Annotated in this window: 58 protein-coding genes (2 of these 58 only partly in view); 38 read left to right on the forward strand and 20 right to left on the reverse strand. The window is 68.0% G+C overall.

Translation table 11 applies throughout. From position 1 onward, the window contains the following. Positions 1–26 carry the 5' end (the start) of a Gfo/Idh/MocA family oxidoreductase gene (locus MWU52_RS00595; protein WP_246948218.1) on the reverse strand. The gene continues 1,003 nt to the left of window position 1, outside the view, so only the first 26 of its 1,029 coding nucleotides appear in the window; the start codon lies at positions 24–26; its stop codon lies beyond the left edge, outside the window. After that, on the reverse strand, positions 23–1,084 hold the full coding sequence (locus tag MWU52_RS00600) for an isocitrate/isopropylmalate family dehydrogenase (RefSeq protein WP_246948221.1): 1,062 nt from the start codon (positions 1,082–1,084) through the stop codon (positions 23–25). Before MWU52_RS00600 ends, MWU52_RS00595 begins: the two co-directional genes overlap by 4 nt. A gap of 57 nt (positions 1,085–1,141) precedes the next feature. Between MWU52_RS00600 and MWU52_RS00605 the strand changes: the two genes are divergently transcribed. From MWU52_RS00605 to recN, 19 genes are all read left to right on the forward strand, one after another. Then, a complete protein-coding gene (locus MWU52_RS00605) occupies positions 1,142–1,429 on the forward strand; it encodes a putative quinol monooxygenase (protein WP_246948222.1) in 288 nt (95 codons plus the stop codon). Positions 1,430–1,576: 147 nt separating this feature from the next. Beyond that, a complete protein-coding gene (locus MWU52_RS00610; protein ID WP_246948225.1) occupies positions 1,577–2,623 on the forward strand; it encodes a TRAP transporter substrate-binding protein in 1,047 nt (348 codons plus the stop codon). Between the two features lie 92 nt (positions 2,624–2,715). Beyond that, entirely contained in the window at positions 2,716–3,543 is an 828-nt protein-coding gene (locus MWU52_RS00615) for a TRAP transporter small permease subunit (protein WP_246948228.1), read from the forward strand. A gap of 3 nt (positions 3,544–3,546) precedes the next feature. Continuing rightward, the gene (locus MWU52_RS00620) at positions 3,547–4,995 is read left to right on the forward strand and encodes a TRAP transporter large permease subunit (protein WP_246948232.1); all 1,449 of its coding nucleotides are present in this window, start codon (positions 3,547–3,549) and stop codon (positions 4,993–4,995) included. A gap of 104 nt (positions 4,996–5,099) precedes the next feature. Further along, a complete protein-coding gene (locus MWU52_RS00625) occupies positions 5,100–5,621 on the forward strand; it encodes a copper chaperone PCu(A)C (protein ID WP_246948235.1) in 522 nt (173 codons plus the stop codon). A gap of 4 nt (positions 5,622–5,625) precedes the next feature. Then, on the forward strand, positions 5,626–6,216 hold the full coding sequence (locus MWU52_RS00630) for an SCO family protein (protein WP_246948237.1): 591 nt from the start codon (positions 5,626–5,628) through the stop codon (positions 6,214–6,216). 44 nt (positions 6,217–6,260) lie between these two features. Next, positions 6,261–6,638, forward strand: coding sequence for a VOC family protein (locus MWU52_RS00635; RefSeq protein ID WP_246948239.1), 378 nt, complete (start codon positions 6,261–6,263; stop codon positions 6,636–6,638). A gap of 86 nt (positions 6,639–6,724) precedes the next feature. Next, positions 6,725–7,894 (forward strand): putative peptidoglycan glycosyltransferase FtsW, encoded by a 1,170-nt coding sequence (locus MWU52_RS00640; protein ID WP_246948241.1) that lies wholly within the window; start codon positions 6,725–6,727, stop codon positions 7,892–7,894. Then, entirely contained in the window at positions 7,891–8,982 is a 1,092-nt protein-coding gene (gene murG / locus MWU52_RS00645; protein WP_246948243.1) for an undecaprenyldiphospho-muramoylpentapeptide beta-N-acetylglucosaminyltransferase, read from the forward strand. Before MWU52_RS00640 ends, murG begins: the two co-directional genes overlap by 4 nt. Next, positions 8,979–10,379, forward strand: a complete 1,401-nt coding sequence (gene murC / locus MWU52_RS00650; protein ID WP_246948246.1) for a UDP-N-acetylmuramate--L-alanine ligase — start codon at positions 8,979–8,981, stop codon at positions 10,377–10,379. Before murG ends, murC begins: the two co-directional genes overlap by 4 nt. A 3-nt stretch (positions 10,380–10,382) precedes the next feature. After that, positions 10,383–10,619, forward strand: coding sequence for a DUF2484 family protein (locus MWU52_RS00655; RefSeq protein WP_246948249.1), 237 nt, complete (start codon positions 10,383–10,385; stop codon positions 10,617–10,619). After that, positions 10,616–11,539 (forward strand): UDP-N-acetylmuramate dehydrogenase, encoded by a 924-nt coding sequence (gene murB / locus MWU52_RS00660; RefSeq protein WP_246948252.1) that lies wholly within the window; start codon positions 10,616–10,618, stop codon positions 11,537–11,539. The genes MWU52_RS00655 and murB overlap by 4 nt, the downstream gene beginning before the upstream one ends. A gap of 72 nt (positions 11,540–11,611) precedes the next feature. Continuing rightward, the gene (locus MWU52_RS00665) at positions 11,612–12,526 is read left to right on the forward strand and encodes a D-alanine--D-alanine ligase (protein ID WP_246948254.1); all 915 of its coding nucleotides are present in this window, start codon (positions 11,612–11,614) and stop codon (positions 12,524–12,526) included. Further along, positions 12,514–13,404 (forward strand): cell division protein FtsQ/DivIB, encoded by an 891-nt coding sequence (locus MWU52_RS00670; RefSeq protein ID WP_246948257.1) that lies wholly within the window; start codon positions 12,514–12,516, stop codon positions 13,402–13,404. The genes MWU52_RS00665 and MWU52_RS00670 overlap by 13 nt, the downstream gene beginning before the upstream one ends. Further along, entirely contained in the window at positions 13,401–14,729 is a 1,329-nt protein-coding gene (gene ftsA / locus MWU52_RS00675; protein WP_246948258.1) for a cell division protein FtsA, read from the forward strand. Before MWU52_RS00670 ends, ftsA begins: the two co-directional genes overlap by 4 nt. A 152-nt stretch (positions 14,730–14,881) precedes the next feature. Next, entirely contained in the window at positions 14,882–16,462 is a 1,581-nt protein-coding gene (gene ftsZ / locus MWU52_RS00680; RefSeq protein WP_246948260.1) for a cell division protein FtsZ, read from the forward strand. Positions 16,463–16,792: 330 nt separating this feature from the next. Next, a complete protein-coding gene (gene lpxC, locus MWU52_RS00685; RefSeq protein WP_246948262.1) occupies positions 16,793–17,707 on the forward strand; it encodes a UDP-3-O-acyl-N-acetylglucosamine deacetylase in 915 nt (304 codons plus the stop codon). Between the two features lie 90 nt (positions 17,708–17,797). Then, entirely contained in the window at positions 17,798–18,637 is an 840-nt protein-coding gene (locus tag MWU52_RS00690) for an outer membrane protein assembly factor BamD (protein WP_246948264.1), read from the forward strand. Positions 18,638–18,695: 58 nt separating this feature from the next. Then, a complete protein-coding gene (recN, locus tag MWU52_RS00695) occupies positions 18,696–20,348 on the forward strand; it encodes a DNA repair protein RecN (protein ID WP_246948266.1) in 1,653 nt (550 codons plus the stop codon). Positions 20,349–20,391: 43 nt separating this feature from the next. On the opposite strand, the gene mgtE is transcribed toward recN, so the two are convergent. Further along, positions 20,392–21,792, reverse strand: coding sequence for a magnesium transporter (gene mgtE, locus MWU52_RS00700; protein ID WP_246948270.1), 1,401 nt, complete (start codon positions 21,790–21,792; stop codon positions 20,392–20,394). 93 nt (positions 21,793–21,885) lie between these two features. Here mgtE and guaD point away from each other — a divergent pair, with 93 nt between their 5' ends. Then, on the forward strand, positions 21,886–23,175 hold the full coding sequence (guaD, locus tag MWU52_RS00705) for a guanine deaminase (protein WP_246948278.1): 1,290 nt from the start codon (positions 21,886–21,888) through the stop codon (positions 23,173–23,175). 6 nt (positions 23,176–23,181) lie between these two features. Here guaD and MWU52_RS00710 read toward each other — a convergent pair whose 3' ends face one another. Further along, complete coding sequence (locus tag MWU52_RS00710; protein ID WP_246948281.1) at positions 23,182–23,352, reverse strand: adenylosuccinate lyase; 171 nt, start codon at positions 23,350–23,352, stop codon at positions 23,182–23,184. An 85-nt stretch (positions 23,353–23,437) separates the two neighbouring features. After that, a complete protein-coding gene (gene purB, locus MWU52_RS00715; RefSeq protein WP_246948282.1) occupies positions 23,438–24,745 on the reverse strand; it encodes an adenylosuccinate lyase in 1,308 nt (435 codons plus the stop codon). Positions 24,746–24,824: 79 nt separating this feature from the next. Between purB and MWU52_RS00720 the strand changes: the two genes are divergently transcribed. Continuing rightward, complete coding sequence (locus MWU52_RS00720; RefSeq protein WP_246948283.1) at positions 24,825–25,235, forward strand: DUF6314 family protein; 411 nt, start codon at positions 24,825–24,827, stop codon at positions 25,233–25,235. Here MWU52_RS00720 and MWU52_RS00725 read toward each other — a convergent pair. Beyond that, on the reverse strand, positions 25,232–25,465 hold the full coding sequence (locus MWU52_RS00725; RefSeq protein ID WP_246948284.1) for a hypothetical protein: 234 nt from the start codon (positions 25,463–25,465) through the stop codon (positions 25,232–25,234). The genes MWU52_RS00720 and MWU52_RS00725 overlap by 4 nt on opposite strands. A 77-nt stretch (positions 25,466–25,542) precedes the next feature. Here MWU52_RS00725 and prfA point away from each other — a divergent pair, with 77 nt between their 5' ends. The 3 genes from prfA (at position 25,543) to MWU52_RS00740 (ending at position 28,258) form a co-directional block, all read left to right on the forward strand. After that, positions 25,543–26,610 carry a peptide chain release factor 1 gene (gene prfA, locus MWU52_RS00730; protein WP_246948286.1) on the forward strand — a complete coding sequence of 356 codons (1,068 nt, stop codon included), beginning with the start codon at positions 25,543–25,545 and terminating at the stop codon, positions 26,608–26,610. Then, positions 26,607–27,455, forward strand: a complete 849-nt coding sequence (prmC, locus tag MWU52_RS00735) for a peptide chain release factor N(5)-glutamine methyltransferase (RefSeq protein WP_246948288.1) — start codon at positions 26,607–26,609, stop codon at positions 27,453–27,455. The genes prfA and prmC overlap by 4 nt, the downstream gene beginning before the upstream one ends. 149 nt (positions 27,456–27,604) lie before the next feature. Then, on the forward strand, positions 27,605–28,258 hold the full coding sequence (locus MWU52_RS00740; RefSeq protein WP_246948290.1) for a DUF4167 domain-containing protein: 654 nt from the start codon (positions 27,605–27,607) through the stop codon (positions 28,256–28,258). Here MWU52_RS00740 and rsmA read toward each other — a convergent pair. Both rsmA and MWU52_RS00750 read right to left on the reverse strand, forming a co-directional pair. Next, a complete protein-coding gene (gene rsmA / locus MWU52_RS00745; RefSeq protein WP_246948292.1) occupies positions 28,255–29,094 on the reverse strand; it encodes a 16S rRNA (adenine(1518)-N(6)/adenine(1519)-N(6))-dimethyltransferase RsmA in 840 nt (279 codons plus the stop codon). The genes MWU52_RS00740 and rsmA overlap by 4 nt on opposite strands. Next, positions 29,091–29,546: a TetR/AcrR family transcriptional regulator gene (locus MWU52_RS00750; RefSeq protein WP_246948295.1), complete on the reverse strand. Its 456-nt coding sequence runs from the start codon at positions 29,544–29,546 to the stop codon at positions 29,091–29,093. The genes rsmA and MWU52_RS00750 overlap by 4 nt, the downstream gene beginning before the upstream one ends. 132 nt (positions 29,547–29,678) lie before the next feature. Here MWU52_RS00750 and MWU52_RS00755 point away from each other — a divergent pair, with 132 nt between their 5' ends. Beyond that, the gene (locus tag MWU52_RS00755) at positions 29,679–30,077 is read left to right on the forward strand and encodes a hypothetical protein (protein WP_246948298.1); all 399 of its coding nucleotides are present in this window, start codon (positions 29,679–29,681) and stop codon (positions 30,075–30,077) included. Here the strand turns inward: MWU52_RS00755 and pdxA are convergent. From pdxA to lptF, 5 genes are read right to left on the reverse strand one after another with little or no spacing between them, the layout of a single operon-like run. Further along, a complete protein-coding gene (gene pdxA / locus MWU52_RS00760) occupies positions 30,025–31,014 on the reverse strand; it encodes a 4-hydroxythreonine-4-phosphate dehydrogenase PdxA (RefSeq protein WP_246948301.1) in 990 nt (329 codons plus the stop codon). The two genes, MWU52_RS00755 and pdxA, sit on opposite strands and share 53 nt — an antisense overlap. Next, complete coding sequence (locus MWU52_RS00765; protein ID WP_246948304.1) at positions 30,995–32,191, reverse strand: peptidylprolyl isomerase; 1,197 nt, start codon at positions 32,189–32,191, stop codon at positions 30,995–30,997. Before MWU52_RS00765 ends, pdxA begins: the two co-directional genes overlap by 20 nt. Positions 32,192–32,202: 11 nt before the next feature. After that, the gene (lptD, locus tag MWU52_RS00770; protein WP_246948305.1) at positions 32,203–34,332 is read right to left on the reverse strand and encodes an LPS assembly protein LptD; all 2,130 of its coding nucleotides are present in this window, start codon (positions 34,330–34,332) and stop codon (positions 32,203–32,205) included. After that, the gene (gene lptG, locus MWU52_RS00775; protein WP_246948306.1) at positions 34,332–35,429 is read right to left on the reverse strand and encodes an LPS export ABC transporter permease LptG; all 1,098 of its coding nucleotides are present in this window, start codon (positions 35,427–35,429) and stop codon (positions 34,332–34,334) included. The genes lptD and lptG overlap by 1 nt, the downstream gene beginning before the upstream one ends. Next, complete coding sequence (lptF, locus tag MWU52_RS00780) at positions 35,426–36,559, reverse strand: LPS export ABC transporter permease LptF (RefSeq protein ID WP_246948307.1); 1,134 nt, start codon at positions 36,557–36,559, stop codon at positions 35,426–35,428. Before lptF ends, lptG begins: the two co-directional genes overlap by 4 nt. Positions 36,560–36,700: 141 nt before the next feature. On the opposite strand from lptF, the gene MWU52_RS00785 reads away from it, so the two are divergent. From MWU52_RS00785 to MWU52_RS00795, 3 genes are read left to right on the forward strand one after another with little or no spacing between them, the layout of a single operon-like run. Further along, positions 36,701–38,191 (forward strand): leucyl aminopeptidase, encoded by a 1,491-nt coding sequence (locus tag MWU52_RS00785; RefSeq protein ID WP_246948308.1) that lies wholly within the window; start codon positions 36,701–36,703, stop codon positions 38,189–38,191. Beyond that, complete coding sequence (locus MWU52_RS00790; protein WP_246948309.1) at positions 38,184–38,648, forward strand: DNA polymerase III subunit chi; 465 nt, start codon at positions 38,184–38,186, stop codon at positions 38,646–38,648. Before MWU52_RS00785 ends, MWU52_RS00790 begins: the two co-directional genes overlap by 8 nt. A gap of 34 nt (positions 38,649–38,682) precedes the next feature. Next, entirely contained in the window at positions 38,683–38,832 is a 150-nt protein-coding gene (locus MWU52_RS00795; RefSeq protein ID WP_246948310.1) for a hypothetical protein, read from the forward strand. 6 nt (positions 38,833–38,838) lie between these two features. Here MWU52_RS00795 and MWU52_RS00800 read toward each other — a convergent pair whose 3' ends face one another. The 4 genes from MWU52_RS00800 to MWU52_RS00815 all read right to left on the reverse strand — a co-directional run bounded on the left by MWU52_RS00800 (position 38,839) and on the right by MWU52_RS00815 (position 43,255). Beyond that, on the reverse strand, positions 38,839–39,972 hold the full coding sequence (locus MWU52_RS00800) for a DUF418 domain-containing protein (RefSeq protein WP_246948314.1): 1,134 nt from the start codon (positions 39,970–39,972) through the stop codon (positions 38,839–38,841). 150 nt (positions 39,973–40,122) lie between these two features. Continuing rightward, entirely contained in the window at positions 40,123–40,710 is a 588-nt protein-coding gene (locus MWU52_RS00805; protein ID WP_246948324.1) for a TIGR02281 family clan AA aspartic protease, read from the reverse strand. Between the two features lie 25 nt (positions 40,711–40,735). Further along, positions 40,736–41,347, reverse strand: coding sequence for a MarC family protein (locus tag MWU52_RS00810; protein ID WP_246948328.1), 612 nt, complete (start codon positions 41,345–41,347; stop codon positions 40,736–40,738). 60 nt (positions 41,348–41,407) lie between these two features. Further along, entirely contained in the window at positions 41,408–43,255 is a 1,848-nt protein-coding gene (locus MWU52_RS00815) for an ABC-F family ATP-binding cassette domain-containing protein (protein ID WP_246948330.1), read from the reverse strand. Between the two features lie 104 nt (positions 43,256–43,359). On the opposite strand from MWU52_RS00815, the gene ndk reads away from it, so the two are divergent. The 3 genes from ndk to MWU52_RS00830 all read left to right on the forward strand — a co-directional run bounded on the left by ndk (position 43,360) and on the right by MWU52_RS00830 (position 45,774). After that, positions 43,360–43,782 carry a nucleoside-diphosphate kinase gene (gene ndk, locus MWU52_RS00820; RefSeq protein WP_246948333.1) on the forward strand — a complete coding sequence of 141 codons (423 nt, stop codon included), beginning with the start codon at positions 43,360–43,362 and terminating at the stop codon, positions 43,780–43,782. A gap of 104 nt (positions 43,783–43,886) precedes the next feature. After that, positions 43,887–44,372 carry a hypothetical protein gene (locus tag MWU52_RS00825; RefSeq protein WP_246948335.1) on the forward strand — a complete coding sequence of 162 codons (486 nt, stop codon included), beginning with the start codon at positions 43,887–43,889 and terminating at the stop codon, positions 44,370–44,372. 40 nt (positions 44,373–44,412) lie between these two features. After that, complete coding sequence (locus MWU52_RS00830) at positions 44,413–45,774, forward strand: MATE family efflux transporter (RefSeq protein WP_246948339.1); 1,362 nt, start codon at positions 44,413–44,415, stop codon at positions 45,772–45,774. Here MWU52_RS00830 and MWU52_RS00835 read toward each other — a convergent pair. Next, positions 45,758–46,087 carry an iron-sulfur cluster assembly accessory protein gene (locus tag MWU52_RS00835; RefSeq protein ID WP_246948343.1) on the reverse strand — a complete coding sequence of 110 codons (330 nt, stop codon included), beginning with the start codon at positions 46,085–46,087 and terminating at the stop codon, positions 45,758–45,760. The genes MWU52_RS00830 and MWU52_RS00835 overlap by 17 nt on opposite strands. A gap of 79 nt (positions 46,088–46,166) precedes the next feature. Here MWU52_RS00835 and MWU52_RS00840 point away from each other — a divergent pair, with 79 nt between their 5' ends. The 6 genes from MWU52_RS00840 (at position 46,167) to scpB (ending at position 52,725) form a co-directional block, all read left to right on the forward strand. After that, positions 46,167–47,330, forward strand: coding sequence for a deoxyguanosinetriphosphate triphosphohydrolase (locus MWU52_RS00840; RefSeq protein WP_246948346.1), 1,164 nt, complete (start codon positions 46,167–46,169; stop codon positions 47,328–47,330). 53 nt (positions 47,331–47,383) lie between these two features. Next, entirely contained in the window at positions 47,384–49,126 is a 1,743-nt protein-coding gene (gene argS / locus MWU52_RS00845; protein ID WP_246948349.1) for an arginine--tRNA ligase, read from the forward strand. Positions 49,127–49,254: 128 nt separating this feature from the next. Beyond that, complete coding sequence (locus MWU52_RS00850) at positions 49,255–50,295, forward strand: SPOR domain-containing protein (RefSeq protein ID WP_246948351.1); 1,041 nt, start codon at positions 49,255–49,257, stop codon at positions 50,293–50,295. 4 nt (positions 50,296–50,299) lie between these two features. After that, positions 50,300–51,283 (forward strand): glycoside hydrolase family 3 protein, encoded by a 984-nt coding sequence (locus MWU52_RS00855; protein ID WP_246948352.1) that lies wholly within the window; start codon positions 50,300–50,302, stop codon positions 51,281–51,283. 9 nt (positions 51,284–51,292) lie between these two features. Then, positions 51,293–52,099, forward strand: coding sequence for a ScpA family protein (locus tag MWU52_RS00860; protein WP_246948354.1), 807 nt, complete (start codon positions 51,293–51,295; stop codon positions 52,097–52,099). A 47-nt stretch (positions 52,100–52,146) separates the two neighbouring features. Beyond that, positions 52,147–52,725, forward strand: coding sequence for an SMC-Scp complex subunit ScpB (gene scpB, locus MWU52_RS00865; protein ID WP_246952703.1), 579 nt, complete (start codon positions 52,147–52,149; stop codon positions 52,723–52,725). 146 nt (positions 52,726–52,871) lie between these two features. On the opposite strand, the gene MWU52_RS00870 is transcribed toward scpB, so the two are convergent. After that, on the reverse strand, positions 52,872–53,585 hold the full coding sequence (locus MWU52_RS00870; RefSeq protein WP_246948355.1) for a VTT domain-containing protein: 714 nt from the start codon (positions 53,583–53,585) through the stop codon (positions 52,872–52,874). Positions 53,586–53,623: 38 nt separating this feature from the next. After that, entirely contained in the window at positions 53,624–54,160 is a 537-nt protein-coding gene (locus tag MWU52_RS00875; protein WP_246948357.1) for a DUF2478 domain-containing protein, read from the reverse strand. Positions 54,161–54,234: 74 nt separating this feature from the next. On the opposite strand from MWU52_RS00875, the gene MWU52_RS00880 reads away from it, so the two are divergent. Continuing rightward, positions 54,235–54,258: the start of a carboxyltransferase domain-containing protein gene (locus MWU52_RS00880; protein ID WP_246948359.1), read on the forward strand. It continues 705 nt past the right edge of the window; 24 of the gene's 729 nt are visible here — the first part of the coding sequence; its start codon is at positions 54,235–54,237; its stop codon lies off the right edge, out of view.

The raw sequence follows: 54,258 nt of genomic DNA on the forward strand, positions 1-54,258 counted from the left end.
CCCAGCAGCCCGACGCGCAGCGTCACAGCCGCGCCATCACCGCGTCGGCCGCGGCCTCGGTGTTCAGCGTGCCGCCCAGATCGCCCGTCGTCTCGCCCGCGGCGAGGCAGGCATCCACGGCGTCCCGCAGACGCCCCGCATCGGCCACCATCGCGGGTACGTCGTGACGGCGTCCCAGCCAGTCGAGCATCATGCCCGCCGACAGGATCATCGCAAACGGGTTCGCGATGCCGCGGCCGGCGATGTCGGGCGCCGATCCATGGCAGGGCTGGAACACGGCATGATCGTCGCCGATATCGGCCGAGGGCGCCATGCCGAGGCCCCCCATCAACCCCGCGCCCAGGTCGGAGAGGATGTCGCCGAACATATTCTCGGTCACCATCACATCCCAGCTGCCCGGTCGCTGCACCATCCACAGGGCCATGGCATCGACATACGCATGATCTGCCGTGAGGTCGGGATACCCCGCGGCGACCCGGTCGAAGATGTCACGCCAGAACGCGAAGGCGCGGAAGACGTTGGCCTTGTCCACGCTGGTGACGCGGCCCGGATGGCCGTCGGCCTTGCGCGCCGCCGCCAGGCGGAACGCGAAGTCGCAGACCCGGGTGGTCGTGTCCCGCGTGATGCGCAGCGTCTCCTCGGCGAAGTCGGCCTCGACCCGGCCCTTGCCCTGCGTGTGGAACAGGCCTTCCGTGGACTCGCGGACGAGGACGAAATCGATCGCCGCGTCCGGGGCGAGTGCCAGCGGCGTGCGCATGCCCGGCACCACCCGGACCGGACGCACCCCGGCATAGAGGTCGAGCGCGATGCGGATGTCGATTTGGGGCGTCATCTCGGTCCCGTCGGGGTAGCGGATCTTGGGATCGCCCAGGGCCGAGAGCAGGATCGCATCTGCCCGCCGCGCGCGACGCAGCGATTCATCGGGCAGGTCAAAGCCACAATCCAGGTAGCTCGCGGCGCCGGCGGGGCAGTCGGTGAAGGCGAAGTCGTGGCCGAGCCCCTTCAGCAGGCGCAGCGTCGGAGCCATGATCTCGGGGCCGATCCCGTCTCCGTGGAAGACGGCGATCTCGAAAGTCTTGGACATGGGGCCCCCCAAGGCGTCACTCTCGCGGCAAGACGCGCCGCGCAGGGGAGGAATAGCATGTTCGCCGTCACCGTCACGATCGAAGTGTTTCCGCATCATCAGGACGATTTCATGCCCGCGATGATGGCCAATGCCCGCGCGTCCCGACGCGAGAGCGCATGCAACCGCTTCGACGTGCTGTCGGACCCGGAACGTCCGGGCGAGATATTCCTCTACGAGATCTACGATGATCGGGCGGGGTTCGACGCGCACCATCAGACGCCGCACTACAAGGAGTTCGATCGCACGGTGAAGGAGATGATCCGGCGCAAGACAGTCACCACCTTCGCCGAGGTCGATGTCTAACGGAGCGGTCGCGGAGGCCGGCCTGCGGATTTTCGCTGGCTTTGAAATGGCAAAATCGGTAAGGAAAAATGACCAGATGACCCGGGAGGGGTCGTCAATCGGGTGCAACGACACCCAATCGAACGGTCTCTACAGGGAGGGAACCATATGAAACTCAAGGCAATCGCACTCGCCACGACGTCCGCGCTGATCGGCACCGGGGCGCAGGCGCAGGATGTGCTGGAGATGACTTCGGCATTCGCGCAGAACCTGCCGGTGCTGGGAACGGCGGGCGTCAACTTCGTCGACAAGATCAACGGGATCAGTGAATCCGTCGAGTTCGAGCATTTCAACCCCGGCGAACTCGTCCCGACGCTGGAGGCGTTGGATGCGGTGTCCAACGGGTCGGTCGACGCGGCCTACACGACGTCCGGCTACTGGCAGGGCAAGATGAGCGCGGCCGGACTGTTCGCCGCCGTGCCGTTCGGTCCCGAACCCGGCGAGATGCTGGCCTGGATGCTCTACGACGACGGCATGACGTACTTCCAGCAGATGTATGACGACAACGGCTACAACGTCCACGTCACGCTCTGCGGCATGTACGCGCCCGAGACGTCCGGCTGGTTCAAGGAGGAGATCACCTCGCTCGAGGATCTCCGGGGTCTGAACATGCGGTTCTTCGGCCTGGGCGCCGAAGTGATGCAGAAGCTCGGCGTGTCGACCTCACTTCTGGCGGGCGGCGACATCTTCCCGGCACTGGAACGCGGTGCGATCGACGCGACCGAGTTCTCGATGCCGATCGTGGACGCCAACCTGGGCTTCTACAACATCGCCAAGTTCAACTACTTCCCGGGCTGGCACCAGCCGTCGACCATGTTCGAGCTGTTGATCAACAAGGACGTGTGGGAGGAGCTGGACGAGCGGTCGCAGCGCCAGATCGAGGTGGCGTGCCTGGCCAACGTGTCGGACAACTTCGCCGAGGGCGAGGCCGTCAACTTCCCGGCCATGCAGCAGAACGTCGAGGAGTTTGGCGTCCAGATCAAGAACTGGACCCCGGATCAGCTCAAGGCGTTCGAGGCGGCGTGGGATGAGGTCGCCATGGAACTGGCCGCCGAGGACGCGTTCTTCAAGGAGGTCTGGGACGACCTGCAGGAGTTCCGCGAGGGCTATGCCGTATGGGGCAACAACATCTACCTGCCCCGTCCGCGCAACTGATCCGAACCGATCCGGCCCCCCCGCGGGCCCCGCAACCCGGACGGCCGCCGCCGTCCGGGCGATATCCATAGCGCCCGGGCGAGGGAGGCAGCATGTCACAGGCCGTGAAACCGGAACCCGTCGCCGATGACGCGCCCATCGTGGCGATCTCCGATCCGGGCGAGGTCGGGCGCGCGGAGCACAATCGCGGCGACCGTTTCGTCGTCGCCGTGTCGAACGTGTTCGCCTGGCTGTTCCCGATCCTGATGGTGGCCATCTGCTCGCAGGTCGTCCTGCGGGGGGCGGGCTACAACCAGGCATGGCTGGACGACCTGCAGTGGTGGCTTTACGGGGCGGCGGTGCTGGTCGGGATCGCCTACGCCGTGACCACCAACAGTCATGTGCGCGTCGACATCTTCTACGATCACTACCCTCCCGCCAAGCAGCGCAAGATCGACATCTTCGCGCTGGCCTGGCTGTTTTTGCCGTTCATCATCCTGTGCTGGGACACGACGCTGGGCTACGCCATCAGCTCGGTCAAGGCGGGCGAGGGGTCGGACAGTCCGAACGGGCTGCACCATCTCTACCTCCTCAAGGTATTCATGAATGTCAGCTTCATCTTGATCGCGGTCGCGACATGGTCGGCCTATGTGCGCAACCTCGCGCGGCTGGTGCCGCCGCTCTGGTGGCGCAAGCTGCTCTTCGCGTTCCCGGCCGTCGCGTTCGCGGTCAACCTGGTGATCTATTACGCGGCGCTGGGCATCGTGCTGCTCACCTCCGAGGCGGGCACCACCGCGCGGCAGGCGCAGCGCCACTGGTTCTTCGACACCTTCGCGATCGGGCCGGAGGAAATGAAATACACCGTCGCCGCGGCCCTGATCGCGACGGTCCTGATCATCGCCGCCGCCTATCTGATGCGCGACAAGTCCGAGGAAATCTGAGCCATGTTCATCCTCGAGTTTGTCGGCCGGGTCATGACCCTGAACGAACTGGCCGTGCTGGTCATCTTCCTGTCCTTCATCTGGCTTCTGTTCCGCGGCGTTCCCGTCGCGATGGCGCTGGTGGGCGTCTCGCTCATCTTCGCGCTCTTCGCCGAGATCTTCCTCGACCCGTTCCGAAGTGCGTTTCGCGACGTGATCGAGTTTCAGCGCACCGGGATCGACTATCAGAAGCTGAGCGTCCTGTCGGGCCGCCTCTTCGGCGGTATCGTCAAGAGCCCGGTCCTCGTGGCGTTGCCGATGTTCATCTACATGGGCCTGATGCTCGACCAGTCCGGCGTCGCCCAGCGGATGATGCATGCCATGCAGAAGCTGTTCGGCGGCCTCCGCGGCGGCCTCTCGCTGACGGTTCTGCTGATCGGGATCATCCTCGCCGCCTCGACCGGCGTGATCGGCGCGTCGGTGACGCTGCTTGGCGTGATGGCCCTGCCGGCGATGATGCAGCAGAATTACGCCAAGCCCATCGCGACGGGCACCATCGCCAGTGCAGGCACGCTGGGCATCCTGATTCCGCCGTCGATCATGCTCGTCATCATGTCCGACCAGCTGGCCATCAGCCTGGGCGATCTGTTCATGGGCGCGCTGTTCCCGGGGCTGATCCTGGGCGGGCTCTACATCCTGTTCATCATCGTGTTCGGCCTGGTCTCGCCGGGCTCCATGCCGGCGCCGGAGAAGTCGGACCATGTCGGCTGGCCCGTCGTTCGCGAGGTGCTGCTGGCGGTCGTGCCGCCGATGCTGTTGATCCTGCTGGTGCTGGGGTCGATCTTCGCCGGCATCGCCACCCCGACCGAGGCATCGGGCCTGGGCGCGGCAGGGGCGACGGCGTTGGCCGCGATGAACGGCAAGCTGAACTTCAAGGTCTTCCGCGAGGTCGGCCGCTCCACCCTGAACACCGCCGGATATATCGTCGGTATCTTCCTGGCCGCGAACTTCTTCGCGCTGGTGCTGCGGCGCTACAAGGGCGACGAGATCGTGCAGAGCCACGTCCTCGGCACCTTCGACAACCCCTATGCGATCGTCCTTTTTATCCTATTCATTATCTTCCTGCTGGGGTTCCTGCTGGACTGGATCGAGATCACGATCATCATCATGCCGCTGATGCTGCCGGTGATCCTGGGCCTCGAACTGGCCGTCCCGAGTTTCGGGCAAGTGCAGGATCCGTCGGTCGTCTGGTTCGCGATCCTGGTCGCGGTGACGTTGCAGACATCGTTCCTGACACCACCTGTCGGATTCGCGTTGTTCTACCTCAAGGGGGTCTGCCCGCCAGGCGTCACGCTGGGCCACATCTATCGCGGTGTCGTGCCGTTCGTGCTGCTGCAGCTTCTGGGGCTGGCCATCGTGTTCACGTTCCCGGCGCTGACGACCTGGCTGCCATCGGTCGCCTACGGCAACTAGGGCCGCGACGTTTCGCCATCGTGGGGTTGCGGCGCCATGTCCCGCTTGCGGGCCAGTGTGCGGACTGCCATGTCGCACCTGTCCAAAGTCGATCGGAGCGTTCCATGACCCGCATTTTCGCCCTTCTCCTTGTGACCGTTTGCCCGGCCTATGCGGACATCGCGCATGGCGATTTGCAGATCAGCCTGCCGATGCTGCGTGACACGCCGCCGACCGCCCCCGTGGCCGGCGGGTTCATGACGATCGCCAACATGGGGGATGCCGACGACGTGCTGACAACGGCGACGATCGACGCCGATTTCGTGGGCGAGGTGCAGCTTCACAAGATGGAAATGGAAGACGGCGTGATGAAGATGTCGGAGGTCGAGGGCGGCATTGCCGTTCCCGCCGGCGAAACCGTCTATCTTCAGCCGGGGGGGCTGCATCTCATGTTGATGGGGTTGAGCGAACCCCTGACGGCGGGCGAGGCGTATGAAATGACACTCACCTTCGCGGAGGCGGGCGACGTCGTGGTCGAGTTTCCCGTCCTTACGCTGGGCGAGATCCGGGCCACGCTCGAAGAGGCCGGAACGATGGATCACGGCATGAAGGGTCACGGCGAAGACGCGACCCAGACCGGGAACTAGGACGGTGACGCGCACCCGTACGATCCTGTTCGCCCTGGGCGTCGCGATCCTGGCCCTCGGGGCCGGCGTGGCGCTGCGCCAGGTGATGGAGGCGCGCACGCCCTCGGTCGTGGCGACCGACCTCGGCGCCCCGTTCGAGCTGGTGGATCATGACGGCAACGAGATCACCGAGGCCGCGTTCGAGGGACGGCCGAGCCTTCTGTTCTTCGGCTTCACCCACTGTCCCGAGGTCTGCCCGACGACCGTCTACGACATGGAGACGTGGCTGCTGGACCTCGACGTGGGCGAGGGCGAGATCGGTGCCTATTTCGTGTCCGTCGATCCCGAGCGCGACACGCCGCAGTTCCTCAAGGACTATCTGGAACCGCAATCGGACCGCATCATCGGCATCACCGGCGAGCCCGAAAAGGTCTGGGACATGGCGCGCAGCTGGCGTGTCTACTGGCAGAAGCGTCCTTTGGGCGAGGGGGACTATACGCTCGACCACTACGCGTCGATCTTCGTCCTCGACCCCGAAGGCCGCGTTGTCGACCTGATCGGATACGGCGAGGACCCCGAATCCGCCAAGGCCAAGATCGCCGACGTTCTGGGCTGACGTCGCCGATCCATGCTAGCGTTGCCCCGAGGGGAGGATGCGTCATGGAGAAGGTCGAAGGCATCGGGGGCGTCTTTATCCGCGCCCGCGATCCCGATGCGCTCGGGGCATGGTACGAGAGGCATCTCGGAATTGCCGCCGAACACGGCCACTGGTCGCAGGCGGGCGGCACGACGATTTTCGCCGCGTTCCCCGAGACCAGCGATTATTTCGACGCGGACCGACGCTGGATGATCAATTTCAGGGTGCCGGATCTGGACCGGATGATCGCGCAACTGGAAGGGGCGGGGATCGCGGTGACGACCGACCCGGACTGGAATTCGGATGTCGGTCGTTTCGCGCGCATCCACGACCCGGAAGGCAATCCGGTCGAACTTTGGCAGCCGTCACAACTGGTCCGCGACCACGAAGTCAAGGGATAAAGGCTGGCGCGACGCGAATCGCTGCGCTAGACTGCCCGCATCAGACCCGGAAAACGGGCAGGGGCAGTAGCAGTGCAGGCGGACCAATGACAGAAATCGCGCATGGCGCGGTCGTCGTCCTACCGGGCGAGGCCATCGTATCCCGTTGGTGGCGGACGTTGGACAAGGGCGTGCTGGGCGCGCTGGTCCTGCTGTTCGCAATCGGTCTCCTGCTGGGTTTCGCGGCCAGCGTTCCCCTGGCCGAACGCAACGGACTTCCGCCGTTCCATTACGTCTATCGGCAGGCCGTATTCGGAACTCTCGCCTTCGTGGTGATGATCGGGACGTCGATGCTCTCGCCGCAGGTCATTCGCCGTCTCGGCGTGCTCGGGTTCTTCGCCGCGGCCGCCGCGCTGATACTGCTGCCGGTGTTCGGGACCGATTTCGGCAAGGGGGCGACGCGCTGGTACTCTCTGGGCTTCGCATCGGTGCAGCCGTCAGAGTTTCTGAAGCCGGTCTTCGTCATCATGTCGGCCTGGCTGATGGCCTCCGCGTCCGAGCCGGGCGGCCCCCCGGGTCGGGTCCTCAGCTTCGCGATCCTCGTCGTGGTCATTGTCTTCCTGGCGCTGCAGCCCGATTTCGGGCAGGCGATGCTGACGGTCGTCGCCTGGTCGTCGATCTACTTCGTCGCGGGCGCGCCCATCGTGTTGCTGACCGCGGTGATGGGCTGCGTCGCCTTGGCCGGCGTCATCGCCTACAACAACTCGGAGCATTTTGCCCGCCGGATCGACGGCTTCCTGTCGCCCGACGTCGATCCGCGCACGCAGATGGGCTATGCTATCGACGCGATCCGCGAGGGCGGCTTCCTCGGCACCGGCGTCAACGAGGGGCGGGTCAAGTGGATCCTGCCCGATGCCCATACCGATTTCATCATCGCCGTCGCGGCCGAGGAATACGGCCTCCTCATGGTCCTGTTCATCGTGGCGCTGTTCTGCTTCATCTCGGCGCGCTGCCTGCTGCGCCTCTGCGTCGAGCGTGACCTGTTCATCCGGCTGGCCGGCACGGGTCTGACGGTCCTGCTGGCCAGTCAGGCCTTCATCAACCTGGGCGTTGCGGTCCGCATCCTGCCAGCTAAGGGCATGACGCTGCCCTTCGTCAGCTATGGCGGCTCCTCGCTCATCGCGATGGGGCTGTTGACGGGGATGCTGCTGTGCTTCACCCGGACGCGGCCCCAGTCCGAGATCGGGGACCATCTCCTGTCGAACGGATTCAGATGACCCAACCCCTGATCGTCATCGCCGCCGGAGGCACCGGCGGCCACATGTTCCCCGCCCAGGCCCTGGCGGAGGAGATGCTGGCGCGCGGCTGGCGGGTCAGGCTGTCGACCGATGATCGCGGGGCACGGTACGCGGGCGGCTTCCCCGAAGATGTCGATATCGAGGTCATGCCCTCGGCCACCTTCGCCCGCGGCGGCCTGGCGTCCAAGGCCGGCGTTCCGTTCAAGCTGACGGGCGGGGTCCTGCGCGCGCTTTGGGCGTTCCGGCGCGACCGCCCGACGCTGGTTGCGGGTTTCGGCGGATATCCGGCGGTCCCGGCGATGGCGGCCGCGGTAATGATGAAGCTGCCGCGCATCATTCACGAACAGAACGGCGTGCCCGGCCGCGTCAACCGCATCTTCGCCACTCGCGTCGATGCCTTCGCCTGCGGCACCTGGCCTACGGACCTGCCCGAAGGCGTCGAGGGCGCGCATACCGGCAACCCGGTCCGCGCCGCGATCCACAAGCGCGCCGAGAGCCCCTACATCGCGCCCGGCGACCATCCGATGTCGGTCCTCGTCATCGGCGGCAGCCAGGGTGCGCGGATCCTGTCGGATGCGGTGCCCGACGCGCTGTCGCGTCTGCCCGACGATCTTCGCCGTCATCTGCGCGTCGCCCATCAGGCGCGGCCCGAAGACGAGGAGCGCGTCGTCGCGGCCTATGATACGGCGGATATTTCGGCCGTGGTGCAGAGCTTCTTCGACGACATCCCGACGCGCATGGCCGATGCGCAGCTCGTGATCTCGCGGGCCGGGGCCTCGACCGTCGCGGACCTGTCGGTGATCGGCCGGCCCGCGATCCTGATCCCCTACGCGGTCGCGGCGGGCGACCATCAGACGGTCAACGCACGCGGACTGTCGGAGGCCGGCGCGGCGATCGTGATCCCCGAGTCCAAGCTGACCGCCGAAAGCCTCGCCGAGCAGGCCGAACTGATCCTCTCGAACCCGCAGGGGGCGTCGCGCATGGCGCGCGCGGCCCTCTCCGTGGCCGTCCCCGACGCCGCCTCCCGCCTTGCAGACCTCGTCCAATACGTGAGCCAGACCCGATGAACGCGACCAAGCTGCCCCAGCAGATGGGCCCCATCCACTTCGTCGGCATCGGTGGCATCGGCATGTCCGGCATCGCCGAGGTCCTGCTGAGCCATGGCTATTCCGTTCAGGGGTCCGACCTGAAGGGGTCGAAGATCACCGATCGCCTGGCGTCCCTCGGGGCCCGCATCTTCGTCGGGCAGCGGGCCGAGAACCTGGAGGAGGCCGAGGTCGTGGTCATTTCCTCGGCGATCAAGCCGGGAAACCCCGAACTCGACGCCGCGCGCGCGCGCGGTCTGCCGGTGGTTCGCCGTGCCGAGATGCTGGCCGAGCTGATGCGGATGAAGTCGAACATCGCCGTCGCCGGTACGCATGGCAAGACCACGACCACCACGATGGTCGCCGCGCTGCTGGATGCGGGGCAGGAGGATCCGACCGTCATCAACGGGGGCATCATCCACGCCTACGGCTCGAACGCCCGGATGGGGCAGGGCGAGTGGATGGTGGTGGAGGCCGACGAGAGCGACGGCACCTTCAACCGCCTGCCTGCCACGATCGCCATCGTCACCAATATCGACCCCGAGCATATGGAACACTGGGGCGATATCGAGAACCTGCGCCGCGGCTTCACCGATTTCGTCTCGAACATCCCGTTCTACGGGCTTGCCATCTGCTGCACCGACCACCCGGAGGTGCGCGCGCTCGTGGGGCGCGTGACCGACCGGCGGATCGTGACCTTCGGGTTCAACGCGCAGGCCGACGTGCGCGCCGTCAACCTGCGCTACGAGGCAGGCGTGGCGCATTTCGACATCCAGCTTCAGGCGGAGGAGGCGATGATCGAGGATTGCCGCCTGCCGATGCCGGGGGACCACAACGTGTCGAACGCGCTGTCGGCGGTGGCCGTTGCGCGCGAACTCGGGGTTCCGAAGGACGTCATCCGCGAGGGCCTCGCCGCGTTCGGCGGGGTCAACCGCCGCTTCACCCGCGTGGGCGAATGGAACGGCGTGCCGATCATCGACGATTACGGCCACCACCCGGTCGAGATCGCCGCCGTGCTGAAGGCCGCGCGTCAGAGCATCGGCGACACCGGGCGCGTCATCGCCGTCCATCAGCCGCACCGCTATTCCCGACTGCACGACCTGTTCGACGATTTCTGCGGATGCTTCGCCGATGCCGACGTGGTGGGCATCGCCGACATCTACGCCGCGGGCGAGGATCCGATCGAGGGGGCCGGTCGCGACGACCTGGTCGCCGGGCTCATCCGTACCGGGCACCGCCATGCCCGCGCCGTGACCGACGAGGACGACCTGGAACGCCTCGTGCGCGAGCAGGCCCGCGCCGGCGACATCGTCGTCTGTCTGGGCGCGGGCACGATCTCGGCCTGGGCCAACGACCTGCCCGGACGCCTGGCGGCCTGACGCATGGCGCTGATCGCGTTGTGCCTCTGGGTCGTGGTGGCATGGGTGCTGATGGTGGTCCTGACGGCGCGGCAGTCCTGGCCGGCGGCCTATGTCCTGATCGCGGTGGGCATCCCGATCCTGGTCTGGCTGGCGCAGTCCTCGCCGTGGCTGGCGCTTCTGGGCCTCGTGGTCATGGCCAGCGTGCTGCGATGGCCGTTGATCTATCTCTACCGCTGGGCCAGAACCCGCATCCTATGACCTACCCTCCCGTGCGCGGCACCTTAACCGAAAACCGTTCGCTGGCCGATCTGACCTGGCTGCGGGTCGGTGGCCCGGCCGATGCGCTGTTCCAGCCGGCGGATGACGATGACCTGCGCGATTTCCTGGGTGCGCTGGACGATGATGTCGCGGTGTTCCCCATGGGCGTGGGGTCCAACCTGATCGTGCGCGACGGCGGCCTGCGTGCCGTGGTCGTGCGTCTGGGCCGCGGCTTCAACAGGATCGAGACGGGCACCAACACCGTGGCCGCCGGTGCCGCCGCGCTGGACGCGCATGTCGCGCGAAAGGCGGCGCAGGCGGGCCTGGACCTGACCTTCCTGCGAACCATTCCGGGCAGTATCGGCGGCGCGGTCCGCATGAACGCGGGGTGCTATGGCAGCTATGTCGCCGACCACCTGATCGAGGTGCAGGCGGTCACGCGGTCGGGCGATCCGGTGACGATCCCGGCGGCGGACCTGAACTTCGGCTATCGCCATTCGGATCTGCCCGAGGGCTGCATCGTCACGCAGGCGACGTTCCGTGCCAATCCGGGGGACCCGGACGCGTTGGAGGCCAGGATGGCCGACCAACTGGCCCGCCGGGACGAGAGCCAGCCCACCAAGGACCGCAGCGCGGGAAGCACGTTCCGCAATCCGGCGGGGTTCAGCAGCACTGGGCGCGCCGATGACGTACACGATCTGAAGGCCTGGAAGGTCATCGACGACGCCGGAATGCGGGGCGCGACGCGGGGCGGGGCCGTCATGTCGCCCAAGCATCCCAACTTCCTCGTCAACAACGGGGGCGCCACGGCCGCGGACCTGGAAGGATTGGGCGAGGACGTGCGGAAAAAGGTTTTCGAGACAAGCGGATTGACGCTAGAGTGGGAAATCATGCGGGTCGGAGAACCCGCGGACCCGTAACGGCCCGGAGAGGTCGGGGCGACAAGAACAAGCCGAGGCATAAAAGACCCGGCGAGGCGCAGGATTTTGGGTATGTCGGGCAGGACACCCCAGCACGTCGCCGTCCTGATGGGCGGCCCGTCTTCGGAACGTGAGGTCAGCCTCTCGACCGGTCGCGGCTGCGCGGACGCGTTGCGCGAGGCCGGCTATCAGGTGACGGAGCTCGACGCGGGCCCCGACGTCGTGGCGCGCCTGCAACAGATTGCGCCGGACGCGGTGTTCAACGCGCTCCATGGCCGATGGGGCGAGGACGGCGCGATCCAGGGTCTGCTGGAATGGCACCGGATCCCCTACACGCATTCCGGCGTGCTGGCGTCGGCCACGGCACTCGACAAGGCCCGGACGAAGGACATCTACCGTGCCGCCGGCCTGCCGGTTGTCGAAAGCCGCATCGTTCCGAAGGCCCACGCGATGGCGCGGCACGTCCTGCCGCCGCCCTACGTGGTCAAGCCCAACAACGAAGGCTCCTCGGTCGGGATCTACATCGTGGCCGAGGGTGCAAACGCGCCGCCGCAGCTGGCCGAGACCATGCCCGCCGAAGTGATGGTCGAGACCTATGCCCCGGGGCGCGAACTGACCTGCACCGTCCTGATGGACCGCGCCCTGACCGTGACGGAGATCCATACCGACGGGTGGTACGACTACGCCGCCAAGTACGAGACCGGAGGAAGCCGCCATACGCTGCCCGCGGATGTGCCGGCCGACATCTTCGCCGCTTGCCGGTCCTACGCGATGCGGGCGCACAAGGCGCTGGGCTGCCGTTCCCTCAGCCGGACGGATTTCCGCTGGGACGAAGCACGGGGGCTCGACGGGTTGATCCTGCTGGAGACGAACACCCAGCCTGGCATGACACCCACCTCGCTGACGCCCGAACAGGCCGCGCATGACGGGATCGACTTCGCCGGCCTGTGTCGCCAGCTGGTGGAGGACGCCTCGTGCGACCGGTGAAGCGGCGTGCCGCCTCGGACCCCGCGCCCAGCAAGTGGCAGTACCGGATGCATCGGCTGTGGCTGACGCCGCTGTTCCGCGCGCTGGTCCGCACCGGCATCCCCAGCTTCGGCTTCGTGTTCTTGTTCACCTGGTACATCAACGATGCGGAGCGGATCACCGCCATCATCGACGGCTGGGACCGGATGGTGACCTCGATCCAGGACCGCCCGGAATTCACCGTGAGCCTGCTGCGCATCGAGGGCGCGAGCGAGGACCTGCAATCCGACATCCAGGAAGCGCTGCCGATCGACCTGCCGCTGTCGCAGTTCCAGTTGGACATGGATGCCCTGCGCACCCTCCTTCTGGAACTGGACCCGGTTCTCGACGCCGAGGTGCGGATCAAGGCGGGCGGCGTGCTGCTGCTGAAGATCACGGAACGTCAGCCGGCCGTCGCCTGGCAGCGGGATCGGGGCGTCGAGATCCTGGACGCCACCGGGCACCGGGTCGCCACGCTGGACGATCTGTCCACCGCCGGCGCGCTGCCGCTGGTCGCGGGCGAGGGGGCCGATGCCCACGTGCCCGAGGCACTGGCCCTGATCGACGCGGCGGCCCCGATCACCGACCGTCTGGTCGGTCTGACCCGGATCGGCAATCGCAGGTGGGACGTCGTGCTGACCCGCGACCAGCGCATCGCCCTGCCGGAGATCGGCCCCGCGGCCGCGCTGGACCGGGCGCTTGCCATGCACGCGGCAAAGGACGTGCTGGCGCGCGATGTCGCGATGGTCGACCTGCGCCTGCCCGACCGCCCCGTCCTGCGCCTGTCCGAGCCCGCCCGCGAGGAACTGCGGCGGCTTCAGGATCTGGAACGACTGTCACTTACCGAGGGAACCGAATGAGCCGATTGTTCCATGCCCAACGCGCCATGCGGCGCAAGCGTCAGGCCGCCCTGCAGCGGGGCGTCGTCGCCATCCTGGACGTCGGCACCTTCAAGACCGCCTGCCTGATCCTGCGCTTCGAGGAGAATACCCCCCAGGGCGAAGGCGTGGGCCACATGGCGGGGCAGTCGAACTTCCGTGTCATCGGCGCAACGACCACCCGCTCGCGCGGGATCCGTCAGGGCGAAGTCGACGCCATGCCTGAGACGGAGCGCGCGATCCGCACCGCCATTCAGGGCGCGCAGAAGATGGCGAACGTGCGTGTCGACCACGTGATCGCGTGCTTCTCGGGCGGGCGGCCGGCCTCCTATCCGCTGGCAGGCGAGGTGATGCTGGAATCCGGGCCGTGCAGCGTGCACGACGTGGGCCGCGTCCTGTCGTCGATCGACACGCCCGATATCGGGCCGGGACGCGAGGTGCTGCACGCGCAGCCGGTCAATTTCGGCATCGATCACCGCACCACGCTGCGCGACCCGCGCGGCCAGACCGGTGAGATGCTGCGCGCCGACATGCATCTGCTGTCGGTCGACGCGCATGCGATCGAGAACCTGCTGACCTGTATCCATCGCTGCGACCTGGAATTGGCGGGGCTGGCTTCGGCGCCCTATGCGGCGGCCACCAGCGCGCTGGTCGAGGACGAAAAGGAACTGGGCGCCGCCTGCATCGACATGGGCGGTGGCACGACCGGTATCTCGATCTTCATGCGCAAGCACATGGTCTTTGCCGACACGGTGCCGTTCGGCGGGGCCCACGTGACCTCCGACATAAGCCAGGGCCTGCGTATCCCCGCCGCCACCGCCGAAATGATCAAGACGCGTTACGGCGGCGTCCACGCCACCGGGATGGACGACCGCGAACTGATCGCGCTCGAGGCCGATACCGGCGACTGGCACCACGACCGCCGGTCGGTGACGCGGACCGAACTGATCGGGATCATCCGGCCGCGGGTCGAGGAAATCCTGGAGGAGGCGCGTGTGCGGCTGGATGCCGCCGGGTTCAATGACCTGCCGAGCCAGCGGATTGTCCTCACCGGCGGAGCCTCGCAGATCCCCGGTCTGGACGGCCTCGCAGCGCGCATCCTGGGCAATCAGGTGCGGCTTGGCCGACCGCTTCGGGTGCATGGTTTGCCCGAGGCCGCGAAGGGTCCGGCCTTTGCAGCTTGCGTCGGACTGTGCATGCAGGGAGCCGAGCCGCAGGACGAGTTCTGGGATTTCGAGGCCGTCCCGATCCGCAGCTCCGGCCGCAGCCTGCGGCGTGCGGTGCGGTGGTTTCGGGACAACTGGTAAGGGGCGACACTTTTTCGCCACAATTGGGCGGGACCGATTCGATTTTGGGGTGACGGAGTTCCGCAAAGCCGTTACGCTTGAACAACAATAATGCGGGAAACGCGGTACAGATGGCCTGAGGCAGGGCCCAACATCACAGGTGGACTGAGCACATGACATTGAACCTCACCATGCCCGGCGGGGCCGGCGAACTCGATCTGCGTCCGCGCATCACCGTATTCGGTGTCGGCGGCGCAGGGGGCAATGCCGTCAACAACATGATCCAGAAAGATCTGGAGGGCGTCGAGTTCGTCGTCGCCAATACCGATGCGCAGGCCCTGGCCCAGAACCACGCGCAGGCCCGTATCCAGCTCGGCGCCCGCGTGACCGAGGGACTGGGCGCCGGCGCCCGCCCGCAGGTCGGCGCCTCCGCCGCCGAGGAGACGATCGAGGAGATCGTGGACCGTCTGGCCGGCGCGCACATGTGCTTCATCACCGCTGGCATGGGTGGCGGCACCGGCACCGGTGCGGCCCCGATCATCGCGCAGGCCGCGCGCGAGCTGGGCATCCTGACCGTCGGCGTCGTGACCAAGCCGTTCCAGTTCGAAGGCTCCAAGCGAATGCGCCAGGCCGAGGAGGGCGTCGAGGCCCTGCAGAAGGTCGTCGACACGCTGATCATCATCCCGAACCAGAACCTGTTCCGCCTCGCCAACGAGAAGACGACCTTCACCGAGGCGTTCTCGATGGCCGACGATGTGCTCTATCAGGGCGTCAAGGGCGTGACCGACCTGATGGTGCGTCCGGGCATGATCAACCTCGACTTCGCCGACGTCCGCTCGGTCATGGACGAGATGGGCAAGGCGATGATGGGCACCGGCGAGGCCGAGGGCGACGAGCGCGCCGTCGAGGCCGCCGAGAAGGCCATCGCCAACCCGCTTCTGGACGAGCTGTCGCTGAAGGGCGCGAAGGGCGTGCTGATCAACATCACCGGCGGGCACGACCTGACCCTGTTCGAGATGGACGAGGCCGCGAACCGTATCCGCCAGGAAGTGGACGAGGACGCCAACATCATCGTCGGCTCGACCCTGGACCCCGACATGGAAGGCGTGATGCGCGTGTCCGTCGTGGCGACGGGCATTGACGCCTCGGCCTCGTCCGACGCCGCGCCCATGCCGCGCCGCCGTCTGGCCGATGCGGCCGCGCCGGCCGATACCCGTGCCGCGGCAGCCGCCAACGTCGCGCCGCAGCTCGAACCGGCGCCCGAGCCGGTCGCGGCCGAAGCTGCGCGCGCGGAGCCTGCGACGCCCAATTTCTTCGATGCCGTCGATCAGCAGGAGGCCGAGGAGGCCGAAGCCGCGGAGAGCTTCTTCAACGAGGCGCAGGACGACCAACTGCCGCCGCCGGCCTACACGCCCGCACCTGTGCAGCCGGTCCACCATGCGGCCGAGCCTGCGGCGGCGGCCTTCACGGCCCCGCGTCCGTCCGGTGCCCCCTCGCCCGAGGCGATGGACCGCCTGCGTGCTGCGGTGCTGAACGGCGAACGCCGCACCGCGAACGTGCCGTCGGCCCGTCACGCACAGGTCGACGGCAACCCGCGGTTCGGGATCGGCTCGCTGATCAATCGAATGACCGGCACCGGGGCCGACACTCCGGCCGAACGTCCCGCCACGGCCGCACAGGCCCCCGCCCCCCAGGCGGAGCCGGAGGACGAACGTATCGAAATTCCGGCGTTCCTGCGTCGGCAGGCGAACTGACTCACCCCCCCTCCTTGGGTGATTCACGACCGACGGCGGCCCGGAAGGGCCGCCGTTCTCATGTCCGGGGGGGCGAATTCTGCGGACTGGACGTTCACGTCTGATGGGCGAATTCCCTGCGCCCGAGCGTCTGTCACACCGATCTCATATTGATCTTATTCGATTATTCGTCGAATTCGGCACTTTCGGCAGAAAGCTGCCGTCGCCGGGGCCCGTGCTGTTTCAGGCCGTAACCACCGTTGAATTGCAAGGACGGCGGACGCTGCGTAGCTGACACTCAGGCGAAAGCGCCCGCAAGCGGCGCGACCTGAAATGGATCGAGGCAGACAGATGCAAACGACCGTCAAGAATATCATCCGCTTCGATGGCGTCGGCCTCCATGCCGGGCGCTCTGCCCGTCTTAGCATTCATCCCGCCCCCGCGCATCACGGCATCTGGTTCCGTCGCACCGATATCGACGGCAACAACATGATCCCCGCCCGCCACGACGCCGTTGAGACGTCGCCGCTCTGCACGCTGCTGGTGAACGAGGCCGGTGTGTCCGTATCGACGGTCGAACATGTGATGGCCGCCCTGTCGGGTTGCGGCATCCTGAACGCCATCTTGGAGATCGACGGCCCCGAGGTTCCCATCCTCGACGGATCGGCGGCCGATTTCGTGCGCGCCATCCTGCGCACCGGCATCCGGCGCCTGGACGCCCCCGTCCATGCGATCGAGGTGCTTCGCCGGGTGCATGTCTCCGACGGGACGGCCAGCGCCACGTTGACCCCCGCTTCCGAGTTGGAGATCGATTTCTCCATCGACTTCGCGGACCCGGCGATCGGTCGTCAGCACAAGGTCCTGCGTCTGTCGAACGGCACCTTCGTGCGTGAGTTGTGCGACAGCCGGACCTTCTGCCGTCAGTCGGATGTCGATGCCATGCATGCCGTCGGGAAGGCGTTGGGCGGCAGCTTGATGAATGCCGTCGTCATCGACGGGGCCCGGGTCGTGAACCCCGAAGGTTTCCGCCATTCCGACGAGGCGGTACGCCACAAGATGCTGGACGCGTTGGGCGATCTGGCATTGGCCGGCGCGCCGATCCTGGGGCGTTACACGGGCGTGCGGGCCGGTCACGCGATGACCAACCGCGTGCTGCGGGCGCTCTTCGCCGACCCGCTGGCCTACCGGATCCGGACGCTCGGCGCGGCCGAATGCCACCTGCTTCCTGGCGCGGGCCTCGAGAAGGATGTGTTCGCGCATCTCTGACGGGCTTTTCGCCGTGGACCGCTTCACAGCCCTCGGAGGCTCGATTAAGGTGCGGCCAAGCCCGGACGGGCACGGGCAGGGAATGGACGCATGACGGATCGGCGACTGGCGCGACGTGGCAAACCATTGGCGACACTTGCGCTCGTCGGCGTCCTGACCGCCTGTGGCGGCGGCGACGAGCTTGCGCTCGAGGACACGGCTCCGGATCAGATATTCCAGCGCGCGGAACTTGAGCTGGCGCGTGGCGACGCCGACGATGCCGCCGCGCTCTTTGCCGAGGTTGAACGCCTCTATCCTTATTCCGACTTCGCCAAGCGCGGCCTGATCATGCAGGCCTTCGCCTACCACAAGGATCGCGACTACGAGAACGCACGCGCCGCGGCCCAGCGGTTCATCGACTTCTACCCGGCCGATGAGGACGCGGCCTATGCGCAATATCTCCTTGCGCTCAGCTACTACGACCAGATCGACCAGGTCGGTCGCGACCAGGGGCTGACCTTCCAGGCGCTGCAGAGTTTGCGGACCGTGATCGAACGTTATCCCGACAGCGAATACGCACGATCGTCGATCCTGAAGTTCGACCTCGCCTTCGACCATCTGGCCGCCAAGGAGATGGAGATCGGACGCTATTATCTGAAGCGCGGGCATTACCCGGCCGCGATCAACCGCTTCCGCGCCGTGGTCGAGGAATTCCAGACCACGACCCACACGCCCGAGGCGCTGTCCCGTCTGGTCGAAGCCTATCTGTCGCTCGGCCTGGTCGAGGAGGCGCAGACGGCCGGCGCGATCCTGGGCTACAACTTCCGGTCCTCGCCATTCTACGACGATGCCTATCGGCAATTGACGGGCCGCGGCCTGTCGCCCGAGGCACGGGGAAGCGGATGGCTTGCCGACGTTTATCGGCGCACGATCCAGGGTCGCTGGCTGTAAGGTGCGCTGGGTGCGCGAACGGCTCGTCTTCCGTCGTGGGCCATACTAGTTAACGGCCATGCTCCGCTCCCTGGAAATTCGCGACATGCTCATCATCGACCGGTTGTCGCTCGACTTCCAGCCGGGGCTGAACGTTTTGACGGGCGAGACGGGGGCCGGCAAGTCCATCCTGCTCGACAGTCTCGGTTTCGTCCTGGGCTGGCGCGGGCGGGCGGAACTGGTCCGTCAGGGCGCGGATCAGGGTGAGGTGACCGCCGCCTTCGACCTGCCCCCCGGCCATCCGGCGCGCGACGTGTTGGCGGAACACGACATCACCGCCGAGGAGGACGAACTTCTGTTGCGGCGGGTGAACACCCGCGACGGGCGCAAGACGGCCTGGGTCAACGGTTCCCGCGTCTCGGGGGAGGTGCTACGGGCGCTGTCCGACAAGTTGCTGGAACTCCATGGTCAGCATGACGACCGCGGTCTGTTGGACGTCAATGGCCACCGGGCCTTGCTTGACGCTTTTGCCGGGCTCGACGCGGGTGCCGTGCGGTCGGCCTGGACGCGCCTCAGCGCCGCACGCCGGGCCCTCCGCGCCGCCGAGGCACGCCGCGAGGAGGCATTGGCAGAAGAAGACTTCCTGCGCCACGCCGTCGACGAGCTTGACCGCTTGGATCCACAGCCGGGGGAGGAGGCCGAGTTGGACACCCGCCGCCGGCTGATGCAGGGGGCCGAGAAGATCCGCGACGACGTGGCCAAGGCGCTTCAGGCGATCGGGCCGCAGGGGGCCGAGGGGCAGATGCTGGACGCGACCCGGTGGCTGGACGGCGCGGCCCACGCCGCGGCCGACGCCCTGGGACCGGCGATGGACGCGCTGAACCGGGCGATGGTCGAGCTTGGCGAGGCACAGGCCGGCGTGGAAAGCTGCCTCGACGCGCTGCGCTTCGATCCGAGCGAGCTTGAGGACGCAGAGGAACGCCTGTTTGCGATACGGGCCATCGCCCGCAAGCACGGCGTCCAACCCGATGCGCTGCCGGAGTTCGCCGCCGATCTGCGCGCGCGGCTGGACCTGTTGAACGCCTCCGAAGGCGGGCTGGCCAAATTGACGGCGGAGGCCGAGGGAGCCCAAGCCGCCTATGATACGTCGTCGGCCGCGTTGACGCGCGCCCGGACAGATGCCGCCCTGCGTCTGGACGCGGCGATGCGCGCGGAACTGGCGCCGCTCAAGATGGATCGGGCGACCTTCACCACCACCCTCGTGCCCGGCCCGGCCGGGCCTGATGGTGCCGATGTCGTGGCGTTCGAGGTGGCGACCAACCCCGGTGCGCCGTCTGGCCCGCTCAACAAGATCGCATCCGGCGGGGAACTCAGCCGATTCCTTCTGGCGCTGAAGGTCTGCCTGACCGGCGGCGACCGGTCGCTGACAATGATCTTCGACGAGATCGACCGTGGCGTCGGCGGCGCAACCGCCGATGCCGTGGGCCGCCGCCTGAGGGCGCTTGCGGATAGGGGGCAGGTGCTGGTCGTCACACATTCGCCCCAGGTCGCGGCCTTGGGCGCCCATCACTGGCGGGTGGAAAAGCGGGTCGCGGGCGAGGTCACGACATCCACCGTGATCCCGGTGGCGGAAACCGACCGGGTGGACGAGATCGCACGCATGCTGGCCGGCGACACCGTCACGGACGCGGCACGCGGGGCGGCGAAGGCGCTGCTCGACGCGGCGGCATAGCAGGCACCGTCAAGGGGTCGAACGGAAAGGTCCGACGTCCCCGTCACAACAGCCAGAGTGCCGCCAGTCCGAGAAACGCGAAGAAGCCCACCACGTCCGTTACCGTCGTCACGAACGCGCCCGAGGCAAGGGCCGGGTCGATGCCGACTTTCTCCAGAACCACAGGGATGCCGACGCCCGCCAGGCCCGCTACGACCAGGTTGATGATCATCGCCACCGCGATCACCACCCCCAGCATGGGCGAGCCGAACCAGACCAGGCCGACGATCCCCATGATGATCGCAAAGGCCACGCCATTGATGCCCCCGGCCATCACCTCGCGCCGGATGACGCGCCAGACGTTCGCCCCGGTCAGGTCGCGCGTAGCGAGTGCGCGCACCGCCACCGTCAGCGATTGCGTCCCCGCATTGCCGCCCATGGACGCCACGATGGGCATGAGCACGGCCAGGGCCACGATTTCGGTTATGACGCCCTCGAACTGCGAGATCACGATGGAGGCCATGATCGCCGTGACCAGGTTCACCGCCAGCCACGGGAACCGGCGCCGGACCACACCCAAAGTGCGGTTCGACAGGGATTCCTCGGCATCGACGCCGGCCAGGCGCAGGATGTCCTCCTCCGCCTCCTCGTCCAGAATGCGGATTGCGTCGTCGATGGTGATGACGCCCAGCAGCCGGTCGTCCGCATCGACCACCGGGGCCGAGATTAGGTGGTACTGGTTGAAGGCATAGGCGACCTCGCTTTCCGGATCGGTCACCTCGAAGGTGCGGAAGCTCTCCTCCTCGATTTCGGCCAGCGGTGTCTCCCGGGGGGCGCCCAGGATCTTGCCCAGCGTGACGTAACCCACGGGCCGCATCCGCGGATCGGTCAGGATGACGTGGTAGAACTGCTCCGGCAGGTCGGGGGCATTTCGCAAATGGTCGATCGCCTGGCCCACCGTCCAGAACGACGGCGCGATCACCACCTCGCGCTGCATCAGGCGACCGGCGGAGAATTCGGGGTAGGTCAGGGCCTGCTGGACGGCAACTCGGTCGACATCGTCGAGCGACGCCAGGATCGCGTCGGCCTGGGTCTCGCTCTCCAGGTTCTCGATCAGGTCGACGACGTCGTCCGTCTCCAACTCGCGCACCGCTTCGGCGACCTCGTCGGCGGGCAGTTCCGCCAGGATCTCCTCGCGGATGGTCTCGTCGAGCTCGGACAGGATCTCGCCGTCGATCCCGCCGGACCACAAACGCAGCAATTCGCGGCGCGGCTGATCGTCGAGCTGTTCCAGGAGGTCGGCGATGTCGGCGCCGTGCAGCGGTTCCAGCAGGGCGTCGATCGCGGGCCCGTCATCGGCGGCGATGGCATCGCGAACCAGGCGCAACCGCGGTTGGTCCAGTTCCACGTCCTCATCCAACTCGTCGGCCGGGGTGACTGGGGTTTCGGGGTCGGTGTCGGACATGGGGCAAACTCCGGGCGCGTCTCCTGCGCGGGGGATAACGCGCGTGACGCGCGAGGGGTAGCGGCGATTTCGGCCGCGGGGTAGGGGACGCGCATGACCCTGCTGATCACCGGCCAGACGCTCGCTTTCGTCGACGACCCGTTCATCGTGGCGCCCGAAGATGTGGTGCGCCACCGCAGCGACGGCGCCGTCGTCGTCGAAGACGGGCGCATCGTGGACGTGGGGGCGGCGGCCGACCTGTCCACTCGCTATCCCGATGCGATGCGGGCCGATCATGGCGAGGCCCTGATCCTGCCAGGCTTCGTCGACGCGCATGTGCACTATCCGCAGACGGCGATCATCGCGTCCTGGGGCAAGCGGCTGATCGACTGGCTACAGACCTATACCTTCCCCGAGGAGGCCCGGTTCGGAGACCCAGAACACGCCGCCCGGATCGCGAACACCTATCTCGACCTCGCGCTGGCGAACGGGACGACGTCGGCCTGCAGCTTCTGCACCATCCACCCCGAAAGCGTGGACGCGATATTCGCCGCGGCGGCCGACCGGGGCATGGCGATCTGGGCCGGCAAGACCTGCATGGATCGCAACGCCCCCGAGGATTTGCGCGACACGGCCCAGGGTGCGTATGACGACAGCAAGGCCCTGCTGGACCGGTGGCATGGGCAGGGTCGCGCGTCTTACGTGATCACCCCCCGGTTCACACCAACCTCCACTCCCGACCAGCTTGCCGCCCTCGGGGGTCTATGGACCGAACGCCCTGATTGCCTGATGCAGACACACCTGAGCGAGCAGGTCGACGAGATCGCTTGGGTCCGCGACCTGCACCCCGAGGCGCGCGACTATCTGGACACGTACGAGGCGCACGGCCTGTTGCGCGAACGCAGCCTGTTCGGACACGCGATCCACTTGGCCGATCGCGAACGCGACAGGCTGGCCGAGGTCGGCGCCGCGCTTGTCCATTGCCCGACATCGAACACGTTCATCGGGTCGGGACTGTTCGACATGGGGTTGGCCCGCCGCCTTCGCGTGGGTCTGGCCACCGATACGGGGGGCGGATCCAGCTTTTCGATGTTGCGCACGATGGCGGCCGCCTACGAGGTGGCGCAGTTGCGCGGACAGGCGCTCCACTCGTCACAACTTCTATGGCTGGCCACCGCAGGATCGGCCCGCGCACTGCATGCCGACGGGATCGGTCGTCTGGAAGTGGGCGCAATGGCCGATCTGGTCGTGCTGGACCTGCATTCCACGTTCGCGATCGCACAACGCACCGCGCGTGCCGACACCCTGTGGGAGGCGGTGTTTCCGACGATCATGATGGGCGACGACCGGGCCGTCGCGCAAACCTATGTCGCGGGTCGACCGATGAAGACCGGACGACCCTGACCCGTATCAGCCGGTGACGTCGGCCACGCAGGTCCCCGTGTCCGCGTCGAGCGTCGTGCCCGGCGCGCAGGACATGGTCACCTGCTCATGCTTGGTCCAATTGCAGCCTTCGGCATGGGCGAGGCCGGGCGCGGTCAGCAGCGCCGCCGTGGCAAGGAGGGTCTTGAGTGTCTTCATGGCCGTCTCCTGTGTTTGGGTGACGTAAGGTTAGCGTCACCGCCGGCACAGTCCAATCACGATCGGCGGTCATGATGTCGCGGCGTCAATCCGCGCCGAAGACCCGGTCGAAGATCGTATCGACATGCTTGGTATGATAGCCGAGGTCGAACTTCTCGCGGATCTCGTCCTCGGACAGCGCCGCGCGGACGTCGGCATCGGCCAGTAGCTCCGTCTGGAAATCTGCGCCCTGTTCCCAGACCTTCATCGCGTTGCGCTGGACCAGGGCATAGGCATCGTCGCGCGACACGCCGGCCTGGGTCAGCGCGAGCAGCACGCGCTGCGACATGACCAGGCCGCGGAACTTGTTCATGTTGGCCAACATGTTCTCGGGATAGACGACCAGCTTGTCGACCACGCCGGTCAGGCGGGCCAGCGCGAAGTCCAGCGTGATCGTCGCGTCCGGCCCGATCATCCGCTCGACCGAGGAGTGCGAGATGTCCCGCTCGTGCCAGAGGGTCACGTTCTCCAGCGCGGGCACGACCGCGGCGCGGACCATCCGCGCGAGGCCCGTCAGGTTCTCGGTCAGGACCGGGTTGCGCTTGTGCGGCATCGCCGACGAACCCTTCTGCCCGGCGCTGAAGAATTCCTCGGCCTCCAGCACTTCGGTCCGCTGCATGTGTCGGATCTCGGTCGCGATGTTCTCGATGCTGCTGGCCACGACGCCCAGCGTGGCGAAGAACGCCGCATGGCGATCGCGCGGGATGACCTGTGTGCTGATGGGCTCCGGAGTCAGGTCCAGCTTGGCGCAGACATGCGCCTCGACGGCCGGGTCGATATTGGCGAACGTCCCGACCGCACCGCTGATCGCGCCAGTGGCCACCTCAGCGCGCGCGGTGCGCAGGCGGCGCAGGTTGCGATCCATCTCGGCATGGAAGCGCGCGAAGGTCAGGCCCATGGTCGTGGGCTCGGCGTGGATGCCGTGGCTGCGCCCGATGCGGACGGTGTCCTTGTGCTCGAACGCCCGGCGCTTCAGCGCGGCCAGCAACGCCTCCACGTCCGCGATCAGCAGGTCCGCCGCCCGCACCAGTTGCACGTTCAGGGTCGTGTCGAGCACGTCGGACGAGGTCATCCCCTGGTGCACGAACCGCGCCGCATCCGCGCCCACGATCTCCGACAGATGGGTCAGGAAGGCGATGACATCATGCTTGGTGACCGCCTCGATCTCGTCGATCCGGGCGACGTCGAACTCCGAATCCTTCGCTTTCCAGACCGCTTCGGCGTTCGCCTTCGGGATCACTCCCAGATCGGCCATGGCGTCGCAGGCATGGGCCTCGATCTCGAACCAGATGCGGAACTTCGTCTCGGGCGACCAGATGGCGACCATCTCGGGGCGGGAATAGCGGGGGATCATGGGGCGGGTCTCTCCGGTGGCGGCAGGGTCGCGCGCGTCATAGGATGCGCATGACCGCCCCGCAAGGAAGCCGCGCCCGATGCTGCCCGCCGAACGACTCGCCGCGTTGAGCGGCCGCTGGACGACGGCACGGGCGCTGATCCATGCCGACGGATCAGGTGCGCAATTCCTGGGTTCGACGATCTGGACGCCGGAAGGGGGGCGCATGCGCTGCGTCGAGGCGGGCGATCTGCATCAGGACGGCCGGACCTTTCCCGCCCGGCGCGAGACGTTCTGGCATGCCTTCTCGGACGGGATCGCGGTGTCCTCTTCCGACGGCAGGCCCTTTCATCGCATCGGCCCGGATCAAGATGCGTTGCATGATTGCCCGCCCGATACGTACCGGCTGCGCTATGACTGGTCGGCCTGGCCCGCCTGGTCGGTGCGATGGCGGGTCACGGGGCCGCGCAAGAACTACCGCGCGCTGACCCGGTACCGTCGCGCGCCCTAGCCGGTCACGCAGCTTTCGCCGGTGTCCCGCCAGATCGGCACGTTCAGCGACATGTCGCAGCGGGCCATGAAGACGCGGCCGCCGACGGACAGGCAGGTGCGTTCCCCCATCTCGACCCGGCCGCCCTGACTATCGGTGCAATAGCAGTCGACCGTGCGGCCCGAGGGCGATGTCACTTCGGCCGCGGCCGGCAGCGCCGCGAAGCAGGCGATCAGCGCGAAACGTCTCATGTCCGTAACCTCCTGAACCGATCCTAGCAGATGCGCGGGCCTTGACCTAATGGCATCGGCCCCGCATCACGCGCCACATGACCGCCCCCGCCATCCCCGCCGAACGGCTCGACCAGATCCTCGCCCGGTTCGAGTACCTGGAGGCGCGGCTGAACGACGGCCCCCGCGCCGACCAGATCGCCGAGCTGACACGCGAATATTCCGAGCTCAGCGAGGTGGCGCGCATGATCCGCGCGTTCCGCGACCGCGACACCCAGATCGACGAGGCGCGGGCCATGCTGGACGATCCCGAGATGCGGGAGTTGGCCGAGGCCGAACTGCCCGCGCTGGAAGCGGCGCAGGCCCGCGGGACGGCCGACCTGCAGATCGCCTTGCTGCCGCGCGACGCCGCCGATGCCCGCCCCGCCATCCTGGAGATCCGCCCTGGCACGGGGGGCGAGGAAGCGGCCCTTTTCGCCGGCGACCTGGAGGCAATGTATCGCCGCTATGCCGAGGCGCGGGGCTGGCGCATGGAGATCGTCGAGCGGCAGGAAACCGACCTCGGCGGCATCAAGGAACTGGTCGCCCGGATCGAGGGCGAGAATGTTTTTGCCCGGCTCAAGTTCGAAAGCGGCGTGCACCGCGTCCAGCGCGTCCCCGCCACCGAGAGTGGCGGCCGCATCCACACCTCCGCCGCGACCGTCGCCGTGCTGCCCGAGGCGGAGGCCGTCGACATCGACATCCCCGCGACCGACATCCGCATCGACACGATGCGCGCCAGCGGGGCCGGGGGGCAGCACGTCAACACCACCGATTCGGCCGTGCGCATCACCCATTTGCCCACCGGGATCGTCGTGACCAGTTCCGAGAAGTCGCAGCACCGCAATCGCGAGATCGCGATGAACGTACTGCGCGCCCGCCTCTACGAGGCGGAACGCAGTGCCGCCGAGGCCGAGCGTTCGGCCAATCGCCGCGCCCAGGTCGGCTCGGGCGACCGCAGCGAGCGGATCCGGACCTACAACTTCCCGCAGGGGCGGATGACCGATCATCGCATCAACCTGACGCTCTACCGCCTCGACGCGATCATGCAGGGCGACCTGGACGAGGTGATCGACGCGCTGACCGCGGACCTGCGGGCGCAGTTGCTGGCCGAGATGGGGGCGTGACCGGGGTCGATGTCGCCCGGGCCGTCGCCGAGGCGCGACGGCGGCTGGATCGCGCGGGCGTCCCCGATCCGGGACGCGACGCACAGGCCCTTCTACTGGCGGTCGCCGGGCGCGAGGCGGCGGGCCAAGACACCATGTCGGGCCGTGTCGCCGCGGCCTACGACCGGGCCATCGCGCGACGCGAACGGCGGGAGCCGGTCTCCCACATCACGGGGCGCCGCGCGTTCTGGATGCACGAGTTCCGGGTCTCCGGCGACGTCCTCGACCCCCGCCCCGAGACCGAAGCCCTGATCGAGGCCGCGATCTCGGTCCCGGTGCGCCGCGTCCTAGATCTGGGCACGGGGTCCGGCTGCATCCTGTTGTCCATCCTGCACGAGGTCGCCGACGCGATCGGCGTGGGTACCGATATCAGTGCCGCCGCGCTCGACATGGCGGCACAGAACGCGGACGTGGTCGGCGTCGCGGACCGTGTGTCCTGGCATCGGTCGAACTGGCTGGCGGATGTGACGGGAACGTTCGACCTGATCGTGTCGAACCCACCCTACATCGCCACGTCCGAGATGGCCGACCTGGCGCCCGAGGTCCGGGAGTGGGAGCCGCGGATCGCGCTGACGCCCGGCGGCGACGGGCTGGACGCCTACCGCATCATAGCCCGCGATGCGCCGGCGCATCTGGTCCCCGGCGGCCGGCTGCTTCTGGAGATCGGGCATGCCCAGGCGGCCGAGGTTTCGGCCCTCCTCCGGGCAAGCGGGTTCGAGGCGGTTACCGTCCATCCGGATCTGGGCGGTCGCGACCGGGTCGTATCAGCGGAAAAATGCCGTATGGGGGCACGAATCTCCTTGTAACTCCGTCGCGTGGCACCCATAAGTTCCGGGCACCCAGCGGTTGACGTGGCCTTGGCCGCGCCCCCGGATGCGACGCCCGATCAATCCGGACCTGGATGACCCGCAACGCGGGCAGGGTCCCCGGCAGATACCAGCGGAATCCCCTACGCATGAGAAGCAGCAAGTCCCGTTCGCGGAACAAGAACCGCAACCGCAACCAGCAGGGCGGCGGCAATATCGTCAACCGCGTGTTCGACAGCTCCGGGCCCGAAGGCAAGGTGCGCGGCACGCCTGCGCAGATCATCGAGAAATACGGTCAGCTCGCCCGCGATGCGCAACTCTCCGGCGATCGTGTCGCCGTCGAGAACTTTCAGCAGCATTCCGAGCACTACACCCGCATGCTCGCCGCCGCGCAGAAGGAGATCGAGGCGCGCCAGCAACAGAACAACCAGAACAACCAGAACAACAATCAGCAGGGCAATCCCTCCGGCGGGCAGAACGCCAACCAGGGCGGCGGCCAGAACGACAACCGCCAGGGTGGCAATGACGGCCGTCAGAACGCCCCGTCGAACGAGGGCGACCGTGCGCAGAACGACCGTTCCGGCGGCAATCGCCGTCGCGGCGGCCGCGGCAACGACGAAGATCGCGCCGCGCCGGTCGACGTGATCGAGGCGCCCGAGGGCGATCCCGGCCCCGTCGAGACGCCCGAGGCGCAGGGCGAGGCGCCGAAGGCCGAAAAGCCCAAGCGGACGCGGACCCGCAAGAAGGCCCCCGCCCAGTCGGATGCAGGTGAGGATGCGCCCACGGCCACCTCCGAAAGCTAGGCGGCCAGCACCCGCGCCAGCGCGCACCAGCCTTCCAGCGGCACCTGTTCGGCCCGCGACGTCGGGTCCAACCCGGCCATACGCAACGATTCCTCGATATCGGACGACAGACCCTTCAGCGCGGCGCGCAGCATCTTGCGCCGCTGGTTGAACCCCTTCGCAACCACCCGCTGCAACACCGCCGGATCGGCCGGGAAACGCGGCGCGGGCAGGGCGGCCAGATGCACGACGGCCGAATTGACCTTGGGCGGCGGCGAAAACGCTTCGGGCGGCAAGGTCAGCGCGATCCGTGCATCGCACCGCCATTGGGCCAGCACGGCCAGTCGGCCATAGGTCTTCGAGCCGGGCGTGGCGACGATGCGCTCCGCCACCTCCTTCTGGAACATCAATGTCAGGCTGTCCCAGGGCGGCGGCCATGTGGCGGGCGTCAGCCAGCGCACCAGCAATTCCGTTCCGACATTGTAGGGCAGGTTGGCCACGACCCGCCACGGCGCATCCAGATGCGCGTTCGCGTCCACGACCAGCGCGTCGCCGCTCACGATCGTCAGCCGCCCCGGATAGGCGGCCGCGATCTGTTCCAATGCGGGCAGGCAGCGCGCGTCCTTCTCGACCGCCAGGACCCGCGCCGCGCCTTCGGCCAGCAGGCCGCGCGTCAGGCCGCCGGGGCCGGGCCCGACCTCCAGCACATGCGCGCCGGTCAGCGGGCCACCGACACGCGCGATCCGGGCCGTCAGGTTCAGGTCCAGCAGGAAGTTCTGACCCAGCGACTTTTTCGCGCGCAGGTCATGGGCCGCGATCACATCGCGCAGGGGCGGCAGGTCGTCGATCCGGCTCATGCCAGGGCCCGGTCGATGGCGGCGCGGGCCAGATCGCCGCGACCCGCCGTCAGCAGGACCAGCCCGCCCTCGGTCAGTGACAGCAAAAGGGCTGCCGCGCTGTCCGGGTCAGGTTCGCCCACAGGTATGCGCGGGCGGAGCCAGGCGTCGAAGGCATCCATCACCGACCTCGCCGCCACATGCTGCGCGCCGCTGCCCAACAGCTCCAGCCACAGCCGGAAATGCCCGGCCAGATCCGGCGCCTGCGTCATGTCGTGCAGTTGCCGGGCCAGTGCGTGCAGGTTCGGCTGGGGCTGCGGGGGCAGGGCCGCGTCCAGGCGTGCCAGCATGTCCTCCGCCAGATGCGCAACGACCGCACCCAGAAGGGCGTCCTTCGTGCCGAAATGATAGATCAGCATGCGATCGCTGGTTCCCGCGGCGCGCGCCATCGGGCGCAGACTGGCGCCGGCCATGCCTTCCGTCAGGAGGAACGCGGCAATCGGCGGAAGCAGCGTCTGAGGTGTGTGACGGCTCATACGAATGGACTGTAGCACACGCTACATTTTCGTGTTATGTAGCGTATGCTACATTCATGGAGATCTATCATGACCACGCTGGAATACATCGTCCTCGCCGCCCTCGTCCTGTTTCCCGTCGCGCTCCTCGCCGCTGTCGGCGGGCGCATCCCCGCTGGCCTCGCATCGGGCGCGGCGGCGGTTTTCGCGGGCTTCACGCTCTGGCCGTTGATCGCCAGCGGGCCGCTCGGCCTCTGGTCGGCGGTCACGGCCGGCGCTTGGGGCCCGCAGGTCCTGATCGACCTGGGCCTCGCCCTGTCGGTCGCGGTATTCTTGGCCGCGCCACGCGCCCGGGCCGCGGGGCTGCGTATCGCCCCGTGGGTCGTGTTCACCGCCTGCACCGGGTCGATCGGCCTGCTTGCCTTCCTCGCCCGGATCATCTGGCGCGAGCGGCAGCACGCCGGGCGGCCATTTCCCACGCCATCCTGAGTGCGGCCACCATCGATGTCGGGTCCGCGGTGCCGGTCCCGGCGATGTCGAAGGCGGTGCCGTGATCGGGCGAGGTGCGGATGTGCGGAAGCCCAAGCGTCACGTTGACCCCGCCGGCGAAGTCAATGGTCTTGATCGGGATAAGCGCCTGATCGTGATACATGGCCACCGCCGCGTCATAGCTCGCCCGCGCGCCTGCATGGAACATCGTGTCGGCGGGCAGGGGGCCGAAACAGCCCAGGTCGGGTGCCAAACGCGCGACCAGGTCGGCAATCCACGATACCTCCTCCCGCCCCATCGTGCCGCCTTCGCCGGCATGGGGGTTCAACCCGGCCACGGCGATGCGGGGCCGCGCGATGCCGAAATCGCGGCGCAGCCCAGCATGGGTGACGCGCAGGACCCGTTCCAACGCGTCGGACGTCAGGGCGGCCGGCACCTCCGACAGCGCGATGTGGATCGTGGCCGGCACGACACGCAGTTCGGGGCAGGCCAGCATCATCACCACGTCGACCCCGCCCGACAGCGCCGCCAGGTATTCGGTATGACCCGGATGGGGAAAATCCGCGCCGTCCTTCAGCGCCTTCTTGTGGATCGGCGCGGTGACCACCCCGGAGGCCCGGCCCTCGGTCGCCAGCGCCACCGCCCGCGCGATAGCCGAGATCACGCCGACGGCCTGGGCCGGGTCGGGCTGACCGGGGCGCGCCGGTCCGGGAATGTCGTGCGGCAGGATGCACAGCGTGTCCGCCGACGCCCGATCCGGCGCGTCGATCACACGGGTCGGTACGTCGAAACCGGCGAAATGGTCCGGGTTTCCGATCACGAAGAAGGGGATATCGGGGGCGATGGCGCGGGCCTTCGCCACGACTTCGGGGCCGATTCCGGCCGGCTCGCCGCAGGTGACCGCCAGGGGCGGGCCGTCAGCGGGTGATGATGGCATCGGCCCGCAATTCGTCGAGATACCCCTGCGCATAGCTGGTCAGACGCTGGTTCAGGATCTGCTGGCCCAGTGCCTGGAATGCCTCCTCCGACGGATTCGACACGCGCTCGCACATCATCACGAAGCGCAGATACCCGTCCCGCGTCAGAAGGGTCGACGCCTCGCCAGCGTCCAGCTTGGCCAATTCCTGCCGCAGGTCGGCGGGCAGATCGGATGGCTGTGCCACGCGTCGGGTCAACGTGCCCTCGGGCGCCCCCTTCGCCACGCCGTAAAGGTCGTCGCAGACGTCGACACGCGTCCGCAGGCGCGCCGCGGCCGACAGCGCCTCGGGCGTGCGCCCGCCGGGGATCAGGTATTCGGCATAGTCGATTGACGCCGCCTCGGACGCCGAGGCACCGCTTTCGTCCAGATCGCGCAGCAGGAACAAGCCGATGAAACCGCCCAGGTTGATCGGCTCCGACACCTCGCCGGGGGCAAGCGCCAGCACCTGGCTGGCAATCGGGGGCGCCAGGTCGGACAACGCGACCCAGTCGATCCGCCCGCCGGCGCGGGCGCTGTTCGACCGCGAGTAGGTGCGCGCCGCCCGTTCGAACGCGGCCTGGCCTTGGATCGTTTCGGACAGGCGCGCGGCAAGGGCCTGCGTCTCGGCCTGGTTTTCCGGCGTCAACGGAAGCGCGATCTCCGACAGGAGGACGCGCACGTCACCCGACCCGCCACGGGCCAGGGTCCGCGCCACTTCCGCTTCGGAGGGCCGCGCGCGCGGGCCGAACCGCTGCTGCACGAGGCGCCGCCAGTACAGGCCGTTCCGCACGAAGTCTCGGAACGTCTCCGGTGCGACGCCCGCCCGCTCCAGCGCCGTGATGAACTCATCCGGGGTCAGGTTCACGCGGGACGCGAATTCCACGAGCCCTTCGTCAAGCTCCTCGGGCGACAGCTCGACGCCGGCGTCGCGCGCCGCCTGGATCTGCAGGGTTTCGTCGATCAGCTTTTCCGTCACCGTCTCAGTATCGGCCCCGGGCGCGCGCAGCAGGCTGAAGAACAGCGCCCGCTGCTGGACCTGGAAATTGGTGATCGCCGTTCCGTTCACCGTGGCCGCGGCCGCGAACGGTTGCTGCGCCGCCGCCGGCGCGCCAAGCGCCCATAGCGCGACCAGGAATGTCGCCAGAATTCGTCTCATCGCCCGCCCCTTCAAATTCCGCAGCGCCGCCGCCTCTTGCGTCGATCGTCCGCCCCGAAGCCCGCCAGTTCCACGCCCAGGCCGAACTTGGTCGATGGTTCCAGGTCGTCATTCGAGGTGAAGCGCCGCTCCACGTCGAAATCGACCGTCACGCAATCGGACCGATAGGTCAGGCCGAGACCGGCGCGGCTGGCGTCGTTTGTCACGAAGTCATACCGCCAGTTCACCCGCCCCGTCCAGTCGACCCCGAGGTCGTAGGCCGCGTCCATCTCCCATTCGGACGTGTCCAGCGGTCGCCCGGCCTCGGCGTCGGATTCGAGCCAGGTGTAGCGCGTCTCGAGCGCGTGCCGGTCGCCGCGCCACCGCAGGATCGTCTCGGCCCGCGACACGTCCAGTGCGTCGTCGATCAGCGCGCGCTGCGTGAACTGGAACCGGTCCTCGAACCCGCCGCTGATGGCGATCAGCCAATCCGAGGCGGTGCCGTCCAGACCCGTTCCGTCGCGGAACTGGTCGAGATCGGCGTTTCGCCAAACACGGCCGACGGTGGCACCTGTCTGCCAGCCCGACGGATCGAACCGGGTATAGGTCACCCCGACATTCGCGCGGTTGCCCAGCTCGCGCCGGTCGCGGCCGGCAAAACGCGAGATGGCGAACAGGTTCCCCTCGTCGAATTCGGGCGTCAGGCTGTCTTCGTCGGGGGTGCGGCGCCGGTCGCCCGGCGTGAACAGCAGCTGTGCCGCGGGCTCGACGACATGGCGGACGCCGCCCGGCGTGCCCCGCGCCAGCGGCAGCCGCAACTCCAGCCCGGCATAGGGCACCGCGCGCATGAACGGATCATCGGGAAAGTCCGGATCCTGCTGGACGTTGTAGGCATCGGCATGCAGCCCCGCCAGGCCGGTCGCCACCAGCCCCGCGTCCAGAACCCGGGTGCGCCGCCAGTCGACGGCGGCCGATGCCCGCTGCACGTCGCGCGCGGCGTTCATCGGCAGGTCCGGCGGCACGGTCTCGGCCGCCCGCCGCCGCGCATGCGCCTGCAGCGTCCAGGTAAGGTCACCGCCCAGCACCGGACGCGGCTCGCGGCGCTGACGCTCGACCGTGACGACCGGGGTCGGCAGGAAGCGGTTCGACTCGCCCGCCCGCAGCGTGTCGTAGGCCACGATCTCGGCCAGGAACCGGTCTTCGCGGTCAACCCGCGTGATCGCCAGACGACTGTCCAGCCGGTCCTTCTCGGTGATGTCGTAATTCAGAAGGTATGTCTCGTCGCTCGCCAGCTCCAGGTCGAACTCCAGCCGATAATCGCGGTCGAGAAAGAACGTGCCGTCCGCGAACAGATAGCCGCGCAGGTCGTCGCCCAGAACGTTGTCGTCGGACACGGCGCCCGTCACCTCGACCGCGCCGTTGTCGAAGGCCTGACGATAGCGGAAGCCCATGCTGCGCGTTTCGGTATTGGTTACGAAGGGCAGCAGCGTCAGGTCCCGCGACGGGCCAAGCGCGATGAAATAAGGCACCGTCACACCGGTCCCCAGCAGGTCGTCCGCCGAGAAACGCGGCGCCAGGACGCCGGTGGCCCGTTCCAGCGTCGGGTCCGGAAGGCGCAGGCGCGGGAACCAGGCGATCGGTAAGCCCGCCACCTCGAACCGCGCGCCCTCGAAATAGAGCTGTCGTTCCTCGCGGTCATGCACCACCCGCCGCGCCCGGATCTGCCACAGGGGCACGGGGTTCGCCGCGCAGACCTCGCAGGAGGAGGCGACGGTCTGGTAGAGCTGCGTGTATCGCCCCTCGGCCCCCGTCGCGATTTCGGTGGCGGCGATCTGCAACTGTTGGTCCAGCACCAGCCGCGCGCCCTGCAGGACCGAGGCGCGCAGATCCGCTCCGAGCGTCGCGAAATCCGCCACCAGGATCGTGTCCGGCCCGTCCAGCAGCGTCAGCGGCCCCTCGACCACCACGCGGTCCTCGTCGCGCAGGTAGGTGATCCGCCGTGCCCTCAGGATCCGGCCGTCCGCGAAGATTTCCACGTTGCCGGCTGCCGTCAGCGTCTCCTCGTCGAAGGCGATCCGGTCCGCGACGAGCGTGGCCGGCCCCTGCTGCGCCATGGCCGGCAAGGCCAGCAGGGCCGCGATCAGCGCCAGGACGAGCCGCATCACCCGTCCTCCAGATGCAGGATGATTCCGACCGACAGCAGGATCGCGGCCACCGGCGGCGACCAGGCCGCCAGCGCCACCGGCAACTGGCCGTTCTCGCCCAAAACCTGCGCGAAGTTGCGCAGAAAGAAGACCCCGAACCCCAGCAGAAGCGCCGCGAGCACCATCACCCCGGAGCGTCCCGCGCGGGCGTGGCGCATGGAGAACGCGGCCCCGATCAAGACCATCGCTGCCAGCATCACGGGGTTGGCCAGCTCCATATGCAGCCAGACACGGTGCGTCAGGCCCGAGAACCCCGCCGCGTCCAGCTGCCGGATGAAGCCCGGAAGCTGAAAGATCGGGATCGAGGAGGGGACACCGAAACTGTCGCGGATCTGCGCCCGCGTCAGCGATGACGGGATCGTTGCCACCGGCACGGCCTGCGCGTCGCGTTCGGGATTGTTCGACGTGGCCAGTGGCCAACGCTTGGCATCCTCCAGCAGCCATTCGCCGCTCGACAGTTCGGCCCGTCGTGCGTCGACCCGCTCCTGCGGGGTGCCGGCGGCATCGAAGGCGATGAAGGTCGCCTCGAACAACACGGTTCCGTCCAGCGAGGACCGCGCGGCGCGGATGACCGTCTGCCCCGATCCGTCGCCCTGCCGCAGCCAGACGCCTTCTTCGCTCACCGACAGGACGCTGCTGATCCCGGTGCGGAAGCGCGCGATCTCGCGCTCATAGGCGGATTGGGTGGCGGCGACGATCGGGTTCAGCATCAACAGCGCCGTCACGCCGACCAGCACGGCGGCCACGACCGGCGCGAAGGCCGCACGCAGCGCCGAGCGTCCGGCTGCCCGGATCACCACCAGTTCCGAGGATCGCGCCAGCGACAGGAACAGCGCCAGCGTCGCCAGGATCACGATCAGCGGCAGGATTTGGTACAGCGCCGCAGGCAGGTTCAGCGCCGCCAGCCGCAGCCCGTCGCCCACGCCTGCGTCCTCGCCATCTAGGCGGCGCAACTGCTCCATCAGGTCGATGGGCAGCAGCAGACCCGTGAACACCAGCGCCACGATGAACAGCAGCCACAGGAACCGGCGCGCGATGTAGATCTGCAGCGTCATGCCGGCGCCCCGTCGCCGCGTGGCCGGATCAGGTGCGGCCCCCGCGTGTCACGCCAGACCAGCGCGAAGCCCAGCGCCAGCGTCAGGATGGCGGGGATGTAGACCGTCCACCAGAGCGCGGCGTCGTCGCGGGCGGCCGTCTCGGTCACGTTGGCCAGCATCTTCAGCAGGATCGCCGCCACCACCGCGCCCAGGATCTGCCGCCAGAGGCCGAAGCGCGAATAGCCGCCGAGCATCAGGAACCCCAGTGCCAGCAGCGGCAGGCCCAGCGCGAACAGGGCCTCGGAGAAGCGCACGTTCCCCTCGGATCGCAGCTTGGCGACATCCTTGCGGGTCACCGCCTGCGTCTCGGCATCGGCGCGCAGCAAGGCGGGCGTCGGCATCTCGCGCGGGTCGCGGCGCCGCGCGCCGTCGTCGCCGCCGGCGAGCCCTGCCAGATCATAGGCGAAATCCTGGAACGTGGTCGTGACCAGGCTGCGATCCTCGACCTGCAGGGTCTGCGCCATTCCGTCGAACATCACGAGGCGCGTCGTGCCGTCCACCCGCACCAGAATTGCGCGTTCCGCGGTGTAGGACGTGCGCATCGCGGCGTTGCGGCGATCCTGCAGGAACAGGCCCAGCAACTCGCCCTGCGGCGTGATCTCGCGCACATAGACGGTGACGCCGCGGCCGGGATGCAGGAACTCGCCTTCCTTCAGGAAGCGTGCGGTGACGTCGCGGGACAGCTCCGCCCCCCGTTCGGCCAGGGCGGTGCGGGACAGCGGCACCAGCACGTGCCCCAGCACCGAAACCATCAGCGCCACGACGAGCCCGAAGGCCAGCACCGGTCGGGCCAGCCGCCAAGGCGACAGGCCGGTCGTCTGCGCCACGACCATCTCGCTGTCCGAGGACAGGCGATTGATCCCGTACAGCGTTGCCACCAGCGCCGAGACCGGCAGCACCGCATAGATTACGTTGGGCAGCGCCAGCGCGGTGAATTCCAGGAAAGTGATCACGCTGGAGCCGCCGGCGATCAGGCTGTCGAACAGGCTGATCGCCCGATTGACCCAATAGACCGCCACCAGGACCAGGCTGAAGAACCCGAAATAGACCAGCAGCTGACCGGCGAGGTATCTGTCGAATAGTGCCAAGCATCCCCCCGGCGGGCCGTCACGCCCCCCTTCCTAGCGGGGAAGGCGGGGGCATCAAAGCCCCGATCGCGCGGGGCGTCTGGAATGTCGCGCGGCCCGCGCATAGGGTCCGCGCGAACCGCAATCCGTCCGGAGATCGACATGACCGCCCCCGCCGAAATCACCTTCACCCAGACCGATCTCGACGCGTTGGCCGCGGCCGAGGGCGTGATCGCATGTATCGTGCCGCCCGCCGGCGCCCTCGGCGTCGAGGCGCGTCGCCTGAACCGGCTGACCAAGGGCGCCGTCAAGCGCGCCGTGGAATCGCCCGCCTGGGAAAAACTGTCCGAGGGCGACGTGCTGGAGCTGGGCTTTCCTGCCGGGCTCGCCGCGTCGACCGTGGCGATCGTCCGGCTGGACAAGCGCGCGCCGCTGGCCCGCGCGATGGCCGGCGGTGCCGCGTTGGCCAAGCTGCGGGGCGGGCGCGAATTGCTGATCCTCGGCGCGGCGCACCGGCGGCTGACCGACGTGGTTCTGGGCGCGGTGCTGCGCGGCTACGACTTCGCCGATCACAAGACGCCCAAGGATGGCGACAAGACCCCGGCCGCCGCGCCCGTCACCGTCATGGTCACCGACGCGGACGCGGCAGAGTACGCCTTCGCCGATGCCCGCGCCGCGGCCGAAGGCGTGTTCCTGACCCGTGATCTGGTCAATGCCCCCGCGAACGTCCTGACCACCACCGCCTTCGCCACCCGGCTGGAGGCGTTGCGCGATCTGGGCGTCGAGGTCGAAGTGCTGGAGGAGGCCGAGCTGAAGAAGCTCGGCATGCGTACGCTTCTGGCCGTGGGGCAGGGGTCGGAAAGTCCCTCCAAGGTCGTGGTCATGCGCTGGAACGGCGGCGGCGACGAGAAGCCCTTCGCGCTGATCGGCAAGGGTGTGGTCTTCGACACCGGCGGCATCTCCCTCAAACCCGCCGCGGGGATGGAGGACATGACCATGGACATGGGCGGGGCCGGCACCGTCGCGGGTGTCATGCACACGCTCGCCGCCCGCAAGGCGCGCGCCAATGTCGTGGGCCTCGTCGGCCTCGTCGAGAACATGCCCGACGGCCGCGCCACCCGCCCCGGCGACGTCGTGAAATCCATGAAGGGCGACACGGTCGAGGTCATCAACACCGACGCCGAGGGCCGTCTCGTCCTCTGCGACGTGATGTGGTACGCGCAGGACCGGTTCGCGCCCACCGGCATGATCGACCTCGCCACCCTGACCGGCGCGATCATCATCGGCCTCGGTCACGAGAACGCGGGCGTGTTCGCCAATGACGACAAGCTCGCCGACGCCTTCCTCAAGGCCGCGCGCGCCACCGGCGAGGGGGCCTGGCGCATGCCGCTGGGCGAGGCCTACGACAAGCAGCTCAAGTCCCGCGTGGCCGACATGAAGAACGTCGGCGGCCGACCCGCCGGCTCGATCACCGCGGCGCAGTTCCTGCAACGCTTCGTGCGCGACGACACCCCATGGATCCACCTCGACATCGCGGGCGTCGCCTCCGTCTCAAAGGGCACGGACCTGTCGCCCGCGGGCGCCACCGGCTGGGGCGTGCGCGCGCTCGACCGGTTCATCCGCGACGGTTACGAGACGAAGGACGATGGGTGAGGTCTATTTCTACCACCTGACCCGCGATCCCGTCGAACGCACGCTGGCGACCTTGCTGGGCCGCTGCCTGGAGCAGGAGTGGCGCGTGGCCGTGCGCGGGACGGACAGGGACCGGCTTGTCCGGTTCGATGACGCGCTGTGGCAGGGGCCGCCCACCTCCTTTCTGGCACATGGTCTGGCCGGCGGCCCCGACGATACCCGCCAGCCGATCCTGCTGACCGCCGGCGCCGCGACCAACGAACCCCAGTGCCTCATGGCGGTCGACGGCGCCCTCGTCGCGCCGACCGAGGTGCGCGAGATGCGCCGCTGCTGCATTCTGTTCGACGGCCTCGACGCTGCGGCGGTGCAGGCGGCGCGGCTGCAGTGGAAGAGTTTGACCGATGCCGGCTGTGCGGCCCGCTACTGGTCGGAGGAGTCGGGCAAATGGGCGGAAAAGGCATCGAAGAACGTCGATTGACGGGAACCCGATCGCCGCATCGGCGTTTGCACGGATGCGCGTGCTTCTCCTCCTCTGCTGTCTGGCCGCCCCCGCCGGGGCGACGCCCGTGATCCTGCCGGACGTGCAGGGCTTGCCGATCGCCAAGCCGGCACAGCCGATGCCGCCCAACTGCCTGTCGCGCAACTGCCCGCGCGAGGCCTGATCCGGTCTAATCGCGCCCGACCGGTGCGGTGGGTTGCCGACCGTATGTCACGCGCCGAAGCAGCCATTCGAACGGTCCGAAGGCGAACCATCTGCGCCAGAGGACCAGCGCCCCGATCAGCACCACCGTCGTCCCCACCGCGATGGCCACCGCCACCGGTATGCCGACCTCACCCCACAGGCCCAGCCCATAGCCCGAGAAGATCGTCGTGAGGATGATCGACTGGCCCAGGTAGATGCTCAGGCTCGACCCCCCGGCGGCCAGGACATGAGTCATGATCCGACCCGGCGGCCGCGACAATGCCGCGATTGCTCCCAAGTAACCCAGCGTCGCGATCGGGGCCGCGGCGATCACCAGCCCCGCCCCGACAGCCGTCGGGCCCCATTGCCACAACGCGGCCCCCAGAAGGCCGAGCCCGACCCCCGGCACCAGGCAGACGCGCCAGGCCCGCTGCCAGAGCGGGTGCCGCGCATCGTCGATCATCCCCGATTTCACCGCTGCGAGGCCGAGGCAGAACCACCCCAATGCCGAAAGCCCCTGAACCTCCAGAAGGAAGGGCAGCACGAAGACGAAGCCAACGCTGCGGAAGATCACCGCATCGAGGAATCCGCCATTGGTCAGCACGGCCCGTTCCATCGCGACGATCTCGGGCGGCGTCTCCGGCGCCAATAGAAATGCCAACGGCGCGATGATGGCCTGCGCGACCAGGAGGAGACTGCCCACGCGCACCAGCCGCCCGATCGGCCAGTCCCGGAACAGGTACAGGATCGAGCCCGTGATGGCGTAGATCGTCAGAATGTCGCCCGGGAAGAACAGGCATCCATGCAGGAGGCCCAGGATCAGCAGGCCGATCATCCGGTTGCGATAGATCCGTCCGAACGGCAGGCCGCGCCGCGCCGTGGCCCGCATGAGGAACCCGAGCCCGACCCCGAACATGAAGGAGAAGAGGCCATAGGTCTTGAGAAGCGCCAGACCGTTCACGAGCCAGATCGTGATCGCGTCCGCCGCGGTGTCCTTGGCGACCTCGGTCAGGTCCGAAAGGGCCGAGAAGGCGATGTACTGGATGTTCACGACCACGATGCCGAAAAGCGCGACCAGCCGCAGATAATCGGGCATCAGCGCGCGGGCGGCGCCGGTCATCACCGCGCCGTCCCGTCAACGGCGGCCACGCGCACCCGGTCGGGCCGGACGGTCAGGGGGCCCGGGGCTTGGAACGTCTCGGCGGTCATGACGCGACCATAGGGGCGTTCCACCGGCCGGGCAAACGGCCGGCACGCGGCGGGAACCGTTTCAGCGGATTAGCTGCAGGCGATTGTCCTCGATCACGATGCGGCCGAAATTCTGCAGGTACGACATGCCCAGCAGACTCTGGAACAGGTCGCCTTCGGTGACGACGGCCGGGACGTTCTCGTCAACGGTTTCGCCCAGCACGACTTCGTCCAGCCGGACATTCGCCGTCCGGACGGGGCCGTTCGCCGTAAAGGCCTGCCCAAGATAGCGTAGTTCGTCGGGTTCGATCCCGATGGCCCGCGCGTCGTCCCGGCTCAGGACGAGGTCCGTCGCCCCGGTGTCGACGACGAAATCCAGCGGCACGCCGTTCACCTCCAACTCCATGTAGTAGTGCCCGTCACGACGGCGCGGCAGGTCGACGACGACGCCGTCGGCCCCCGTGATCACGGTCTGGCGGGGCAGGGCGGCGCGCTCGATCCTGTCCCAGTTGCCGAAAACCAGAACGGCCCCGACGAAGATGAAGAACCAGATCGCCGCATGCTGCGCGACCTGTCCCATCCGCCGCCGGTTGACGATCAGATAGGATCCGCCGATCAGCAGCCCAAAAAGCGTCAGATAGATAAGGGAAGCCGTGTCGTCGCCCGTCATCACCGGTATCTAGGCCCGGTCGCGGTCATAACCAACCCGGAAGATCCGCAAGCCCGTCCAGGACGAACTGCACCGACAGCGCCGCCAGCAGCATCCCCAGAAGGCGCGTCACCACGTTGATCCCCGTCGGCTTGAGAAGGCGTTCCATCGGGGTGGCCAGCATGAACAGCACGAACACGACGCCGATCACCGTCAGCATCACCCCGATGGCCTGCGCCGTGCCCAGCGGGGCGGCGCCGTCGGTCAGCAGGATCATCGTCGCGATGGCCCCCGGCCCCGCGATCAGGGGAAGGCCCAGCGGGAAGACGGAGGGATCGGATGTCGGCTCCTCCGCCCGCCCTTCGCGCTTGGGTTGGCGTTTCTCGAACAGCATCTCCAGCGCGGTAAGGAACAGCAGTAGACCACCCGCGATGCGGAAGGCCGGCATGGAGATGCCGAGGAAGTTAAGCACCGCTTCGCCCGCCAGCGCGAACACGATCAGGAGGGCCGCGCCCACGGCGCAGGCGCGGATCGCGATCGCCCGCCGGGCCTGCGCTGGCATTCCCGCCGTCATGGCGACGAAGATCGGCGCCAGTCCGATCGGGTCGATGATGACGAAAAGCGCCGTGAACGCCGTGATCAGCTCGTTCGCGGTCATGCCTGAGGCATCCGGACGTATGCGCGGGGGGTGTACGCGGGGTGCACAGGGGGTGACACGCTATTTCTCTGCCTGCTCAAGGGTTTCCATTGCCTGCATCCAGATGGCCTCGGCCCTGTCTGCCGCGGCCATGACCTCGGCGTATTTCTTGTTCCAGGTCTCAAGCTCGCCCGTCCGTCCATCCTCGTAGAGCGCGGGGTCCGCCAGCTTCTTGGCCAGCTTGTCGCGCATCTCGTCGATCTTGCGCACCCGCGCCTCGGCCTTGCGCGTCTCGGATCGCAGTTCCAGAATCTGGTCCCGACTGACGGGCATCTTTTTCTTTTCCTGTCGGGATTTTGCAGGACGTTCTTCACCTTGCAGCAGCATCCTGCGGTACTGTTCCAGATCGCCGTCATAAGGCCCGACCGAGCCGCCCTTCACCAGCCACAGCCGATCCGCCACGAGGCTCAACAGATGCATGTCGTGGCTGACCAGCACGACGGCGCCGGTATAGGCCGTCAGCGCCTCGACCAGTGCCTCGCGGCTTTCGATGTCGAGGTGGTTCGTCGGTTCGTCTAGGATCAACATATGTGGCGCGTCCAACGTCGCCAGAAGCAACGACAGCCGCGCCTTCTGTCCCCCCGACAGCCGCCCCACCACCGTGTCCGCCTGATCAACGCCCAGCCCGAACCCGGCCAGACGCGCGCGCAATTTCGGCGGCGCGTCGTCGGGGCGTTCGCGGCGCAGATGCTCCAGCGGGGTCTCGTCGACATGCAACTCGTCCACCTGATGCTGCGCGAAATAGCCGATGCGCAGTTTCGACGAGGCGACCTTGTCTCCCTCGCATGGTTGAAGTCTGTCGGACAACAGCTTGGAAAGCGTTGATTTTCCCTCGCCGTTCCGGCCCAGGAGGGCGATGCGGTCGTCCTGATCGATGCGCACATTCAGCCGTTTCAGCACGGGCTCCCCGCCGTAACCCACGGCCGCGCCTTCCAGCCGGACGATGGGGGGCGACAATTCCTCGGGGCGGGGGAAGGTGAAGACGACGCGGGCGGCATCCTCGGGCGCGGTGATCGTCTCCATCCGTTCCAGCATCTTGACCCGGCTTTGGGCCTGCTTGGCCTTGGTGGCCTTGGCCTTGAAGCGGTCGATGAAGCTCTGCAGATGGGCGCGCTGCGCCACCTGCTTGGCCGCCGCCGCCGCCTGGCCGGCCCGCTTTTCGGCCCGCATCTTGACGAAGGTGTCGTAGGGCCCGGTATAGTAGGTCAGGCCCTTGTCCTCGAGGTGCAGGATGCCGCCGACGGCGCGGTTCAGCAGGCCGCGATCGTGGCTGATGATGATGACCGTATGGGGGTATCTCGCCAAATAGCTCTCCAGCCACAGCGCCCCTTCGAGGTCGAGATAGTTGGTCGGCTCGTCCAGAAGCAGCAGATCGGGCTGGGCGAACAGCACGCCGGCCAAGGCCACGCGCATCCGCCAACCACCGGAATAGTCGGAACAGGGACGCCTCTGTTCGTGAACTTCGAATCCCAAACCCTTGAGAATGCTCGACGCGCGCGCCTCGCCGGACCAGGCGTCGATATCTTGCAAGCGCGCCTGCACGTCGGCGATGCGGGCGGGGTCGGTCGCCGTCTCGGCCTCGGCCATCAGCGATGCACGCTCGGTATCTGCATCCAGCACCGTCTGCAGGACCGTGACGCCGGAGGACGGCACCTCCTGCGCGACGCCGCCGATACGGGCGCGGGCGGGCAGCACGATTTCGCCCGCGTCGGGGGCAAGCTCGCCCCGGATGAGGTGGAACAGGGTCGTCTTTCCGGTGCCGTTGCGCCCGACCAGCCCGACCTTGTGGCCGTCGGGAATGGTCGCGCTCGCCCCCTCGAGAAGAGAGCGGCCCGCGACGGAGTAGTTCAGGTCGGTGATCTGCAGCATGGCCGTGCCATGCGGGGCCATCCACGCCTTGTCAACCGGGCGGTTCCCTTCCCCCGCGGCCCCTGCTAAGGCGCCGCCAAACGTCAAACCCAGGAGAGTTCCGAATGGCCACCGAGCGTACCTTCTCGATCGTCAAACCCGACGCCACCAAGCGCAACCTGACCGGCGCCATCGTCGCCAAGCTGGAGGAGGCGGGCCTGCGCGTCGTCGCCCAGAAGCGCATCCACTTGACGAAGGCACAGGCCGGCAAGTTCTACGAGGTCCACAAGGATCGTCCGTTCTATGACGAACTGTGCGAGTTCATGTCGTCGGAGCCGATCGTCGTGCAGGTCCTCGAGGGCGAGGATGCTATCGCCAAGAACCGCGAAGTCATGGGTGCCACCAACCCCGCCGACGCGGCCGAGGGCACGATCCGCAAGGAATACGCGCTCTCCATCGGCGAGAATTCCGTTCACGGCTCGGATGGCCCGGACACCGCCAAGGAAGAGATCGCGTATTTCTTCTCGGGGCTCGAAATCGTCGGCTGATCGGTTTCCTGCCGACGATGGAAGGGGCGTCCGTCGGGGCGCTCCTTTTTCGTTGTCGGAACCGCCCGTCCTGCGAGACGGTTCTCTCGCAAAGGGAGAACGGGATGACTGAACCGGCGACACCCCCGCAGCTTGCGGCGAACAACATGGTTGCGACGGAAACCGTCGATCCGTCGTCGGACGAACGGCTGCCGCCATCGACCCGCGACCTGATCCGGTTGCAGGAGGAATTGCATCAGGCCATCGGCCGGATCGACGTCGAGGGGACCGACCCCGAGGCGACCGAGATCCTGGTGCGTTGGCATGACATCCTGGACGTGTTGGCCGCCGATGTCGCGCAGATGCTGACGGCGCGCCAGCACGATGCCGGCCCGGACCGAAGCCTGACCGACATCGTGCGGGGCGGGATCCGCGACCTGACCGAGGGCACGGCGCTGAAAGCCGTGGTCGCCGACGGGACGCGCCTGCTGGATCTGCTGACAGACGCCATCGCGGCGGTCGCCGATCCGGACGACCGCGCCGAACTGGAGGTCCGCCGGCGCGAGGTGGTCCATGTCGTGAACGGCGCGCAGGACCGCCTCGACGCCTGACCGTCTTGCCTCGGCTTCGCCCGGGCGCTACCGCGGGGTCATGTCGGAAACGCTGTCCCATCATCTGAGGCGCACGCTCGCCCTCGGCCTGCCACTGGTGGGCAGCCAGGTCGCGCAGGTGCTGATCGGGCTGACGGATACGTTGATGCTGGGCCGCTACTCGGTTGCGGCGCTGGCGGCGGCGACGCTGGCCACATCCTATTTCTTCACGCTCTTCGTCCTGGGCTCCGGCTTTGCGGTCGCCTGCATGCCGATGGCCGCCGGCGCCATCGGGCGCGACGACGAGGTCCATGTCCGCCGCGTGGCGCGCATGGGGTTGTGGCTGTCGCTGCTCACGGGGCTGGTCATGGCCCCGGCGATGACCTGGTCGGAGCCGATCCTTCTGGCGCTCGGCCAGACGCCGGGGGTCGCGGCGGACGCGCAGGCCTATCTGCGGATCGCCGGGCTGGGCATGATCCCCGCGCTGCTGACCGCGGCCCTGCGGAGCCACCTTTCGGCGCTGGAGCGGACGCGGATCGTGCTGCTCGCGACCCTGGCCGGCGCCGCGCTGAACATCCTGCTGAACTGGCTTCTGATTTTCGGCAATGCGGGCTTTCCCGAAATGGGACTCCGGGGGGCCGCAGCGGCCTCCGTCTCGGTGCATGTGCTGACGACGCTGGTGCTGGCGGTCTACGTCACGCGCGGCCCCGGCATGGCGAGGTTCGAGCTGTTCCGCAACATTCACCGCCCCGACTGGCCGATCTTCGGCCAGATCTTCCGGCTGGGCTGGCCCATCGGGCTGACGCATCTGTCGGAGTCCGGCCTCTTCGCGGCCTCTGCGCTGATGATGGGGTGGCTGGGAACGGTCGCGCTTGCGGCGCACGGCATCGCGATCCAGATCGCCGCGCTGACCTTCATGGTGCATCTGGGCCTATCCTCGGCCGTCACCGTGCGCGTGGGACGAGCCTGGGGGCAGGGCGATGGCGTGGGCCTGCGCCGCGCGGCGCTGGCGGCGTCGATCCTGTCGGCTGTCGCGGTGGTGCTGGCGGTGATCCTGTACCTGGGGGGCGGGCCGTGGATCATCGGCCTGTTCCTCGACCCGGCCGATCCGATGGCGCCCGAAATCCTGATCCTGGGGGTGCATCTGCTGGTACTGGCGGCCCTTTTCCAATTGGTTGATGCGGGGCAGGTCATGTCGCTGGGCATGCTGCGCGGGATCCAGGACACCCAGCTTCCGATGATCTACGCGATCGTGTCTTACTGGGCGCTGGGCATCCCGGCCAGCTACGTCCTCGGCTTCCTGTTCGGCATGGGGCCCACGGGCATCTGGCTGGGCCTGGTCGTGGGCCTCGCGGCAGCGACGGCTGCGCTTCTGGCGCGGTTCCTGCGGCTGACCGCGGGCGGCGTCACATCGAGAAGCTGACCCCGCAGCCGCAGCTGCTGGCGGCGTTCGGATTCTGGACGGTGAAGCGCGCGCCGATCAGCTCCTCGGTGAAGTCGATCACCGCGTTCGACAGGAACGGCAGCGAAACCTCGTCCACCACGACCTTCTGACCCTCGCCCTCCAGCACCAGGTCGCCGTCGGCGGGCGTGTCGAGTTCGATCTGGTACTGAAAACCCGAGCAGCCTCCGCCCTCGACCGCCACGCGCAGGGCCTTGCCCTGATCGCCGGCGCCGATCTCGGCCAGGCGCTCGTAGGCGCGCTGGGTCACCTGGGGGGGCAGTGAAAGATCCATCGGTTCGCCTCGGGGGTCGTGCATCGCTGACAGGGTGGATATATGGGGCCCGACGCCGCCTGCCAAGTGAGGCCCCCCTTTGACCGTCCCCTTCGCCTGCGACCCTGCCCGGACCCGCGGGCGGCTGCACCCCGAGGAGGAGAGCGCCTTCCGCTCGCCCTTCCAGCGCGATCGCGACCGGATCATCCACGCGAGCGCGTTCCGCCGCCTCAAGCACAAGACGCAGGTCTTCATCGAGCATGAGGGCGACTATTTCCGCACCCGCCTGACCCATTCGATCGAGGTCGCGCAGGTCGCCCGCACGATCGCCAAGCACCTGGGGCTGAACATCGAACTGACCGAGGCGGTCGCCCTGGCCCATGACTTGGGACATACCCCGTTCGGCCATACGGGCGAGGAGGCGCTGGACCGGCTGATGGCGCCCTATGGCGGGTTCGACCACAATGCGCAGACGCTGCGCATCGTCACCCGGCTGGAGCGTCACTACGCCGAATGGGACGGCCTGAACCTGACATGGGAGACGCTGGAGGGGATCGCCAAGCACAACGGCCCGGTGGGCGAGCCGGTCCCCCCCGCACTGGCGGAATACGACGCGGTCCACGATCTGGAGCTGCACACCCACGCCAGCGCCGAGGCGCAGGTCGCCGCCCTGTCCGACGACATCGCCTACAACAACCACGACCTGCATGACGGCCTCCGGGCGGAGCTGTTCTCCACCGACGAGCTGGCCGAGCTGCCGGTGCTGCGCGACTGTTTCGCGGAGGTCGACGCGAAATATCCTGGGCTGAACTACTATCGCCGCCGGCACGAGGCGCTGCGCCGCTTTTTCGGCGTTCTGGTCGAGGACGTGATCGGCGTGACCGAGCGCAACTTGCGCGAGCTGGATCCGCGGACGCCCGAGGATATCCGCCATGCCGGGCGGATGGTGGTCCAGTTCTCGCCCGCGCTCTGGTCCGACCTTAAGATCATACGCCGCTTCCTGTTCGAGCGGATGTACCGCGCGCCGTCGGTCGTCGCCATGCGCGCCGAGGTCACGCAGGTGGTCGAGGAACTGTTCCCGTTCTTCCTGAAGACCCCCGGAGAATTGCCCAAGCAGTGGCGCAAGGACGTGTCGGAGGCCGCGGACGAGACGGCCCTGGCCCGTATCGTCGGCGACTATGTTGCCGGGATGACGGACAGGTTCGCCCTGCAATGCCACGACCGCCTGATATCGGACGCCAAGGCGGTCGCCGCGACGCGTTGAACCCCGAACACGCCGGCGCTAAAGGGGCGGGACCCCATCCACGGACCGAACCGATGAACCTTTTCGCCGACATACGTGCTCTGACGCTGGACGCCCTGGCCAACCTGACCCGCGAAGGCGTGTTGCCCGACGGGCTGGACATGACGAACGTGGCCGTCGAGCCGCCGCGCGACCCCGCGCATGGCGACATGGCCACGAATGCGGCGATGGTTCTGGCCAAGCCGGCCAAGCGCAAGCCGCGCGATATCGCGGAGGCGCTGGCACCGAGGCTGGCAAGCGATCCGCGCGTCGCCACGGCGGAAGTCGCGGGACCGGGCTTTCTGAACATCCGCCTGTCGGACCGCGTCTGGCAGGACGTCGTGGCGGAGGTGTTGACGCAGGGCACCGGGTTCGGGCGTTCCGCGATGGGGCAGGGGCGCCGGGTCAATGTCGAATACGTATCTGCCAACCCGACCGGTCCCCTGCATGTCGGCCACACCCGCGGTGCGGTCTTCGGCGACGCCCTCGCCGCGCTGCTGGAATATGCGGGCCATGACGTAACGCGCGAATACGTCATCAATGACGGCGGCAGCCAGATCGACACGTTGGCCCGCTCGGTCTACCTGCGCTACCTGCAAGCGCATGGCCAGGACGTGGATTTCCCCGACGGCGTGTATCCGGGCGACTACCTGATCCCCGTGGGCGAGGCGCTGAAGGCGAAGGTGGGCGATGCCTATCTGGACAAGGGCGAACAGTACTGGCTGGCCGACATCCGCGAATTCGCCACCGACGCCATGATGGAACTGATCCGCGAGGATCTGGCGCGTCTCGGCGTCGAGATGGATGTGTTCTTCTCCGAAAAATCCCTCTACGGCACGGGCCGGATCGAGGCCGCGATCGAGACGTTGCGCGACAAGGGCCTGATCTATCGGGGCACGCTGGAGCCGCCGAAGGGCAAGCTGCCCGAGGATTGGGAGGCGCGCGAGCAGACGCTATTCCGTTCCACCGCCTATGGTGACGATGTCGACCGGCCGATCCAGAAATCCGACGGCTCCTGGACGTATTTCGCGCCCGATGTCGCGTATCACTTCGACAAGGTCGAACGGGGTTTCGATGCGCTCATCAACGTGTTCGGGGCGGATCACGGGGGATACGTCAAGCGCATGAAGGCGGCCGTTGCCGCGCTGACGGACAACCGAGTTCCGCTGGACATCAAGCTGACGCAGCTCGTCCGCCTGACCCGCGACGGCGAGGAGCTGAAGATGTCCAAGCGGGCGGGCACCTTCGTCACGCTTTCGGACGTGATCGACATGGTCGGCCCGGACGTCACCCGCTTCGTCATGTTGACGCGCAAGAACGACGCGCCGCTGGATTTCGATGTCTCGAAGGTGCTGGAGCAGTCGAAGGACAATCCGGTCTTCTATGTCCAATACGCCCATGCGCGGGTCATGTCCGTCCTGCGTAAGGCCGCCGCGCAGGGAATCGACGCGTCCGACGAATCGCTGCGTACGGCCGACCTGTCCCTGCTGGACCACGAGGCAGAGATGGCCCTGGCCGCGAAGCTGGCCGAATGGCCCCGCCTGGTCGAGATCGCCGCCCGCACGCATGAGCCGCACCGCATCGCGTTCTACCTGTATGACCTGGCATCCGGGCTGCACGCCCATTGGAACCGGGGCAATGAGGAGACGGGCCTGCGCTTCCTGCAGGACGATCCCGACACAAGCCGCGCGAAGATGGCGCTGGCCCGGGCCGTCTCCATTGTAATCGCGGCCGGTTTGGGTATCCTTGGTGTCGAACCCGCGACGGAGATGCGTTGAAGACCCCCTAAGGGGCGGCGGCGACGCGGGGACGAGCAGAGGCGGACAGCGGCGATCAACGTCGCGTCCATTGGCAGTGATCACACAACCCGTCGGGCAACGCCGCCCGGCCGGTGGAGGGCAGGCACATGGCGGATCTCGACTATTACGGCGCCGATTACGGCGTGGAGGAACCTTCGCGTCTGATGGAAGCCGCGCGCAACTTCGGCTTCGTGAACTGGGCCGGGGCGGTGACGTCGATCGGTCTGACCGGGGCGATGGCGTTCTGGGCCGTCGACCTGGCGTTCCGCGACGTGTCGGGGGTGCCGGTCGTTCGCGCCGTCGAAGGCCCGATGCGCGTCGCGCCCGAGAATCCCGGCGGCACGGTCGCACCGTTCCAGGGCCTGGCGCTGTCCGATATCACGTCCGGCGGGGCGGCGGCGCCCGCGCCCGACCAGATCGTGCTGGCCCCGCCGCCCGTCGCGCTCGACGCGCCGGCACTGGGCGAGCGCAGGGAAATCGCCGAGCAGGCCGTGGCCGAGGCACAGCCCGAAGCGAACGCGGCGGAGGCCGAAGTCGAGACGGTGGCCTTCCAGCACGCGGGAATCGTGGCAGAGACGCTGGCCCTGATCGAGGCGGAGAGCGCCGATGGCACCTTGGTCGAAGCTTCTGCCTCCGCCGCCGATGACGCCCCCGCCGTTGAGGAGGAGCCCGAGATTTCGGTCGCCGCCGCGTTGCCGTCGGCCGTGCCGGGCGTGGCCCGTTCCGCGCGGCCCAGCCAGCGGCCCGCGGGGTTGCGCAAGGCTTTGGCGGCACCGGCGAAGCTGCCGACCGAAGCACCGGCCGCCCGCGTCGGGGTGGAGGTGGCGTCGCTCGCCCCGATGGAACGGACCGATCCCGTCGCCGGTGCGCGCGATGTCGACCCGGCCACGGTCGTGCCCGGAACGCGAGTCGTGCAACTGGGCGCCTTCGACAGCGAAGCCGTGGCCCGGTCGGAATGGGATCGGCTGGAGGGACGGTTCCGCGACTACATGGCGGGCAAGAAGCGCATGATCCAGAAGGCGCGCTCCGGCGGGCGGGACTTCTGGCGTCTGCGCGTCGTGGGATTCGCCGACGCGTCGGACGCGCGCCGCTTCTGTTCGGAACTTCTGGCCAAGGACGCGGCCTGCATCCCGGTCACGGTCCGCTGACCCGATGGCCGGGGCTTTCATCCTCGGGTGCGAGGGTCCCGACCTGACCGAACGGGAAGCCGCGTTTTTCCGCGACAGCGACCCCTGGGGGTTTATCCTGTTCGCGCGCAACGTCGACACGCCGGACCGGTTGCGCGCACTGACCGGGGCGCTGCGCGACAGCGTGGGCCGGCATGCGCCGATCCTGATCGACCAGGAAGGCGGACGGGTGCAACGGCTGGGCCCGCCCTTCTGGACCCGGTGGCCCCGGCCGCTGACGCAGATGTCGCGCGCCGGCGATCCCGAGCGGGCCATGTTCCTGCGCGCCACCTTGATCGCGCGGGAGCTTCGCGCCGTCGGCATCGACGTGAACTGTACGCCCACCGCGGACATTGCCGGGGAACGGACGCATCCGTTCCTGCTCTCGCGCCTTTACGGCGACAGCACGGACACGGTCGCCAGCCGCGCCCGGGCCAATGCCGAAGGGTGCCTGCAGGGCGGCGTTCTGCCGGTGATGAAGCACATCCCCGGACATGGCCGCGGAACGGTCGACAGCCACAAGGGGTTGCCGCGCGTCGAGGCCGCCCTGAACCAGCTGCGCGCCACCGATTTCGAGGTGTTCCGCCGGCTTGCGGACCTGCCCATGGGGATGACGGCTCATGTCGTCTATACCGCCATCGACGGCGAACCCGGCACGATCTCGCCCGCCGTCCACGCCGAGATCCGGGGCACGATCGGGTTCGACGGCCTATTGATGACGGACGATATCAGCATGGGCGCGCTGCCGGGCGATCTGGCGACCCGCTGCCGGGGTGCGATGGATGCGGGTTGCGATGTCGTGCTGCACTGCAACGGGGAATGGGACGACCTGCAGGTGGTCGCGTCGCATTGTCCGAGGTTGGAGGGCGAGAGCCTGCGACGCGCCGACAGGGCGCTGACGCTGCGGGCCGACCCCGTCGAACTTGACACCGAGGCCGCCCGCGCGGAACTTGACGCCCTCACTTCCTGAGGGGGCCGTGTGGCCACGAACGACCATTCCGAATTCGTAGAGGGACCGGCCCGTGATGACGTCGCCGACAGGATCGCCGCCGAGGCGCTGATCGTCGACGTCGAAGGCTTCGAGGGGCCGCTCGACCTGCTGCTGTCGCTGGCGCGGACGCAAAAGGTCGATCTGCGGACGATCTCGGTTCTGCACCTGGCCCGGCAGTATCTGACCTTCGTCGAGCGGGCGCGCGCGTTGCGGATCGAGCTGGCGGCGGACTACCTCGTCATGGCCGCTTGGCTCGCATTCCTGAAATCGCGCTTGCTGTTGCCGCCGGACCCCGACGAGGAGGGGCCGTCGGCCGAGGACCTGGCCGCGCATCTGGCGTTTCAGTTGGAGCGGCTGGAGGCCATGCGCAAGGCCGCCGCGCGCCTGATGGCCCGTGACCAGCTTGGCCGCGACATCTTCGCCCGGGGCGAGCCGCAGTCGCGCGAACGGACCCGGAAGGTCGTCTGGACGGCGACCCTGCTGGACCTGATGCAGGCCTATGCCCGGACCCGCACGCGGGACAATTTCCGACCCTTCGTCATGGATCGCGACGGCGTCTGGACGATGGAGGAGGCGCTGGAGCGTCTGCGCCCCATCCTCGGCCATGTGCCCGACTGGATAGACTTGATGTCTTTCCTGCCCGAGGGTTGGCGCAGCGATCCGGCCCGTCGCCGCTCGGCCACGGCCTCCACCTTTGCCGCGACGCTCGAACTCGCCAAGAACGGCGGGCTGGAGGTGCGGCAGGATGACATGTTCGGACCGATCCGCGTCCGGTCCGGCGGAGCGGGCGCGTGACCGGGGAGACGCTGTTCGAGGCCCCCCACCCGGCCGAGCAGGAGCGCATGGTCGAGGCGATCCTGTTTGCGTCGGCCAAGCCGGTGACGGTGGCGGAGTTGCACGCGCGCCTGCCACATGGCTGCGATGCGCCCGCGGCGCTGGAGGCGCTGCAGCGGCGCTACGAGGATCGCGGGGTGCGTGTCATGCGGGTCGGGGATGCCTGGGCCATGCGGACGGCAGCAGATCTGGCCTTCCTCATGACGCGCGAGACGGTCGAGACCCGCAAGTTGTCGCGCGCCGCGATCGAGACGCTGGCCATTGTCGCCTATCACCAACCCGTCACCCGCGCCGAGATCGAGGAGATCCGGGGGGTCTCGGTCTCGAAGGGCACGATCGAGCAGCTCTTGGAACTGGAATGGATCAAGCTGGGCAAGCGCCGCATGACGCCCGGGCGGCCCATCACCTTCATCGTGACGCGTGCGTTCATGGATCACTTCGGCCTGTCCTCGCCGCGCGATCTGCCGGGCTTGAAGGAACTGCGCGCCGCGGGCCTTCTGGACAACGCGCCCCCGCCGGGATTGGAGGAGGAGACGGAGGACGAGACCGAAGACCTTTTCACGCCGGCCCCGCCGGACCCCGACTAAGGAGACCGCCATGCAGCGAATGATCCTGAGGCTGGCCATGAAGGCAGGCCTGACGCGAATCTTCGGTCGAAAGACGTCCCGCAACGCCCACCGCGCGTCACAGGCGTTGCGCTTGCTGCGTAGATTTCTTCGCTGAGGGGACGCCCTCAACGTCCATCGGCGGATTGGCCCGGCCCGTGAAAGCCCGCGCGACGCAGCTCCTCCGTCGCGACGCGCCCCAGCCACAGGACCAGGATGCCGAATGCCAGAAGTCCGCCGACCCCGAGGATCAGCTGGACGCGACTGCTTCCGACCGAGGCCAGGCCCCCCATTTCGCCCAGCCAGACCATCGCCAAGGTTCCCGGCGCGAGGCCCAGAACCGTGGCCACGAGATACGGCCCCGTGCGAACGGCGGTCAGGCCCAGCAGCCAGTTCTGCGCCGTGAACGGCAGGATCGGCGTCAGTCGCAACAGTGCCACGAAGACGAGGGCGTTCCGCCCGATCGCCCGGTCGGCCGCGAGCATCCGTTGCCCGGCCACGCGCCGGATCAGGCGGTCGCGTAGCCAGTGCCGTCCGATGAGATAGGGCGGTATGGCGCCCAGCACGCTGCCCAGCATCGCCAGCGGATAGCCCCACCAACCGAAGGCCAGCCCGCCCACCACCGACATCGCGGCGGCGGGAAGGGGCAGGATAACGACCACCACGTAGACGGCCAGGTAGACGAGGACGCCCCAGGCACCATGGCTGTCGACCCAATCGCGCAGCACGGGCACCCATTGCCCCCATGGAAGCAGCCACATGGCGAAGGCCAGACCCACGAGGATCGCGGGCCAGAGCCAGATCTGCCAGACGGGGATGGCCTTGCCGCGCGCGGGTTCCATGGCGGGCATCTAGGGTGTCGGCCCCTTGCGCCGCAAGGTCAAAGGGCGCGGCCTAAGGGCGCCCGCCCGACGGCCGGATCGCGGGCCGGCAGCCACCTCGCCAAGCGTTCGGCGTCCGGGGGAAGCTGGACGGCGATACCCCCGGCGAAATCCAGCAGAGCCTGCATGTTCAACGTGTTCACGCCCACTATCACGTCGACGCCTTCGGCCAATGCGGTGGCGATGACGGGCCGGAATCCGCGGCCCCCGGCCTCCTGCTTGCCGAACTTGTTCACGACCAGCAGGTCCGCACCGGCCGCCAGCCGCGCCTCGGCGGCGGCGACGGCGGCCTCCAGGCCGGCCGCGTCGAGACGGCAGCCCCGGGCATTCGGCCCCAGCGACTGGCTTATGCGGATCACGGGGCCATCCGGCAGGACGATCGCATCCATGTCGCAGCGCGCGCAGCCCGGACTGTCGCTGTTGACCTGGACGATGCCGGCCACACGCAATCCGGCATCCATCGCGCGGCGCGCGAGGTCATGCAGCAGCGGGTCCAACGCCCCCTTGCCTTCGGTCATGGTGTAGGCCAGTCGCATCGCCCCGTCGTTCCACGTGGCGGCGATCGGTACAAGGCTTGACGCCTTCGTCGCGCCGCGCGACCCAATACGTCATGCTGGACGATTTCCCCCGGATC

The sequence above is a fragment of the Jannaschia sp. S6380 genome (assembly GCF_023015695.1).
GTDB lineage: Bacteria > Pseudomonadota > Alphaproteobacteria > Rhodobacterales > Rhodobacteraceae > Jannaschia.

Excerpts from the sequence above, each read along its gene's own strand:
- MWU52_RS00600 (WP_246948221.1), bottom strand. The coding sequence starts at position 1,084 with ATGTCCAAGACTTTCGAGATCGCCGTCTTCCACGGAGACGGGATCGGC.
- MWU52_RS00605 (WP_246948222.1), top strand. The coding sequence starts at position 1,142 with ATGTTCGCCGTCACCGTCACGATCGAAGTGTTTCCGCATCATCAGGAC.
- MWU52_RS00610 (WP_246948225.1), top strand. The coding sequence starts at position 1,577 with ATGAAACTCAAGGCAATCGCACTCGCCACGACGTCCGCGCTGATCGGC.
- MWU52_RS00615 (WP_246948228.1), top strand. The coding sequence starts at position 2,716 with ATGTCACAGGCCGTGAAACCGGAACCCGTCGCCGATGACGCGCCCATC.
- MWU52_RS00620 (WP_246948232.1), top strand. The coding sequence starts at position 3,547 with ATGTTCATCCTCGAGTTTGTCGGCCGGGTCATGACCCTGAACGAACTG.
- MWU52_RS00625 (WP_246948235.1), top strand. The coding sequence starts at position 5,100 with ATGACCCGCATTTTCGCCCTTCTCCTTGTGACCGTTTGCCCGGCCTAT.
- MWU52_RS00635 (WP_246948239.1), top strand. The coding sequence starts at position 6,261 with ATGGAGAAGGTCGAAGGCATCGGGGGCGTCTTTATCCGCGCCCGCGAT.
- MWU52_RS00640 (WP_246948241.1), top strand. The coding sequence starts at position 6,725 with ATGACAGAAATCGCGCATGGCGCGGTCGTCGTCCTACCGGGCGAGGCC.
- murG (WP_246948243.1), top strand. The coding sequence starts at position 7,891 with ATGACCCAACCCCTGATCGTCATCGCCGCCGGAGGCACCGGCGGCCAC.
- murC (WP_246948246.1), top strand. The coding sequence starts at position 8,979 with ATGAACGCGACCAAGCTGCCCCAGCAGATGGGCCCCATCCACTTCGTC.
- MWU52_RS00655 (WP_246948249.1), top strand. The coding sequence starts at position 10,383 with ATGGCGCTGATCGCGTTGTGCCTCTGGGTCGTGGTGGCATGGGTGCTG.
- murB (WP_246948252.1), top strand. The coding sequence starts at position 10,616 with ATGACCTACCCTCCCGTGCGCGGCACCTTAACCGAAAACCGTTCGCTG.
- MWU52_RS00665 (WP_246948254.1), top strand. The coding sequence starts at position 11,612 with ATGTCGGGCAGGACACCCCAGCACGTCGCCGTCCTGATGGGCGGCCCG.
- ftsA (WP_246948258.1), top strand. The coding sequence starts at position 13,401 with ATGAGCCGATTGTTCCATGCCCAACGCGCCATGCGGCGCAAGCGTCAG.
- ftsZ (WP_246948260.1), top strand. The coding sequence starts at position 14,882 with ATGACATTGAACCTCACCATGCCCGGCGGGGCCGGCGAACTCGATCTG.
- lpxC (WP_246948262.1), top strand. The coding sequence starts at position 16,793 with ATGCAAACGACCGTCAAGAATATCATCCGCTTCGATGGCGTCGGCCTC.
- MWU52_RS00690 (WP_246948264.1), top strand. The coding sequence starts at position 17,798 with ATGACGGATCGGCGACTGGCGCGACGTGGCAAACCATTGGCGACACTT.
- recN (WP_246948266.1), top strand. The coding sequence starts at position 18,696 with ATGCTCCGCTCCCTGGAAATTCGCGACATGCTCATCATCGACCGGTTG.
- mgtE (WP_246948270.1), bottom strand. The coding sequence starts at position 21,792 with ATGTCCGACACCGACCCCGAAACCCCAGTCACCCCGGCCGACGAGTTG.
- guaD (WP_246948278.1), top strand. The coding sequence starts at position 21,886 with ATGACCCTGCTGATCACCGGCCAGACGCTCGCTTTCGTCGACGACCCG.
- MWU52_RS00710 (WP_246948281.1), bottom strand. The coding sequence starts at position 23,352 with ATGAAGACACTCAAGACCCTCCTTGCCACGGCGGCGCTGCTGACCGCG.
- purB (WP_246948282.1), bottom strand. The coding sequence starts at position 24,745 with ATGATCCCCCGCTATTCCCGCCCCGAGATGGTCGCCATCTGGTCGCCC.
- MWU52_RS00720 (WP_246948283.1), top strand. The coding sequence starts at position 24,825 with ATGCTGCCCGCCGAACGACTCGCCGCGTTGAGCGGCCGCTGGACGACG.
- MWU52_RS00725 (WP_246948284.1), bottom strand. The coding sequence starts at position 25,465 with ATGAGACGTTTCGCGCTGATCGCCTGCTTCGCGGCGCTGCCGGCCGCG.
- prfA (WP_246948286.1), top strand. The coding sequence starts at position 25,543 with ATGACCGCCCCCGCCATCCCCGCCGAACGGCTCGACCAGATCCTCGCC.
- MWU52_RS00740 (WP_246948290.1), top strand. The coding sequence starts at position 27,605 with ATGAGAAGCAGCAAGTCCCGTTCGCGGAACAAGAACCGCAACCGCAAC.
- rsmA (WP_246948292.1), bottom strand. The coding sequence starts at position 29,094 with ATGAGCCGGATCGACGACCTGCCGCCCCTGCGCGATGTGATCGCGGCC.
- MWU52_RS00750 (WP_246948295.1), bottom strand. The coding sequence starts at position 29,546 with ATGGCCGGCGCCAGTCTGCGCCCGATGGCGCGCGCCGCGGGAACCAGC.
- MWU52_RS00755 (WP_246948298.1), top strand. The coding sequence starts at position 29,679 with ATGACCACGCTGGAATACATCGTCCTCGCCGCCCTCGTCCTGTTTCCC.
- pdxA (WP_246948301.1), bottom strand. The coding sequence starts at position 31,014 with ATGCCATCATCACCCGCTGACGGCCCGCCCCTGGCGGTCACCTGCGGC.
- MWU52_RS00765 (WP_246948304.1), bottom strand. The coding sequence starts at position 32,191 with ATGAGACGAATTCTGGCGACATTCCTGGTCGCGCTATGGGCGCTTGGC.
- lptD (WP_246948305.1), bottom strand. The coding sequence starts at position 34,332 with ATGCGGCTCGTCCTGGCGCTGATCGCGGCCCTGCTGGCCTTGCCGGCC.
- lptG (WP_246948306.1), bottom strand. The coding sequence starts at position 35,429 with ATGACGCTGCAGATCTACATCGCGCGCCGGTTCCTGTGGCTGCTGTTC.
- MWU52_RS00785 (WP_246948308.1), top strand. The coding sequence starts at position 36,701 with ATGACCGCCCCCGCCGAAATCACCTTCACCCAGACCGATCTCGACGCG.
- MWU52_RS00790 (WP_246948309.1), top strand. The coding sequence starts at position 38,184 with ATGGGTGAGGTCTATTTCTACCACCTGACCCGCGATCCCGTCGAACGC.
- MWU52_RS00795 (WP_246948310.1), top strand. The coding sequence starts at position 38,683 with ATGCGCGTGCTTCTCCTCCTCTGCTGTCTGGCCGCCCCCGCCGGGGCG.
- MWU52_RS00800 (WP_246948314.1), bottom strand. The coding sequence starts at position 39,972 with ATGACCGGCGCCGCCCGCGCGCTGATGCCCGATTATCTGCGGCTGGTC.
- MWU52_RS00805 (WP_246948324.1), bottom strand. The coding sequence starts at position 40,710 with ATGACGGGCGACGACACGGCTTCCCTTATCTATCTGACGCTTTTTGGG.
- MWU52_RS00810 (WP_246948328.1), bottom strand. The coding sequence starts at position 41,347 with ATGACCGCGAACGAGCTGATCACGGCGTTCACGGCGCTTTTCGTCATC.
- MWU52_RS00815 (WP_246948330.1), bottom strand. The coding sequence starts at position 43,255 with ATGCTGCAGATCACCGACCTGAACTACTCCGTCGCGGGCCGCTCTCTT.
- ndk (WP_246948333.1), top strand. The coding sequence starts at position 43,360 with ATGGCCACCGAGCGTACCTTCTCGATCGTCAAACCCGACGCCACCAAG.
- MWU52_RS00825 (WP_246948335.1), top strand. The coding sequence starts at position 43,887 with ATGACTGAACCGGCGACACCCCCGCAGCTTGCGGCGAACAACATGGTT.
- MWU52_RS00830 (WP_246948339.1), top strand. The coding sequence starts at position 44,413 with ATGTCGGAAACGCTGTCCCATCATCTGAGGCGCACGCTCGCCCTCGGC.
- MWU52_RS00835 (WP_246948343.1), bottom strand. The coding sequence starts at position 46,087 with ATGGATCTTTCACTGCCCCCCCAGGTGACCCAGCGCGCCTACGAGCGC.
- argS (WP_246948349.1), top strand. The coding sequence starts at position 47,384 with ATGAACCTTTTCGCCGACATACGTGCTCTGACGCTGGACGCCCTGGCC.
- MWU52_RS00850 (WP_246948351.1), top strand. The coding sequence starts at position 49,255 with ATGGCGGATCTCGACTATTACGGCGCCGATTACGGCGTGGAGGAACCT.
- MWU52_RS00855 (WP_246948352.1), top strand. The coding sequence starts at position 50,300 with ATGGCCGGGGCTTTCATCCTCGGGTGCGAGGGTCCCGACCTGACCGAA.
- scpB (WP_246952703.1), top strand. The coding sequence starts at position 52,147 with ATGGTCGAGGCGATCCTGTTTGCGTCGGCCAAGCCGGTGACGGTGGCG.
- MWU52_RS00870 (WP_246948355.1), bottom strand. The coding sequence starts at position 53,585 with ATGGAACCCGCGCGCGGCAAGGCCATCCCCGTCTGGCAGATCTGGCTC.
- MWU52_RS00875 (WP_246948357.1), bottom strand. The coding sequence starts at position 54,160 with ATGCGACTGGCCTACACCATGACCGAAGGCAAGGGGGCGTTGGACCCG.